At 56.7% G+C, this 57,671-nt stretch carries 52 protein-coding genes (1 of these 52 running past the window's edge); 21 read left to right on the plus strand and 31 right to left on the minus strand.

The annotated features are described in order from the left end of the window. Positions 1-584 precede the first annotated feature (584 nt). Positions 585-1,817 (plus strand): pyruvate kinase, encoded by a 1,233-nt coding sequence (locus tag ASB66_RS24035; protein ID WP_234614226.1) that lies wholly within the window; start codon positions 585-587, stop codon positions 1,815-1,817. Between the two features lie 107 nt (positions 1,818-1,924). Here ASB66_RS24035 and ASB66_RS24040 read toward each other — a convergent pair whose 3' ends face one another. The 8 genes from ASB66_RS24040 to ASB66_RS24080 all read right to left on the minus strand — a co-directional run bounded on the left by ASB66_RS24040 (position 1,925) and on the right by ASB66_RS24080 (position 13,117). Continuing rightward, positions 1,925-4,261 (minus strand): polysaccharide biosynthesis tyrosine autokinase, encoded by a 2,337-nt coding sequence (locus ASB66_RS24040; RefSeq protein ID WP_060716806.1) that lies wholly within the window; start codon positions 4,259-4,261, stop codon positions 1,925-1,927. A gap of 640 nt (positions 4,262-4,901) precedes the next feature. Next, positions 4,902-5,897, minus strand: a complete 996-nt coding sequence (locus ASB66_RS24050) for a glycosyltransferase family 2 protein (protein WP_060716808.1) — start codon at positions 5,895-5,897, stop codon at positions 4,902-4,904. Continuing rightward, positions 5,894-6,826, minus strand: coding sequence for a glycosyltransferase family 2 protein (locus ASB66_RS24055; RefSeq protein WP_060716809.1), 933 nt, complete (start codon positions 6,824-6,826; stop codon positions 5,894-5,896). Before ASB66_RS24055 ends, ASB66_RS24050 begins: the two co-directional genes overlap by 4 nt. Then, positions 6,823-7,848 carry a glycosyltransferase family 2 protein gene (locus ASB66_RS24060; RefSeq protein ID WP_060716810.1) on the minus strand — a complete coding sequence of 342 codons (1,026 nt, stop codon included), beginning with the start codon at positions 7,846-7,848 and terminating at the stop codon, positions 6,823-6,825. Before ASB66_RS24060 ends, ASB66_RS24055 begins: the two co-directional genes overlap by 4 nt. After that, positions 7,838-9,082, minus strand: a complete 1,245-nt coding sequence (locus ASB66_RS24065) for a glycosyltransferase family protein (RefSeq protein ID WP_060716811.1) — start codon at positions 9,080-9,082, stop codon at positions 7,838-7,840. Before ASB66_RS24065 ends, ASB66_RS24060 begins: the two co-directional genes overlap by 11 nt. A gap of 225 nt (positions 9,083-9,307) precedes the next feature. Then, the gene (exoK, locus tag ASB66_RS24070; RefSeq protein ID WP_060716812.1) at positions 9,308-10,114 is read right to left on the minus strand and encodes an endo-1,3-1,4-beta-glycanase ExoK; all 807 of its coding nucleotides are present in this window, start codon (positions 10,112-10,114) and stop codon (positions 9,308-9,310) included. 1 nt (position 10,115) lies between these two features. Continuing rightward, entirely contained in the window at positions 10,116-11,240 is a 1,125-nt protein-coding gene (locus ASB66_RS24075; RefSeq protein WP_234614221.1) for an acyltransferase family protein, read from the minus strand. Positions 11,241-11,638: 398 nt separating this feature from the next. Continuing rightward, on the minus strand, positions 11,639-13,117 hold the full coding sequence (locus ASB66_RS24080; protein WP_060716813.1) for a lipopolysaccharide biosynthesis protein: 1,479 nt from the start codon (positions 13,115-13,117) through the stop codon (positions 11,639-11,641). Positions 13,118-13,352: 235 nt separating this feature from the next. On the opposite strand from ASB66_RS24080, the gene ASB66_RS24085 reads away from it, so the two are divergent. Continuing rightward, positions 13,353-14,312: a glycosyltransferase family 2 protein gene (locus ASB66_RS24085; protein ID WP_060716814.1), complete on the plus strand. Its 960-nt coding sequence runs from the start codon at positions 13,353-13,355 to the stop codon at positions 14,310-14,312. Positions 14,313-14,385: 73 nt separating this feature from the next. After that, positions 14,386-15,351: a polysaccharide pyruvyl transferase family protein gene (locus ASB66_RS24090; RefSeq protein ID WP_060716815.1), complete on the plus strand. Its 966-nt coding sequence runs from the start codon at positions 14,386-14,388 to the stop codon at positions 15,349-15,351. Between the two features lie 117 nt (positions 15,352-15,468). Here ASB66_RS24090 and ASB66_RS24095 read toward each other — a convergent pair whose 3' ends face one another. Both ASB66_RS24095 and ASB66_RS24100 read right to left on the minus strand, forming a co-directional pair. Continuing rightward, positions 15,469-16,485 (minus strand): glycosyltransferase family 2 protein, encoded by a 1,017-nt coding sequence (locus ASB66_RS24095; RefSeq protein WP_060716816.1) that lies wholly within the window; start codon positions 16,483-16,485, stop codon positions 15,469-15,471. A gap of 272 nt (positions 16,486-16,757) precedes the next feature. Beyond that, the gene (locus ASB66_RS24100; RefSeq protein ID WP_233741811.1) at positions 16,758-17,006 is read right to left on the minus strand and encodes an exopolysaccharide production repressor protein; all 249 of its coding nucleotides are present in this window, start codon (positions 17,004-17,006) and stop codon (positions 16,758-16,760) included. 813 nt (positions 17,007-17,819) lie between these two features. Here ASB66_RS24100 and ASB66_RS24105 point away from each other — a divergent pair. The 6 genes from ASB66_RS24105 to ASB66_RS24125 all read left to right on the plus strand — a co-directional run bounded on the left by ASB66_RS24105 (position 17,820) and on the right by ASB66_RS24125 (position 22,318). After that, a complete protein-coding gene (locus ASB66_RS24105; protein WP_060716818.1) occupies positions 17,820-18,497 on the plus strand; it encodes a sugar transferase in 678 nt (225 codons plus the stop codon). A 94-nt stretch (positions 18,498-18,591) separates the two neighbouring features. After that, positions 18,592-19,875, plus strand: a complete 1,284-nt coding sequence (locus ASB66_RS24110) for a polysaccharide biosynthesis/export family protein (protein WP_060716819.1) — start codon at positions 18,592-18,594, stop codon at positions 19,873-19,875. A gap of 6 nt (positions 19,876-19,881) precedes the next feature. After that, positions 19,882-21,159 carry an O-antigen ligase family protein gene (locus tag ASB66_RS24115; RefSeq protein WP_060716820.1) on the plus strand — a complete coding sequence of 426 codons (1,278 nt, stop codon included), beginning with the start codon at positions 19,882-19,884 and terminating at the stop codon, positions 21,157-21,159. A 264-nt stretch (positions 21,160-21,423) separates the two neighbouring features. Next, positions 21,424-21,588 (plus strand): hypothetical protein, encoded by a 165-nt coding sequence (locus ASB66_RS26365; protein WP_156543407.1) that lies wholly within the window; start codon positions 21,424-21,426, stop codon positions 21,586-21,588. Positions 21,589-21,688: 100 nt separating this feature from the next. Continuing rightward, positions 21,689-21,958 (plus strand): DUF1488 family protein, encoded by a 270-nt coding sequence (locus ASB66_RS24120; RefSeq protein ID WP_060716885.1) that lies wholly within the window; start codon positions 21,689-21,691, stop codon positions 21,956-21,958. A 132-nt stretch (positions 21,959-22,090) separates the two neighbouring features. After that, positions 22,091-22,318 carry a hypothetical protein gene (locus ASB66_RS24125; protein WP_060716821.1) on the plus strand — a complete coding sequence of 76 codons (228 nt, stop codon included), beginning with the start codon at positions 22,091-22,093 and terminating at the stop codon, positions 22,316-22,318. Positions 22,319-22,385: 67 nt separating this feature from the next. Here ASB66_RS24125 and ASB66_RS24130 read toward each other — a convergent pair whose 3' ends face one another. Next, on the minus strand, positions 22,386-23,024 hold the full coding sequence (locus ASB66_RS24130) for an alpha/beta hydrolase (RefSeq protein ID WP_060716822.1): 639 nt from the start codon (positions 23,022-23,024) through the stop codon (positions 22,386-22,388). A 134-nt stretch (positions 23,025-23,158) separates the two neighbouring features. Continuing rightward, positions 23,159-24,112, minus strand: coding sequence for a ring-cleaving dioxygenase (locus ASB66_RS24135; protein ID WP_060716823.1), 954 nt, complete (start codon positions 24,110-24,112; stop codon positions 23,159-23,161). Positions 24,113-24,369: 257 nt separating this feature from the next. On the opposite strand from ASB66_RS24135, the gene ASB66_RS24140 reads away from it, so the two are divergent. Continuing rightward, entirely contained in the window at positions 24,370-25,308 is a 939-nt protein-coding gene (locus ASB66_RS24140; protein ID WP_114386975.1) for a LysR family transcriptional regulator, read from the plus strand. Between the two features lie 304 nt (positions 25,309-25,612). Then, entirely contained in the window at positions 25,613-26,779 is a 1,167-nt protein-coding gene (locus ASB66_RS24145; RefSeq protein WP_060716825.1) for a polysaccharide biosynthesis/export family protein, read from the plus strand. A 78-nt stretch (positions 26,780-26,857) separates the two neighbouring features. On the opposite strand, the gene ASB66_RS24150 is transcribed toward ASB66_RS24145, so the two are convergent. Beyond that, positions 26,858-27,610, minus strand: a complete 753-nt coding sequence (locus ASB66_RS24150; protein ID WP_060716826.1) for a TetR/AcrR family transcriptional regulator — start codon at positions 27,608-27,610, stop codon at positions 26,858-26,860. Between the two features lie 99 nt (positions 27,611-27,709). On the opposite strand from ASB66_RS24150, the gene ASB66_RS24155 reads away from it, so the two are divergent. The 3 genes from ASB66_RS24155 (at position 27,710) to ASB66_RS24165 (ending at position 32,889) form a co-directional block, all read left to right on the plus strand. After that, positions 27,710-29,176, plus strand: coding sequence for a carotenoid oxygenase family protein (locus tag ASB66_RS24155; RefSeq protein WP_060716827.1), 1,467 nt, complete (start codon positions 27,710-27,712; stop codon positions 29,174-29,176). Positions 29,177-29,501: 325 nt separating this feature from the next. Then, the gene (locus tag ASB66_RS24160) at positions 29,502-31,385 is read left to right on the plus strand and encodes an FUSC family protein (protein WP_060716828.1); all 1,884 of its coding nucleotides are present in this window, start codon (positions 29,502-29,504) and stop codon (positions 31,383-31,385) included. Positions 31,386-31,407: 22 nt separating this feature from the next. Next, positions 31,408-32,889, plus strand: a complete 1,482-nt coding sequence (locus ASB66_RS24165) for an aldehyde dehydrogenase family protein (protein ID WP_060716829.1) — start codon at positions 31,408-31,410, stop codon at positions 32,887-32,889. 193 nt (positions 32,890-33,082) lie between these two features. On the opposite strand, the gene ASB66_RS24170 is transcribed toward ASB66_RS24165, so the two are convergent. The 6 genes from ASB66_RS24170 to hutI form a co-directional block, all read right to left on the minus strand. After that, positions 33,083-33,685 carry a TetR/AcrR family transcriptional regulator gene (locus ASB66_RS24170; protein ID WP_060716830.1) on the minus strand — a complete coding sequence of 201 codons (603 nt, stop codon included), beginning with the start codon at positions 33,683-33,685 and terminating at the stop codon, positions 33,083-33,085. A gap of 161 nt (positions 33,686-33,846) precedes the next feature. Then, positions 33,847-34,425: a HutD/Ves family protein gene (locus tag ASB66_RS24175; protein WP_060716831.1), complete on the minus strand. Its 579-nt coding sequence runs from the start codon at positions 34,423-34,425 to the stop codon at positions 33,847-33,849. 1 nt (position 34,426) lies between these two features. Continuing rightward, positions 34,427-36,100 carry a urocanate hydratase gene (gene hutU, locus ASB66_RS24180; protein WP_060716886.1) on the minus strand — a complete coding sequence of 558 codons (1,674 nt, stop codon included), beginning with the start codon at positions 36,098-36,100 and terminating at the stop codon, positions 34,427-34,429. A 2-nt stretch (positions 36,101-36,102) separates the two neighbouring features. Then, entirely contained in the window at positions 36,103-36,909 is an 807-nt protein-coding gene (gene hutG / locus ASB66_RS24185) for an N-formylglutamate deformylase (protein ID WP_060716832.1), read from the minus strand. Positions 36,910-37,112: 203 nt separating this feature from the next. After that, positions 37,113-38,648, minus strand: a complete 1,536-nt coding sequence (gene hutH / locus ASB66_RS24195) for a histidine ammonia-lyase (RefSeq protein ID WP_060716833.1) — start codon at positions 38,646-38,648, stop codon at positions 37,113-37,115. A gap of 15 nt (positions 38,649-38,663) precedes the next feature. Beyond that, the gene (hutI, locus tag ASB66_RS24200) at positions 38,664-39,884 is read right to left on the minus strand and encodes an imidazolonepropionase (protein WP_060716834.1); all 1,221 of its coding nucleotides are present in this window, start codon (positions 39,882-39,884) and stop codon (positions 38,664-38,666) included. A 109-nt stretch (positions 39,885-39,993) separates the two neighbouring features. On the opposite strand from hutI, the gene ASB66_RS24205 reads away from it, so the two are divergent. Beyond that, the gene (locus tag ASB66_RS24205) at positions 39,994-41,343 is read left to right on the plus strand and encodes a formimidoylglutamate deiminase (RefSeq protein WP_060716835.1); all 1,350 of its coding nucleotides are present in this window, start codon (positions 39,994-39,996) and stop codon (positions 41,341-41,343) included. Positions 41,344-41,564: 221 nt separating this feature from the next. On the opposite strand, the gene ASB66_RS24215 is transcribed toward ASB66_RS24205, so the two are convergent. The 10 genes from ASB66_RS24215 to ASB66_RS24260 all read right to left on the minus strand — a co-directional run bounded on the left by ASB66_RS24215 (position 41,565) and on the right by ASB66_RS24260 (position 50,695). Beyond that, positions 41,565-42,926, minus strand: a complete 1,362-nt coding sequence (locus ASB66_RS24215) for an LLM class flavin-dependent oxidoreductase (protein WP_060716836.1) — start codon at positions 42,924-42,926, stop codon at positions 41,565-41,567. Positions 42,927-42,959: 33 nt separating this feature from the next. Further along, the gene (gene hutC / locus ASB66_RS24220; protein WP_060716837.1) at positions 42,960-43,709 is read right to left on the minus strand and encodes a histidine utilization repressor; all 750 of its coding nucleotides are present in this window, start codon (positions 43,707-43,709) and stop codon (positions 42,960-42,962) included. Then, complete coding sequence (locus ASB66_RS24225) at positions 43,706-44,497, minus strand: amino acid ABC transporter ATP-binding protein (RefSeq protein ID WP_060716838.1); 792 nt, start codon at positions 44,495-44,497, stop codon at positions 43,706-43,708. The genes hutC and ASB66_RS24225 overlap by 4 nt, the downstream gene beginning before the upstream one ends. After that, entirely contained in the window at positions 44,494-45,162 is a 669-nt protein-coding gene (locus ASB66_RS24230; RefSeq protein WP_060716839.1) for an amino acid ABC transporter permease, read from the minus strand. The genes ASB66_RS24225 and ASB66_RS24230 overlap by 4 nt, the downstream gene beginning before the upstream one ends. Then, complete coding sequence (locus ASB66_RS24235) at positions 45,159-45,800, minus strand: amino acid ABC transporter permease (RefSeq protein WP_060716840.1); 642 nt, start codon at positions 45,798-45,800, stop codon at positions 45,159-45,161. Before ASB66_RS24235 ends, ASB66_RS24230 begins: the two co-directional genes overlap by 4 nt. 141 nt (positions 45,801-45,941) lie before the next feature. Next, positions 45,942-46,769 carry a transporter substrate-binding domain-containing protein gene (locus ASB66_RS24240; RefSeq protein ID WP_114386977.1) on the minus strand — a complete coding sequence of 276 codons (828 nt, stop codon included), beginning with the start codon at positions 46,767-46,769 and terminating at the stop codon, positions 45,942-45,944. A 209-nt stretch (positions 46,770-46,978) separates the two neighbouring features. Then, positions 46,979-47,614: a nucleoside triphosphate hydrolase gene (locus ASB66_RS24245; RefSeq protein ID WP_060716842.1), complete on the minus strand. Its 636-nt coding sequence runs from the start codon at positions 47,612-47,614 to the stop codon at positions 46,979-46,981. Further along, positions 47,611-48,393 (minus strand): ATP-binding cassette domain-containing protein, encoded by a 783-nt coding sequence (locus tag ASB66_RS24250; protein ID WP_060716843.1) that lies wholly within the window; start codon positions 48,391-48,393, stop codon positions 47,611-47,613. The genes ASB66_RS24245 and ASB66_RS24250 overlap by 4 nt, the downstream gene beginning before the upstream one ends. Next, entirely contained in the window at positions 48,393-49,475 is a 1,083-nt protein-coding gene (locus ASB66_RS24255; protein WP_060716844.1) for an ABC transporter permease, read from the minus strand. Before ASB66_RS24255 ends, ASB66_RS24250 begins: the two co-directional genes overlap by 1 nt. A gap of 194 nt (positions 49,476-49,669) precedes the next feature. Then, complete coding sequence (locus tag ASB66_RS24260; RefSeq protein ID WP_060716845.1) at positions 49,670-50,695, minus strand: sugar ABC transporter substrate-binding protein; 1,026 nt, start codon at positions 50,693-50,695, stop codon at positions 49,670-49,672. Positions 50,696-51,047: 352 nt separating this feature from the next. Here ASB66_RS24260 and ASB66_RS24265 point away from each other — a divergent pair, with 352 nt between their 5' ends. Then, complete coding sequence (locus tag ASB66_RS24265; protein ID WP_060716846.1) at positions 51,048-52,277, plus strand: ROK family transcriptional regulator; 1,230 nt, start codon at positions 51,048-51,050, stop codon at positions 52,275-52,277. Next, entirely contained in the window at positions 52,278-52,709 is a 432-nt protein-coding gene (locus tag ASB66_RS24270) for an RbsD/FucU family protein (protein WP_060716847.1), read from the plus strand. Positions 52,710-52,825: 116 nt separating this feature from the next. Here the strand turns inward: ASB66_RS24270 and ASB66_RS24275 are convergent, their stop codons facing one another. Together ASB66_RS24275 and ASB66_RS24280 are read right to left on the minus strand one after the other, a co-directional pair. Then, positions 52,826-53,593, minus strand: a complete 768-nt coding sequence (locus ASB66_RS24275) for an SDR family NAD(P)-dependent oxidoreductase (protein ID WP_060716848.1) — start codon at positions 53,591-53,593, stop codon at positions 52,826-52,828. A 44-nt stretch (positions 53,594-53,637) separates the two neighbouring features. After that, a complete protein-coding gene (locus ASB66_RS24280) occupies positions 53,638-54,084 on the minus strand; it encodes an Lrp/AsnC family transcriptional regulator (RefSeq protein WP_060716887.1) in 447 nt (148 codons plus the stop codon). Between the two features lie 123 nt (positions 54,085-54,207). On the opposite strand from ASB66_RS24280, the gene rocF reads away from it, so the two are divergent. The 4 genes from rocF to ASB66_RS24300 all read left to right on the plus strand — a co-directional run. Then, on the plus strand, positions 54,208-55,140 hold the full coding sequence (gene rocF, locus ASB66_RS24285) for an arginase (RefSeq protein ID WP_060716849.1): 933 nt from the start codon (positions 54,208-54,210) through the stop codon (positions 55,138-55,140). Then, on the plus strand, positions 55,140-56,195 hold the full coding sequence (locus tag ASB66_RS24290) for an ornithine cyclodeaminase (protein WP_060716850.1): 1,056 nt from the start codon (positions 55,140-55,142) through the stop codon (positions 56,193-56,195). Before rocF ends, ASB66_RS24290 begins: the two co-directional genes overlap by 1 nt. An 86-nt stretch (positions 56,196-56,281) precedes the next feature. After that, the gene (locus tag ASB66_RS24295) at positions 56,282-56,440 is read left to right on the plus strand and encodes a YqaE/Pmp3 family membrane protein (protein ID WP_012654247.1); all 159 of its coding nucleotides are present in this window, start codon (positions 56,282-56,284) and stop codon (positions 56,438-56,440) included. A gap of 123 nt (positions 56,441-56,563) precedes the next feature. Further along, positions 56,564-57,671, plus strand: partial view of a glycoside hydrolase family 88/105 protein gene (locus ASB66_RS24300; RefSeq protein WP_114386979.1) — the 5' portion only. 8 nt of this gene lie beyond the right edge of the window; the window shows 1,108 of its 1,116 coding nt (coding positions 1-1,108); the start codon lies at positions 56,564-56,566; its stop codon lies beyond the right edge, outside the window.

Genomic DNA, 57,671 nt, shown 5'->3' on the forward strand with positions numbered 1-57,671 from the left:
CCATCCCTGCGATCTCAACAAAGCCCCTGCATCGCAGGGGCTTTTTGCGTTGGGAAGGCTGTCATCATTGTGGTGACCTTGCCTCGTTGAAATAATTCATTTTGAAGTAAACTCTGGGCCATGCCGCGTATGGTTTCGTCGGGAATCTAGCTCTCGGTTTAACCTCGTAAACACCCTCAATTTCGATGCTACTGCTTTTCGAAATTGCTTTTGTGTAACTTGCGAAGGTGTTGACGTAGCGCAAAGCGGTTTAAGCAGACATCAGTCATTTATGTCCGGAAGGCTTATGTCTTCTGGATAAATCAAGGATGGTGGCGATGGCACAGTTTAATTCTGCTTCGAACGAGAATTCAATCGCCCTAGAGGCATTGCATCGCGACGTTATTGAGCTTCGCGCTGACATTGCTGCTCATGCGCAAGATTTGTTGCAAGGTCTGTGCGGCTCGGCGGTGGTTCCCGCGCAACATAGGCCAGCGATTGAGAACCTTTGTCACTATCTTTCACTGCGCCACCGTGACCTTCGAGTTTTGCAGCGCGAGTTGATGTGGAGAGGGCTGTCGTCTTTGGGACGTCTGGAAAGTCGCGTGCTTCCAACCTTGGATGCCGTCTCCGCAGCGCTGTCGGGACTACAAGGTGTTGTATCGCATCTGGATGAACTGTCAGAGAGTAAATTCTTTGCCGGAGAGCGATCGTTGCGAGCCGCAATGGAGGAATTGTTTGGACCGGCCCGGTCGACGCGACGGGGGCGGATCATGGTGACCATGCCAAGCGAGGCGGTTGATCAGCCGGATTTTGTACTTGATCTCGCCAAACGCGGGATGGACATTGCCCGGATTAATTGTGCTCATGATGACGAGAAGGCATGGACAATGATCTCAGGCCACGTCCGTGCGGCGTCAGAGATCATTGGCCATAAACTGACCGTGTTGATGGATATCGCAGGACCAAAAATTCGTACGGAAGCCGTTGCTGGGGAAAAGCGCAAACTTCAGGTCGGGGACCACCTCAGATTGGTTGCGCAAGGAAAGCCGCGGCCAACGGAGGATGTCGAGTTTGCGGCGACCGTGTCGGTTCCCGAAATCGTCACCCGCGTCGCTGTGGGCCATCGGATTCGATATGATGACGGCAAGCTTGAAGGTGTCGTCGAAGAAACGGGTCCAAACGAAGCGGTCATTCGTGTAACCCATACCAAAACCGGTGGTGTCAAACTCAAGCCCGAAAAGGGTTTAAATCTGCCCGATACAGCGCTTGGTCTTTCGCCGCTGACGACGAAAGACTATTCCGATCTAGCGACCGTTATGGCCCACGCGGATATGCTGGGCTATTCCTTTGTCAGCCATGCCAATGACATCGATCTTTTGGAGGATGCTCTGGCAAAATTTCCGGCTCGTTTACAGCCGCTCGGCTTGATTGCCAAGATCGAGCAGCCGCAGGCTGTGACCAACCTTCCGGAATTGATCGTGCGAGCCCGATGCCGCAACCGCCCCTTTGGTGTGATGATCGCGCGGGGTGATCTTGCGGCTGAAATCGGCTTTGAGCGCGTAGCGGAAATGCAGGAGGAGTTGTTGTGGCTCTGCGAGGCAGCGGCTGTACCCACCATATGGGCAACCCAGGTTCTCGAGGATCTTGTCAAAACCGGTCTGCCGTCCCGGGGAGAGATGACCGATGCCGCCATGGCCGCCCGCGCCGAATGTGTAATGCTGAACAAGGGGCCTGCGGTGGGTGAGGCAGTGAGCCTTCTCGATAGCCTTCTTGCCCGTATGGACGGACATGTGTTCAAGAAGACCCCGACGCTTCGCGCTCTGAAATCATGGTAGCGGACGATTGCTCGTAGCCACCATTTTCTGGTACTTGCCCCTCTCTGTATCGGAAGAGAGGGGCAAGTATATTCCAATCGATGATGTGTGGGTCGCCGTTACCGTGACTATTCCACGTAGTATTTGTTGTATTGCTTACGAAATTTCTCCGAGCCGCCAAAGTCGCTATAGCGGGTCAAGGTCTGCATATCGGTCTTGTTCAAGAGAACGCCAAGGACCTTGTTGCTGATATGCGGTTCTGCTTCGAGTAGATCGGAGACCAGCTTCTTTGGTGTCTTGCCCCATTCGACAACGAAGACGAAACCATCGGCCAAGGGGGCGAAGGCCTTGGCATCGACGACTGGGCCAAGCGGTGCAAGGTCTACGATAATGTAATCGAACGATTGGCGCACATTTTCGAGCAAGGCATTCATGCCCGGCGATGCGATGAGCTCGTTGGTATGGGCCAGAGATCGGGCTGCCGCGCCGGGAACGATGGGTAGGACGGCGAGTTTCGTTTCTTGATCCACCTTGATGCAATCCTGCCAGGAGACTTCACCAAGCACGGCCTGCACGAGGCCGGTTTTCGGGGCGGGTTGCAGAAGCCGGCTGAGGCTCGGATTGCGCAAGTCGGCGTCGATCAGCAATGTCCGCTTGCCGCTGGAGGCAAGGAGAACGGCGAAATTTGCTGCAACCGTAGACTTACCCTCGCCAGGAAGCGCCGACAGGATACCGATCACGCGGCTTGTCTTACCCTGTAGGATAATATCTGTGGCCAGCTTGGTATTGCGCAGGGTTTCAGTGAAGGCCGACCGGGGCGCTTCGATTACGGTTCGCATCATTCTGTCAAGCGATACATTTTCCGCGCCAGGAACGACAGTCGCTCCCTTAGGCGCTTTCTGGCGCCAGCGGGCGAGTTTGGGGTTGATTGCCTTTTTCAACTTTGGACCGAGACGGGGCAGGTAACCCAGCGATTTTTGGCCAAGTGTGGTGCGCACATCGCTTTCCAGCCGGAAATACCGTTCCTGCATTTCCTGAAGAAAGGCCAACCCGGCACCGGCCATCAGGCCGAGAACCATGGAAAGGGCGATTACCATGGTCTTCTTCGGGCTTGATGGTGAGGCTGGTACACCAGCCTCCGAAATGACCCGCGCCTTGGCCGCAGGAAGGGACTGGCTTTGGCTTGCCACTTCGTAGCGACTTAGGAAAGCTTCATAGAGAGTTTTGAGGGCTGATGATTTCTGCTCAAGTTCTCTCAGATGCACAAGCGATCTATTGGCGTCGGAATTGGTGCCGGTCAACTTCTCCAGGCTCCCGCGCAGCGATTGCTCACGCGATCTGGCAACGTCGAATTCATTGCCATAGCTTGACGTCAGTTGTTGCAGTTCCTGGAAAATCTGGCCGCCGACATTGTCTTTTTCAGCCTTTAGCGCTTTGGCCTGGGGATGGGTCGGGCCAAAATTGGCGACGATATCCTGTTCGCGCTTTTCGATCGACAAATACCGGCTTCGCAGATCCTGGAGCACCTGATTGGCGCCAGCCTGTCCGGAAACGATGGCATTCTTGACCGCATTTTGCGGGCCTTGCGTGACGATGCTTTTATATTGCTCGTAGCGGGCCTGAGCGCTTGCCGCATCTGCCTGGGCAACGATCAGCTGTTTGTTGAGGTCGGTCAACTGCTGTTCCGACATCAGTTCACCGCCCGTTTGGGTCAGGCCGTTTTCTGCCTTGTATTTTTCAACGTCCAACGAGGCCAGTTGGGCACGCTTTGCCAGATCGTCCAAGCGACCTTGCAGCCACAGTGTCGCCCGCTCACTGGCGTCGAAATTGGCATTCAACTGATCGGTGAGGAAGGCATCTGCGTAGGCTTTGGTGACTTTCGCCGACAGAAGAGGGTCGGGAGAGCGATAGGATACGGCGATGACAGCACTGCGCATCACCCTCTCGACAGTAATGTTCTGCTGTAGCATGGCAGCGGCCTTGCCGCGCCGACCGGCTGCAATTTCCGCATCGGTCAATTTTGGTCCGGCGCTGACCAGCCTCTTTACGGATCGCAACATGTCCTTGACGAAGGATACCGGCGAGGCGGGAGGATTGGTGACCAGCTCGTTATCGCTGAGCTTGGCCTCGTCGACGACCCGCAGGGCCATACTGTTGGATTTGAGGATTTCCACAGCGCTGGCCAGCTCGGTATCGGCCTGGGAACGGTCACCGGGCGCTGCCTTGTCGTCTTGCGTGTAGCGCGACAGGCTGTCATCCAGCAGGATCTGCGTCATCGACGTATAATAGGGTGTCGTGAAGAGGAGATAGGTGACGCCGAGCATCACGAAGAGGGCGATCGACAGCCCAACGATCCTGGCCCTGCGCACGGCAATGGTCAGCAGTCTATCAAGATCGATAAAGGAATCGGCTTCAGGCTGCTCCCGTTGCAGAACGGCTTTATAGGGATAACTTCTCTCGTTCATGGGGCGGCTCTTCATAATTCGTTGCGGAACATAGTTTGGTCCAAGGATGTCTCGGCTGCACCAGGCATAAGCCGGAAGCCGGCTTCAAACGTGGTTGAGGCATGGATGGCTGTCAGGAAAAGACCTCCGCTGATCTGCCAGGATCGATTTAGGGTTCGTCTCCCGTCAATGCCGTCTGGGCGGGAGCTTTTCGTCAGGGCATGGTCTGTCAACGGACAACTGGACCGCCGCGACTGCTCATGCGCATTGGAAAAACTCACACTCATACAGCACTCCAAACCCTTGATCTCGACAGATGCCCGTTTCGCAGCTTCGTTAGGATCGGAATGATCCGACCCGGACGAAGCAAATTGTAGAACAATGTTGATATTCCGGTGCCTGATGTCATTCATGACGAACAAACCAGGCCCAGGCACTTTATATTCCAGCATTGCTTTAGCCTTAAATCGATTTCGGACTTAAGGACTTTGCACTATAGGACGTCTTGGTCCGCCTGAATACGGCATTCATGCGACGGAACCGATTCCTTTAAAAAAGAGTAAACAGCGCAGGTCAAGATCGCGCCGGGTTGGGACAGGGGCATCGTTAATTTTGGTCTTGGCGTGCAAAGATCCATGTCACTTCTCTTTAAAGTAGCGGGTTAGCCCTTGATGGGCGGTTCGGCAGAAGAGGTAGCGGCTTTTGATATCCGGCCTTTCTGCAGGCTCTTTATCAGTCGCTGAAGACGAACGGAGATTGGCATTTTCAGATGGCGCAGCGCCAAGGGATTGGCAAGGGCGGTTTTGATAACACCGGACAGCGATCGTGCCTTGAGACTATCGATCAGATTGATGAAAGCGCGTGCTTCCTTGAGGCTGCGGGTTCGGGCCGTCTGGGCCGCAAGGGCTGCCCCTTTCAGCGGATAGCGGGCGATGAAACCGGCATCGGCGGCCATCATTGCATCGACATGATGGAGGCGAAGCACCCGCGAGATCGAACCCTCCCTGATATAATAGAGATAACCCGCAGTCGGCTCTATCGTGCAGAGGGCATTCTCGGCCAAGGCCGAAGCCAGCAGCAGATAATCCTCGCCGATTCTCAGGCTCTCATCGAACCGCAGGCCTTTGTCATTCAGGAAACTGCGCAGGAAGACAGGCTTCATATAGCCGAAATTATGTTCGGATCGAAACAGGATGTTGGAGCCGATAAACCGCGCCAGGTCGATTTGGCCGATATGCGCCAGCGCGTCTTCCAGAAACATCGTCCGGCAGCTGCCATTCATGTCGATCACGTCGAGATTATCGACAACGACCTGGGCCTTTTCGTCCTCGGCGCGCTCGATCATTCGAAACAGGCGCATCGGTTTGAACGTATCGTCTGAATCCAGTACGGCGATCCAGCGGCCACGGGCTGCATCTATTGCCGCATTTCTGGCACCACCCGGCCCTTTGTTGCGCTCCAGGGCGATCAAACGTATGCGGGGGTCGGTGAGGGCAGCGACCCGTTCGAGCGTATCGTCGGATGAGCAATCGTCGACAACAACAACTTCGACTGTGACATTGACCTGTGACAGGGCGCTTTCAATGGCGCGCTCGATGGTTTCACCGGTATTATAGGCGGCAATCACCACTGTGACGTCAGGGGTCCAGGCGATCATGGCTTGGCAGTCTCCAGTGATCCGTATTGGTGGATTTCACGAAAGCCGAGAATGCCGGAGATCGCACCGAGATGCAGGATGCCGCGCAGGATATAGCGATGGCGATGGATCGGCATGAAGGCGAAAACCAGTGCGGCCAGAAAGCAGAAAACGGCCTTTGCCCCGGCCATCAGGATTGCCTTGAGTTTCGTCAACGGTCCCTGGCCTTCAGCCACCAGCCGGCCATGGGTCTGGCCCATGCGGTAGCGGCGCTTGGCCAACCAGTCGAACCGGCTGCGCGATGGAGTTACGGGCTCATGGAGGAGGGCGTTCTCAGCATATGCGATCTTGCCGCCATTTCGATATATGTACGTGAAATACTCGGTATCCTCTCCGCCAGTCTTGCCCAGCGCCAGATTGAAGCGGCGTTCCGCAAGGCGTGGTGAGCGCAGATCGAGAAGCACGTTGCAGGTATAGCCGGTGCGGATCTCACCGCCGACGAACACCGGGAATGTCGAGTGAAAGTCACCTTTGCGCATCCATTCCGGCGCGTTGTCACTATAGCTTGCCCTGACGGGACCAAGCACGGCATCGGCGCCTGTTTGGCGGGCGACCGCCAGCAGTTCGTTTAGCCAGCTTTCCGTTGCGGTCTCGTCATCGTCGATAAAGGCGAGGTAATCGGCATCGCTGGCATCCAGGCAGGCATTGCGGGCGATGGATATATTGCCAGCCGGGCAATGGACGTAAATCAGCCCGCAGGGAAGACGCGGGCGCAGGCTATCGACCAAGGATGCGGCGCTGGGCGTCTGGTCATTGTCGGCAACGATGATGCGCAATGACACACCGGTGGGAACGTCGATCATGGCGAGTGATAAGAGAGCCGTCTCAAGCTCTGGCCGCCGGAAGGTGCAGATGCCGATATCGATGCGGATGGGATGGGCGGCATTCATGACGCAACCTCTTGACTGGGCGGCAGCGGATAGGTTTTGCGGTTGCGAAAATCCAACATTTCCCGCCAGAAACCGGCTGACCAGGCGAAATGCATGATCATTGCCGAGAGGGCGGCCAGCGGTCCGAGCGGTTGGCGCTCGCCGATGGCGAGCCAGACGCCGTAGCCAACGCAGGCCAGCGCCCAGACGATAAGCGGGATGAGTGCGAGCCAGCTGAACACACACAGCAATGCGAAAACGGCAACCGGAGCCACAGCCAGCGGAATGAGCTGACGCAGGCTTGGACGGGAGCGATGTTTTAGGAAATTCTGGGCGCGGCCGCGGCCATAGCCGAAATATTGCCGGTAGAGCGGCAGGGGGCTGGAGCGTGGATAATAGACCATGCTGGTATTGGCGGTCATCCAGACACGAAAGCCGGATTTATTCAGTCGGTAGTCGAATTCCGCATCTTCGTTATGGCGGAACGATTCATCATAGCCGCCAATCGCCTTATAGGCGGCAATGCGGATCAGGGCGTGATGGCCATGATCCGTCCAGTGACTTTGAGCGCCAGTGCGATGCTTGGAGCCACCGTTGCCGAGTTTGGAATTCTGGGCCAGCGCCGTTGCCTTCTGGAACGTTCCAAAACCAACCGTCAACATGCCGACAACGACGGAATCAGCCCCGGTTTCCAGCGCCTCTGTCACCAGGGTCTGGCAATAGTCTTCAGGATAGGTGCCATGGGCATCGATGCGAATGATATAGTCATAATCATTGCCGAATTGCGCAACGGCCAGGTTGACTGCGGCGCTCTGGATCTTCTTCGGATTGTCGATCAACCGGACCTTTGAATTCACAGCGGAAATGCGCGAGACGATCGCCTGGGTCTGATCGCGGCTGCCGCCATCGGCCACGACGATTTCAGCATTCAGATCGTCAAGCGCCTTGGACAGATTGGCGATCACGCCCGCGATATGTTTTTCTTCGTTGAGGCAGGGGATGACGATCAGGCATCTTACGGATTTCAGCTTGTCAGCCGTCATGAGCGTCTACCTTGTTCGTAAGGGTTGGCTTGGTTGAGAGGAGCGGCGCCTTCAGGGCGTTTGAATTGAGCGAGCGGGAGGCCATGGGATCTGCGGGAAGCGCTGCAAGTCGGCGCACCAATGTCTCGCAATCGGCTCTGGTGAGCGTGAAGCTGTGTGGGTCTTGTGCGGCAACCGCATCGAAGGCGGACTGATAGCGCTCGGCAGTCATGGTTTCAAACAGCGAAACGAGGGACGAGACGCTTGCATCCGGCAATTCAAAGCCGATGCCCTTACGGTCCAGGTATCGTGCCGTCTCCGTCCCCTTCAACGCAATGGGAACGGTGCCATAGCGGCATCCTTCATAGAGTCGGTTCGGCAAAAGCCAGCTTGAATTCTGGCCCTCCTCGTAGAAATCGATGGCCCAGACAAATTGAACCTGCTGGTAAATGCCAGCCAGGTCCTCGGGATTTTTGTAGGGTCCATGAAAATTGACATACGGTTCGCGTGCGACCTGAGCGTCGAAATTCTCAAACTCGATATGGGCTGGCCGTCCACGCATCTCAACAATTGCTGAACCCTGCATCGACCGGGTGAATTCACCGAGCAGTTTCAGGGATTTCGAACAGCGCAGCGCGCCGAACCAACCAATGCGCCAAGGCTGGCCGGGAGCCGGAACCCGCGGTGTCAGCGCCAGCGGTGCGTCTTGCCCGGACAAGTCGAGCACTTGGTTTTCAAGCAACATGGTCGGCAGATCCAGACCTGAAAGCGGCTGGAAATACTGTTCGACAAAAGCCGGAGAGCTGGTGATCAACAGGCTTGCCTGACGACCGAGCCGCGCTTCCAGACCGCGCAGCGATTTGCCGAGCGGATCATTGCGCAGCATCAACCGATGAATGTCGAGACATTCATAGACCATCGGCACGGCTGCACCGAAAATATGGCGAGCGCGACGGCCTATGGCCAGCATTTCGAGATTGCGGGCAATGATCACGTCCGGGCGCGGCAGATGGCCAAGTTTGGCCGCAGCTGACAAGCTGGCTTTTAACACCGTTGCGGCGCGGTGAGCAAAGCGGCCATCGGCGGTTATTCCAAGCTCAATTGGCTGAACACCTTCCACCGCGGCCAATTTGTTTTCATCGCGGCGAAAGCCAGCCAGCATCACGTCCGCGCCACCGGCACGCAACATCATCACCCTGCGGCGAATGGCAGGATCAGCAAGGTCATGCGCAAGGTATAGCACACGTATGGTCATTGGCCCCCTTTGTGCAATCGCGGGGAAACCCTCGCCAGAGAGGATCCGGTTTCCCGCGCTAAATTGCGTCTTCATGGAAAGGTAAGCCACCCATGGCTTACCTCGCCCCCTGTCATAATGATGCGGCATGTTTTTTCTTGAACCTTACCCGGATCAAGCCATGATGCAGCAGTCTGGCAATGTGGCGTCCCTATCAACGTAAGGCCGCTTTTACATTGTTTGGTCTTAATTCAGCGTACAGGCTACCGATTCCGGGAACTGGCACTTGTCGCCCAGCGCCGTGAATGCCAGTCGCTCTACGGTCATAGTCTGCGGTCCGGAATAGGAAAACGACCCCATCCAATCCTTCAACGTGTCCGTACCCCAAAGGCTGAAGAAGATCTTTTGAGTGTGGCTCGGCAGTTTGGCCTGATCGTTCACGTCCTGAACCAGCTTGCCGTTGACATAATAGCGCAGCCTGTCCTTTTCCCAGACAAAGGCATAGTCGTTGAAGCCCTTGTTGGCGCCGTTATCGACGGCAGCCATTTTTTCATTGCCACCCTTGGCCGAGATATACTGGTTGACCTGAACTTCGTTCAGGTTCTTGCCGAGGATCTCGAAGTCGATCTCATCATGGGGAGATTTGTCGCGCGGGCCGATAAAGGTGAAAAAGGCCGAGTTCAGACCCGACGCGTCGGCGGTCTTCAGGCGCGCCTCATAGGTGCCATAGCTGAAGCGCTGCTTGGTCTGAATTTCGGCGCAGGAATACTGACGCTCGCCCAAGGGCTTGTCGTCAAATGTCAATTCCAGATGACCATCCTTGATTTTCACGTTCTTTTTGGTCCACGTGCAGTTTTGATGCGGTCCGTTATTCCAGCCGTCGGAAATATACCAGCGTTTTAAATCCAGTTTGTCAAATGTATCGACAAAGGACTGGCCTTCGGCGGGCTGCTGGGCATGCGCCGTAGACAGTGTTATCAAAACGGTCGCGCCAAAAGCAGAGGCGCTTAGTAGCCGAGAAAACAGACCTCGGAAAAGCGAGGGATGGTTCATGTCAGTCTCCTTTGCTGAAGGCAAGCGCCCGCCCGGCTGCCACGTTCTTGTTCTTGTCTCTGCCGCTTGCATTGCGCTGGCCGGTCATGACCCCGTACAATCCGGGTGTGAGCCGGATCGCCAGGAAATGGGAGGCAAGCAGCAGGCAGAAGGTGGCGGGTAGCGCAAGGACGTAAAAGAGGGGGTACGGCCCTATATCGAATTTTTGCCAGACCATCCATGCGGTCATCAAGATGGGATAATGCGCACAGAAGATCCAGAAACTAAGTCCGCCAGGGGCGGCGACCAGTGCTTTGCCAAGGCGCGTATTCTTGAGCAGCCGGGTCATTTCCCAGGCTCCCAGACCACCAATCACCGTGATCAGACCATATATCACATCAAGCCAGAGTGGGTGCTCGTTAAAGCCGGTTTGAAACATGCAGACAAAGACCGCCATGGCCGAGACCAGCACGGCTGCCACAATCGGCAAGGCATAACGGTCGAGCTTGCGGATATCGACATTGTGTATCGCAATCGCCGCGCCGGCCGAAAACCCGAGAATGATCGACTTTTTCAGAAAGATCATATTGGGTACCGGCAGGACGACATAAAGCAGCAGAACGCCCAGCGTCAGTGCGGGTTGGCGTTTCACCAGGAAGCCAATCAGCGGCGATAAGAGGAAGCAGAGCAGCAGGTCGCGCAGGAAATAGAGCGGCAGATTGATAGGCCAGTCTTCTGTCGCCAGCGCGAGCGTAACGAGTTCCCGGTAAGATGCGGTGAGAACGCTTGGGAAATATCCTTCGCCATAGCCCAGAGATTGCGTGGTCAGCACATACAGGAAAACGATGCTGTTCCAGAGCAGGAAAGGCAGCAAAACGCTCGAACTTTTCGAGCGGAGCACCTTCTTGTAATTGAAACCGTCAAGGCCTCGGCGAAACATCAGCAGGCCGGAAATCGCACTCAGGCAGGGAACGCCAATGCGAAACAGCATGTCGCCGAGAAATGCGCGCAGCCAATCAAAGGCACCGTATTGGCCAAGATAGGCGTTCGACTGCGGATCGAAGGGGACATGTACGAAGACAATGCCGACGATCAGCATCAACCGCGCCATATGGATGCGCGCGGACAGTTCCTGGTCGATCTTCACGATATTCGGTACTCCTGTCTTCAATATCCTCTATCGTCCCCATCATCCCGGGCCCTTCACAGTATGGGCCATCACCTTCACATTATGGGAATGTGCCTGTAAAAATGTGGCAGTGCAGCAAAAAATTTACGCCTTGATCTTCAATTTTTTGCAGTTTGCCCAGTGAGCTTAGGTGGGGGTAGTGGTGCAATAGCTGGATTTTTTTGTTAAAATCATGTAAATTCAGTGGTTTAAATGTATGCACGTAGAGCTATATGTCTATTCGCGTATGCGAATATTTTTTTGTCCATAGCTCGAAAAAAGCTAAGGAATAGCACCGCCTCCACCATCGGTTTTCCCGGATGAGGGCAGAATGGCTCGATAATGAGGCGGCGCAGAGCAGTTTGCAGCGGTTGTCGTCATTCTGCGGGGGCAGGAGCCACGGCTCTGCGATTGCGCACCATGGTTTTCAGTTTTCTCAACAATTCGGCCTCCGTCAGAACAACGAATACACCGTAGATTGTGCCGCCGATCAGCCCACCAATCAACACCTGCAGTACAGGATTGGGGACGAGATACCCATAAAAATGCAGAAGGGCGCGGACCATGCCGGCCATGATCAGGGCGGTGACCATCGGCCGAGTGGAAATAAACATGCCCTTGAGGAAGGGCATCTGGTCAGCACGAAACACCACCCAGGAATATCCGAAGAGCACGACGACGTTGACGACGCACAGCGCCACCATGGCATCGACCAGGTTTCCGAAAGCTGCGGCAACGGCGACGGCGACGGTGGTGACGATTGCCCGGATGACGGCCCACCAGAAGAGCGTACCGCCGTGCCCGACGCCTTTCAGATAGGGAATAAACGTACTGCAGGGTGTGAGGATGCCCTTGGACAAGGCGAGCAGACCGAGAACCGGCCAGGCCCAGGCCCATTGTGGTCCAAACAGCACCAGCATGGCCGGTTCGGCCAATGCCCACATGCCGAACATCATCGGCGCCAGCAGTACGGTCGTTACCTGCGTGCTCAACATCAACGCCTGAGAGCGGCGATCCCGGTCATGCATCATGGTGCTGAAGGCGGGAAACAGCACGCCCATGACAGCGGACAGGACGACCTGGTTGGGAATACTGGAAAACCGGTTGGCAGCGGAATAAGCGCCGGCATCCGACAGGCCGAGATAACGGGAAATCACCACCATGGGAGATTGGAAGGTGATGAAATTGGCGATTTCCGAGCCCATCATCCCGAGGCTGAAACGGCCGAGCGCCAGGATGCGGCGCGGCTTGAAGGCAAAGCCCGGGACATAGCCCGATACATAAAACAGCCCGCAAAGCCGGATGATGGAGGAGGAAAACAATTGCGCCACCAGCGCCATCACCCCGTAGCCCATCAACGCCATGCCGACCGCAATCAGTGCGCCGGCCGATTCGGAAATCATGCTCCACAACGCGTCCTGGCTGAACTGCATCCGCCGGGCCAGGAGGGCATAGGCAACGTCTCCGGTGAGTTGCAGCGGAATGAGCACCGCCATGATGCGCACCAGCGGCGCGGCCTCGACCGCCCCCAGCATGGCCGAAATCGGTTTGGCAAACACGTAAAGGAGGGTTGCCATCAGGCAGGAAATGATCAAATTCGCCCAGAAAACCGAATGGATTGTTTCCGGCTCTTCCTTTTCCTGGATGACCAGAGCTGCACCGAAACCCGCACCGCCGATCATCGCCAGAAATTGCACCACAGTTAACGCAACGGCGACCGCACCGAATTGATCGGGGGTGAGAATGCGCGCCAGGATCGGGACCGTGACAAATTTAAGCCCGAAAGTGCCTGTTTTGGATAGGACGCTCCAGCCGACATTCCGGGTTACGGATTTCGCATTGACGGTTGGCGGCATGGGTAAACATCCTTGGGTCTGGAAGCGAAAGAGCGAATTACAGCTCTTAAGGGTTGTGGGAAAGCGCCAAAATTGTATGATTCATGGAGAAGTTTTGCTTTCAGGGTGGCAAACACAAGCGCTATGGCGAACCTGATTGCATCGTGGAATATGGTGCAGAGCACCATAGTTTGATAGCGCAAGGGTACAGAACAGGCAACTGAACCTCTTTGTTGAGAAACGACAGGGCAAAAAGATGGCGAAGCTGACAGTGATTATTCCCTTCTATCAGAAGGAAGCTGGAATTTTAAGACGGGCGCTGGGCTCAGTTTTTTCCCAGACGTTTCAGGATTTCGATATTGTCGTGGTCGATGACCAGTCGCCTTATTCCATCGATCTGGAATTGCAACCGCTGGAGCCGCAACACCGAGCCCGTATTCGGGTGATCAAGCAGGAAAACGGTGGCCCCGGCGGTGCTCGCAATACCGGTCTGGACGCAATTTCCGCCGATTGTGACTTCGCTGCCTTCCTGGATTCCGACGATGAATGGGTGCCGGACCACCTGAAAAATGCCTATGAGGCCATGACCCGCTTCAATGCGGATTGCTATTGGGCATCGATCCACGGCGGAGATGATTTCTACTATCATTTCAGCGTTGCCGAGCTGAAAAAGACCGAGAAAACCGTGCAGCTTCAGGAGGTGCCACTGGTACTCGAACTGCCGGAAATGCCAGTGGTGATGCTGAAAAACTGGAGCTTTCTGCATCTGTCCTGCATGGTGATCGGTCGCCCGCTGTTTGAGAAAATCCGTTTTGAAGCCGAACTTCGGCTGGCAGCGGAAGATGTGCTGTTCTTCTGCGATTGCGTGCTGGCGGCCCAACGCGTCATTTTGTGCGATGCCGCCGGAGCCGAGCGGGGCGAGGGGATCAATATTTTCCACAGTATTGATTCGAGTTCTCCTGCCTTTCTTCAACAGCAGCTGAATACCTGGGTGGCGCTCGATACGCTTGAGCGGCGATTCGTCAACAAACCCGAGGCTTTAAGCTTTATCCAGCACTATAAGCAGACGGCACGTAAAAATGCTCTCTGGGGGCAGATGGGCATGGTGAAACGCCGCAAGGTACCGCAGTTCGGTGTGCTATTGAGGTGGATGAGACGAGATCCTGCCATCGTGCAAAGTGCTTTGGCCCTTGCAGTTGGCAAATTTTCCCGTTGATATAAAAGGATATTGCAATGCAGCGATCATGCATTGTCATCGGGCGTCTGCCTCGCCCCGTAAAGGAACACTCATGCAACCTTACTATTGGGAATCTGCCCATGGAAATTTTGGTGACGACCTAAACCTCTGGCTATGGGACTTTCTCCTGCCAGGTTTTCGCGAAGTGCATCCGCAAACTTTGCTTGTTGGGGTCGGAACTGTTCTCAATCGCGCTCTTTTGCCGGAAGGCCAGCATAAACTGGTGATCGGCAGCGGATTTGGCTATGGAAGCCTGCCGGATATGAGCCGACCGGAAGAATGGGATATTAGGTCCGTGCGTGGTCCTTTGACAGCCAAGGCGCTTGGCCTGCCGCCGGAAAAAGGTGTGATCGATCCTGCGGTTATGCTGGCCGACATGCCTGAATTCCAGAAGCTGCCGAAACTCTATAAAAAGAGTTTCGTTCCCCATTGGGAATCAGCAGTTGCGGGCGTCTGGGCATCAGTCGTGCCCAAGCTTGGTCTAAACTATATCGATCCCTGCGGTGAGGCAAAGGCAGTTATCCGCCAGATCCTGCAATCCGAGGTTATTATTGCCGAATCGATGCATGGCGCCATCATTGCCGATGCGCTCCGCGTTCCCTGGGTTGCGGTCAGTACGTCGGTGGCTATCAATAACTTCAAGTGGAACGATTGGGCCTCCACCCTTGGTGTCACTTATAAACCTTTGCGTGTGCCTTTGTCTAGCCGGGCAGAAGCGAAAATGAAGGGTGACAGCTTCTGGGGCATGAACTTTGAAAACGCCAATCCGCCACCGGAAAATCCAAATGACCGGCCCATAGACGAAGCCGTGGTGGTTGAAGCGCGGGGTCCAAGGCAGACCGGATTACGCACCGTTGTCAAGCAAGTCCTGGCGGGTCCAGCCATGCTTGGTCTATGGAAGGCAAGTCGGGCAGAACCGCAACTGAGCCGAGATTCAGTTTTGGAAGAGCGTAAAGCACGGTTCTTGGAGGTCATTGACGGCGTCCGTCGCGATTACGGCATCGGTGCTGCCCCCTGATCATGCAAGTCTGCCCGGTTTATTCTGAGCCGGGCAGGTTTCTCACTTATGACGTGCCGTCATACTTCGTCGATGACTTGTCACAGCGCTGTAGGTGCAGGTTTTTCCTGGAAAATTTTATCTTTGATCGGCATCTGCGATGACAGGCAGGAGATAGCGCAGAGACCCCGAGGATTGGGCAGATTGAGGGCGTGGCCCACTGCCCATCAGCATGTCCTTCTTATCGGCCGCAATCCCGCCGATGATGGCCGGTATAGCCGTAGGATGGGTCGCCGCATATGTTATGGCTGAAAATGCACCCTGATTATTCTTTAAATCGAGGAAATGGCGCAACTCATAGCGGTCGCGGATGTGCTTTTCATGCTGGGTCAAAAGTGACCTCTGTTCCTGCGTTAGGTCTGGATTGGCAAGAATAGAGCGGTCGGCTTCGTAAAGCCGTTTGAGATCTTCGGTGCGATGTTTGCCGCTGAGCGAATCATGACGAACAACGGCGCCATAGCCGCAGCTATGAATAATTTTGTAGCGTGCGCCAGCGACAAGTGCGCGCGCGTAAAGATCATAATCTTCACCGAGGCGGAGCTTTTCATTATACCGCAGGCTATGGCGATCCAGAAAATCGCGGCGCATCACCGGCTTGAGGAAGCCGATTTCCCCGCGTTGCGCGCCTCTTTGGGAAATATTTCCGGCAATGAAATCCTCAAGCACCAGAAGGCGGGCCTGACGCCGGAAACGTTTGACGTCGGTACTGACCTGGGAAACGCATTCCTCTTTTACAAAAACGATATTGTCGGCGATGAAATCCCAATGGTCTTCAGCCATCATCTGAGTGAAGCGTCCTGGCAGGAAAAAATCATCTGCATCGAGAATAGCCAGCAAAGGTGCCGTCGATGCTTCAATGGCGCAGTTACGCGCAGCGGCTGGGCCGCGATTATGGTCAAAACGGATAATTCTCAAGCGCCCGCTGTTGTCATCGGCGGATAGCGCTTCTGCGCCAGTGCCATCCATCGATCCATCATCGACAACGATCACTTCATGCGTTTCGGCTTCCGCCAAGGCAGAACGTACCGCCCGTGCGACGGTGGCGCCAGCGTTTTTAGCGGCAATGATAACGCATACGGTGGAATTCATCGTCATTACGGTCCCCCGTACTCTAATCTGAAGCGCAGGTAGCGCGTTTCTGATAAGAACAGATGACGAAGCAAAATTTCCCCTACATTACGGCAGGAACCGGAAAGGCAGTGGATGTCTCCCGGAGTTCTAATCGCCTTGCTCCAAATCAACCGTTTTCCAAGCCAAACGCGGCTTTCAAACACAAATGCTTGGCGAAGTGAGCCGTGTCAACGGCTTTCGCGCAATCTTTGCCATTTGATTTTGGCTGAAACACGGCCAGGCGAAAACAAGGCCGGTTAGTTGTTGCGCAATGCGGTCTGACCCGTCTTGCCAAGTGCGCGGATCGCGCCATTGCTGGCTGTCGCATCGCTGGTGCCGGTCGCCTGTGTGCGGCGCTTTGTTTCCTGGAAAACAAGATAAGCCACAGCGCAGAAGTAACCGACCTGCAAAACAATGGCGGCCAAAACTGTTTTAATGAGCGTGCCAGCAAGCGAGCCAGACAGGAAATAAGTCGCAACTGCAAACACCAGCAGTGCACCAATCATGCTAAAGAAGACCTTAGGCGCATGCATAATTTAGAGCCTCCCCCCGGTAGATTGATCTTGAGATCGTAACCACTGCCTTCTCCTCAGAGGCATAATGAATATAGGCACCTTGCCTCATTCTTTCAATCTTCATGTTTTTACGGCCCTTTGGCTGCAATCTTGATACGACAATAGAGCAAATGGCTTGCAGGACCGTTACAAAAATCAGTCAATTTTTCTCGCCGCTTTAGGGAATTACTAACTATTTCCTTAGCTTGCGACAGCGCGTCGAGGAAGGTCATTGCGTCTTTGAATAGGGACGGCCTTGTCGTAGAGGCGGCGGCGACCGGGCCGAAAACCTATATTTCGCCTTTCTGAATTCATTAAATCTTTACCTAATTCAATCACGAATTGTTACAATATTAGGATATCGTTTTAAACCTATATGCGTCGCACCATAATGATGCAATGCAATATCCATGTCGGTGGACATCAACCTGAGCCGCTTTCCTCTATTTCACATGACGAATTTATGAAATTTCATTGAGTTCCCATTTATATTAAAAGTAATAAACATTCCATTTGCGGGAAGGTTAAAGGATTTTCATTGCGAAATATCCAAAACCGGAAACCTAAGTGTCACAATGGGACGTTAAATACTTAAATTGTATTATGAGAAAGATACATATTTTAATCGCTATCATTCCATCCTCTGGAAGGTTTTCTGCAAAGGCTATTGCGAAGGACAAATTATCACCACACACTAGGGATCAATGACCACGGACGCGTCCCGCCGGGACCCGACCAATCGCCCACGTAAATGGAGTTACCTCTATGAAGTCCGCGACAAGATCGGCCAGTTCGCCGTTTTTTACGACAGCCGCACCCGGTACCCAACCGGTTGGTGGTGTCGCCAAGAGAGGGTTTGATATTTTCATCGCCACTATGGCGCTGATTATGTTCAGCCCAATGTTCTTGATGATTGCAGCCATGGTGAAATTTACCGATGGTGGTAGCGTGTTTTACGGCCATCGCCGTATCGGACATAACGGCCAGCAATTTCATTGCATGAAGTTTCGCACCATGGTGCAGAATGGCGACAAGGTTTTACAGGATTACCTGCGGGCCAATCCGGAAGCCTATGAAGAATGGCGTGCTACCCGTAAGCTGCAAAACGATCCCCGTGTGACGGCGATCGGTTCCGTGCTGCGTAAGCTCAGCCTGGACGAGTTGCCGCAGCTGTTCAATATCATCAAGGGTGAGATGAGCATTGTCGGACCTCGGCCAGTCGTTGAAGACGAGCTGGAAATGTACGATAGTGCCGCTGCTTTTTATCTGCAAACCCGCCCCGGCCTGACCGGTCTCTGGCAGGTGAGTGGCCGTAACGACGTTTCCTACGAAACGCGGGTGGCTATGGATACGCAATATGTTAAGACATGGTCGCTGGCCAGGGATGTCCTCATCATGGTCCGCACGGTTCCGGCGGTGTGCCTGTCTCGCGGCAGCTACTAAAAAAAGCATGTCATAAGGGCGGAGCCAATCGGGCTGCTGCCCGAAATGACGTTTAGACCTGCCGCATTTTTATTGAATACGCATAGGATCTGCCATGAAGGCTTACGGATTTGCTGGAGGATTTCGGTCATCCACGCGCAGCATTACGACCTTGAACGTTGCAGCGCTCGCGCTTTGCCTGTCTTTGGCTGCGCCGGGATTGGCATTGGCAGATGACTATCGTTTGGGCGTAATGGACAAGATCCGCGTGCGGGTGGCGGAATGGCAGACGGCCGAGGGCGCCGTACGGGACTGGGCCGCCGTCAGTGGCGACTATTCCGTCGGTGCTGCGGGTCAGGTGTCTCTGCCGTTCATTGGCGAGTTGCCGGCCTCCGGTAAGACCACAGCCGAGGTTGCCGACGAGATCGGCAAGAAGATGCAACAATTGTTCGGTCTTAGTGATCGGCCTTCCGCATCGGTTGAAATTTCTGAGTATCGCCCCGTCTACATGGCTGGCGCGGTTCAGTCGCCGGGTGAATATCCCTATGCGCCAGGTATGACTGTGTTGAAGGCGCTCAGTGTCGCAGGCGGCTTGAAGCGCGCCGATGCCGGCCAGCGTTTTGCACGTGATTTCCTTCAGGCACAGGGCGATGGCGCGGTTTTGGTCTCCCAACGCAACCGATTGCTGGTCCGTCGTGTGCGCGTTCTTGCGGAAATGAATGAAAAAGAGACGATCGAAATTCCTGAGGAATTGAAGTCCATTCCCGACATCAACCAGTTGGTTGAGTCGGAAGCGGCCTTGATGAATTCCCAAACCGCCAAGCTCAAGGTTCAATTGTCGTCGCTCGCCGACCTCAAGACCTTGCTTGCGGCTGAAATCGAGGCTCTCGGCAAGAAATCCGAGACCCAGACTCGCCAGTTGACGATGGTTCAGGAAGACCGCGACAAGGTCAATAGCTTGAGCGAGCAGGGCCTAGCGCTGAGTTCGCGTCGTTTGGCGGTCGAGCAGCAGGTGTCGGATTTGCAGTCGGCACTTCTGGATATCGATACCAACACGCTGAAGGCCAAGCAGGATCTGAATAAGGCCCAGCAGGACGAAACCACGACGCGCAACGATTGGGATGCGCAGCTTGCCCAGGAATTGCAGGATACCGAAGCGGAACTGGACCAGATTGCGTTGAAGCTTTCCACCAGTCGTGGCCTCATGGCCGAATCTCTGCTGCAATCGTCGGAAAGCGCCAGCGCTAAGAATGCCGATGGTGAAGCCAATGTCACTTATTCCATCGTCCGCGAAAAGGATGGGAAGCCCACCGAAATCGCTGTGGACGAGAATACCTCGGTGACGCCCGGCGATGTGATCAAGGTTACGGTAAAGCTGTCTCAGCCAGCCATGCGGTAACGGTCGATGCGGATCGCCAAGTCGCATTTGATCGACCCGGAACGCAATGGTCTCTATGCCGTTACGGCGATTGCGCTTTCCTACTTCGTTTTTGCCTATTCTGCCCGTTTCGGGCAGATTTCCATTCTGGCCTATTACGGGGTCTGGCTGCCGCTGATCGCTGTGAATTATCGGCGCGTGCTCGGTAACTACGGCCTTTATCTTCCGATTTTTGCCTTCAGCATTCTGACCATCCTATCGATTTTCTGGTCGGCGGCACCACCGGTGACGGTCAGGGCCTCGTTACAATATTTCTCGCATATCGTCTGTGCGTTGATTGCCATGCGTGTGGTGGGCATAAGGTCTTTTCTGAGGGGGTCAATGATCGGCACTGGAATCGTGCTGGTCTATTCGCTGCTGTTCGGCTCCTATTTCCTTGATCCTCTGGATGGATCCTTCAGCTTTGTGGGCGCCTTCTCGTCAAAGAACCAGCTGGGTTTTTATGCCTCGCTCGGCGTGTATTTTTCGTTCGCTGCGATCATTATTCTGAAAGAACGCAGCATATGGATTCTGCCGCCCGCTGGTCTGGCTTTGCTCTCGGCCTACTGTCTGTTTGCATCCGAATCGGCCACATCGGTCATTACCGTCATGGCGGTGGTCGGTGCGTCCCTGGTCTTGAGAGCGGTTATTCTCCTGTCGCCGCGCCATCGTATTGTGCTGGTTGTGGCTGGCGTCGTGCTTGGCGGGCTCGGGGCTGCGGCGTTTGTTTATGCTGGTGGCGTCGATTTGATCCTGGGAGCGTTCGGAAAGGATTCGACCCTGACCGGGCGAACCTATCTTTGGCAGCAGGGCATAGCGGCAGCCCTGGCCAATCCGATTTTTGGCGTCGGTTACCAGGCCTATTGGGTCCAGGGTTTTTCCGAGGCGGAACGGCTATGGGATGAGTTTTATATTCCGACCCGAGCCGGGTTTCATTTCCACAATACCTTCATCGAAACCGCAGTTGAGACGGGGATTATCGGCCTTGTTCTGCTGGTTGCCATGTTGGTCGTCGCATTGATCGGCAATCTCAAACGTCTGCTCGTCAATGCCCGAGATCCAGAGGCCGGTGTGCTGTTCGGCCTCGCCATGCTGCTGGTCGAGCGTGCTTTCGTGGAAATCGATATTATCTTCGCTTATCAGATCGGCTCATTCCTGCTTTATTTCATGCTGGGCAAGCTTGCTCAGCGTCGCGCCCTGCCGGCGACGCGCTCAAGTGTCGTGCGTTATTATGGCGATGGGGCATCGAGCGCCCGCAACCTCTGAAAACAACAGCGCTGTAGCCGTTGTAAAACAAGCGCTCCTGCATCATATATGTGTGAGAGAAGTCCTTGCTTGCAGGGCGACTGTATTGGTGCCTTGGGCTTTGCCAAGGCACAAAAGACGCCATAGCACTTTCAAGACATCGTATAATTTCCCTCAATCAGGTGAGATTTGAGGATTTATGCAGTCACAGTCACAGTCATAATCGACAGTCGATTTCCTGACCGTATCCCTTTGCTCCAGACCGTTCATCCGAAGGACTAAGCCATGATTCGCTTCACCACCATTACCGACGATGCCGCACCGGCAAAAACGCCAGCCGTAAAGGCAGTTTCAAATGAGACCGTGCCTGAGCAGCAACCTGAGCCGGCAAAAACCGAAAAGCGCCAGAAGCGTAGCAAGCCGGCCGATGGCGGTGAAAGACTGCTGTGATGATTGGATGGGTCTACTGAAAGACGATTGCGACGGTTTGTCCATTCGGGAAACCGGTGATCCCTTCTTTTCTCTGAAACATGCGAGCGAGAATAATGCGATGGCTTTAACCTTCCCCAATAGTAGCCGTAGTTTCGATGAGAAGGGACACCGCATCCGGTTTCTTGGTTACGACGGCATGTTTGAAATCCGGTTTTTCGTGGAACTCGATGCCATATCCAAGGCGATGGCCAAGGTCATTGTCGGAGAGCACGACTTTCTTGCCGCATTCGACAATCTGCGCGGGTCTATTCTGGATGTTGCGAGAAAAGCCTATGGAAAAAAAGGCGGTAACACCATGTATCTTTTGACCGCGGCGGATTTCCGTTGACCGTAGAACATCAGGATTTGACACGTTCCCACTGAACGTGACGGATACTCGTTCTATGTATTGTCGCTTGTCTTCTTGGGGAATTGAGGTTCACTTGTTCCCCGAGCAACCTCTAAGCAAAGGGATTTTACATTGACTGATCAAGATGAGGATCTGGTTGAGCGCCGCGCTGTTCGTGCCCAGGAAAAACTGGTGAAGCAGCAGGAGGGGCAGCAGGCGATGGATGAACATCTCGCTGCCCTCGAGCGGCAGAAGGAAAAGACTTTGCGGCTGCGTGAAATGAGGCATGCCTTGGAGGAAGAAAAAATCCGCTCTGCCACCAAGACAAAGCCAGCAACCAAACGCGCTGGTCAGGTGTAAACGGCTTTGGACGGAGAGGCCGCATTGCGATTTCATCCTCAGCCCAAAAGACCTGTCATATCAGGTCTCAGCCAGGGGCGAAATTTGCGTCCAGGAATTGCTTGCTGATCGATAGATCGAGTTGGGTGAGATTATGCCCCGACGGTAGGATTTCGTGGCTGACCGTATGGCCCACAGCTTGAAGCGAGCCGACCAATCGTTCCGCATTGTCTGTCGGAACGATTGGATCCATCGCTCCAGAGAGGACGAGTACTGGTACGCCAGCGCTGCTGTCATGCACTAACGGCGGCGATTGAAGCGGGGCCATGGCCCGCAACAGAACGGCACCGGCCAAGGTCTGGTGATGTAGCAGCAGGAGAGCGGCGGCAATATTGGCTCCATTGGAGAAGCCGACGGCGACCGGGGCTGCCAGGTTATGAGCCGCACGGGCCTCCTTTATGAAGCCGGCCAGATCCGCTGCCCGCGCCCGCAGGTCATCTTCATCGAACACACCTTCTGCCAACCGTCTGAAGAAGCGTGGCATGCCGTGTTCCAGGACTTGCCCACGGGGTGATAGCAGGGCTGCACCCGGTGAAAGGGCAGCGCCAAGCGATAAGAGATCATCTTCGTTGCCGCCTGTTCCATGCAGCAAAAGCAAGGGCGCAAGGTTCGGCACCGTCGCCGGAACGAACTGATGGATGAATGACGAGATGGGGGAATGGGTCATGTCGGATCTCTCCTATGCTGCCTACTGCAAAATAAGGAACTTGGCCTCGACGAAATTATGCAGCAAAGCCAGCGCGTTGCGACATTGTTTTGGCGGCGCGTTTCGCAAGCGCGCCGCATTTTGTAGCATTCTGCCTAAGCCTGCTTGGTCTCGCCAAGGGGGCTGATATCCGGCAGCATGCCCTCAATCCGGCCCCGGAAGCCTTCAAGGCCCTTCGGCAGCTTCAATGCCTGCCCCAGGCTTTCTGCGGGTTCATCGACGGCAAAGCCGGGGTCGAGCGTGGCAATTTCGAACAATACGCCACCTGGAGAACGGAAATAGATCGAGCGGAAATAATCCCGGTCTTTCTGTTCTGTTGTCTGCAAGCCGTGATTCTTGCGCAGTTTTTCAGCCATTTCAGCCTGTTCGGCATCGTCTTTTGCTCTGAAGGCAACGTGATGGACCGAGCCGGCACCTGGCCGGGCGGGCAGAAATTCACCGGCTGCGCGCAGGTCTACAACGCCACCGATATCGGTGCCAGGCACATGATATCGGGTGACATAGCCTTCCTTGGCCTGCTGCTCAAAGCCGAACACATCGGTCAGGACAGCAGCTGTCGCGTCGATTTTGTCCAGCAGCAGCGTCACACCGTGAAAGCCCCGCAGCGCGTGCTCCGCGGGAATGCCCGGTGCAGCCCAGGCGGCTTCGTGTTCGATGTCTTCAACGCCGACCAGCGCAAGTCGCATCCCATCGGGGTCCTTGAAGGGCAGAACTGTCTGGCCAAAGCGCTGTTCGAGCTTTTCATGTACGACGCCCTGTTCGATGAACCGATGCGTCCAGAAGCCCAGGGATGCTTTGGGAACTCGGTAACCTGTTTCCTGGGTTTCACCGATGCCGAGGCGGCCCGGTGCGGCATGTTCCCAAGGGAAGAAGGTCATGATCGTGCCCGGATTGCCGGCCTCATCGCCGAAATAGAAGTGATAGGTGCCGGGATCGTCGAAATTCACAGTCTTCTTGACGAAGCGCTGGCCGAGAACTCGGGTGTAGAAATCGAGATTGCGGCGGGCGGGGCCAGCAATTGCAGTGACGTGATGAATGCCATGTGCCATGTGAACTCTCCTTTGCTTGGTCAGCATTGAGGACGCCGTGCGGTTTCAACGGCCGCGTTTCGGGTTCTCTGGGCCGTGAAAGCAGGTGCAGGATTGGACTTCGGTTCCCGATGTCGGCAATGATGCGGCGCTTTCGATAACCAACAGATAGGCGCTTGCCGTTCGGATTGCAGCTGGTTTTGCTTGCATTCATGCAAACTTGACTTTGTGCTGTAAGAAACCAGAATGCATTCTGGAAATAAACGCGGAGGCTTATCATGCGGGCAGCAAAATCCTTGGCCTGGGACGATCTGCGGCTCGTCAAGGCTATCGCGCAGGCCCAGGGCATGACTGGAGCCGCAGCGGCACTGGGGATTGATCATTCCACGGTTTTCCGCAGGCTGGGCGCCCTGGAAGAGGCGCTGGGTGTGCCGCTGTTTGAGCGCAGGCGCTCCGGCTATGCGCTGACGCCGACCGGGGAAGAAGCGGTGCGCACTGCAGAGCGGATCGAGGCGGAGGTCGCGCAGCTGGAACGTCGCCTGCAAGGCCGGGTGATTGCACCGGCCGGTGAAATCCGGGTGACGACGGCCGACAGTCTGCTGGTCTATTTGCTGACGCCCTTGTTTGCTCGGTTCCAGCAGGCCTATCCTGATATTCAGCTGGATGTGGTGATCGGCAATAATGCTTTGAACCTTTCGCGGCGGGATGCGGATATTGCCATTCGTGCCACGGACAATCCGCCAGACATGCTGGTCGGACGCCGCATCGGCCTGATCGCCTGGGCGCTTTATGGTCGCGGCCAGGATTTTGCCGCCGCATCCGACCCGTCGCCGGAAGAACTCGATGTCGGCAATTGGGTTTGTCTGGGCGAAGACATGGCGGGGTTGAAAGTGGTCAAGGCGGCCAAGCAACAGCTGGCGCCAAAACAGCTGCGCTACCGCGCCAATTCTGTGCTCGCATTGGCTGATGCGGTGGAGGCGGGTATCGGCATCGGCCATATCCCCTGTTTCATCGGTGACGTGCGTCCCGCCCTGGTTCGGCTTTCGCCGACCATTCCCGATTATTCCGCCAGCCTTTGGCTGCTGACCCATCAGGACCTGCGGCATTCGCCTCGTATTCGCGTGTTCATGGATTTCATTGCCGCTCAGTTGATCCCGCTGCGACCGCTGATCGAAGGGGTGTCGCCTGGCCGTTCAGACGCCCTCCAGCAGCTTTGATCTCGCCGGGGTCGTATTCCGGGCATAGGAGTTACTCCGTCGGAGCCAGGAGCGAGATCAGGATCAGGTCGGGGAAAGTTTACCTTGCTATGCCGTCTGCGTCTTTATGGAACAATCTTTGCCACGCTTTTCCTGTTGAAAGTCGATGGGTGAGAATTCGTTAAGATTGTTTGAATAGTGTCGGCGTAGAGAGGGTATCTTGAAACGGCCGTAGAAGGTCGCTAGTAGTTTGTTGCGCCCACCGTCTGCGATGGCAGTCGCACCGTGAAAGCGCCAAGGAGTTGTGCGAGTGGAGAGTTACCCGTTGAAAAAGGTTGTCGCAGTTTTTGTTACTGCGGGTCTTGCTGCATGCGATACTCTACCGGCGTCAGGGCCGCTTTCCTCGCAAATCGAGGACCAGGCAGGTAAGTCAAGGCAGGAGCTGAACAGGCCCAATGCATCGGTTTTCGATGTTGTGGATGTCGATCAGCGGACTGCCCGGACGGTTTCCGGTTTTTCCAATTCGATGTTCAGCCGCCGTTTCGGCATTGGCGGCCGGGCTGGCCGGGTGGTGATCGGGATTGGCGATCAGTTGAAGATCAGCATTTTCGAAGCGGGATCGGACGGGCTGTTTTCAACCAGCCAGTCCAAGCAGACAACCATCGATGTGGTGATCCAGCCAGACGGAACCGGTACCATTCCCTATGTCGGACAAATCGTCCTGGCTGGCAAGACTCAGGAAGAGGCGCGTAAGGCCATTCTGGCGAAGCTGGTCAACAAGGCAGTGGAGCCTGATGTTCTTGTCACGGCGGCAGGCACCGCTTCGCGTTCCGTCACGGTTTCCGGCTCCGTCGGCAAGCCTTCGAATGTGGAACTGACCCTGGCCGGAGACAAGCTTACCGAGGTGATCGCACGGGCTGGCGGGGCTTCCAGCGAACCCTACGAATCCTATGTAACCCTGGTGCGCGGCACCAAGTCCGCCAGCGTGCTTTTGAAGTCGCTGATCGAAAATCCGCGTGAAAACATTTATGTCGAGCCGCGCGACCAGATCTATGTCACCCACGATCCGCGCACCTTCACCATTCTGGGTGAAGTGCAGAAGAATGGTCGCGTACCCTTCGGTGCCAATGACCTGAATCTCCTGGAAGCGATTGCGCTTGGCGGCGGCGGGTCCGATACCCAGGTGGACTCGGAAGGCTATTTCGTGTTTCGCTATGAGGAGCCGGAAATCGTCATGGATATTCTGGGTGCCAAGCGGTTCCACGAATTGCAGTCCAAGGGCATGGTTGCAAATAAGGATGGCCGCTACCCGATCGTCTACCGGTTCAACATGCGTTCACCGGATAGCCTGATTGTCGGCCAGAGTTTCCCGATCAAGAGCCGCGATGTTATCTACGCCTCGCGTCATCCGACGGTCGATTTCATGAAGTTCATGCAATTGATCGCAACCCCTGTTGGTACGGCCTCCGGCGTTCGCACTTTGACGGATTGAGTTTGAGGGATCTAGACCAGGCGTCATTGAGAATGACGTCTGGTATTTCCCAAAAAAATACGTCAAGTGCTTGATATTTCATATTCTATAAGACGCTACGCGGTGAGCTTTCTCGGGTACCAGATCATTCTGCCGGTCCAATGGCTCATCTTCCTGCGGCAGTTTCCTGCGTGTGGCATGGGTGGCCGATGGCTGCTTTATCGCAGTTTTCGGTTGGCGCCGCGATCTTGTCGGTCCATACCTCGAGCAAATAATATCGACCGTGGCAGCGACATTGGCCTCCATGTCGCTTTCGCTCGGAATTCCGGCGATACCAAGCAGCACGGGTTCATAAAGACCGGCCTCGCACAGCGCCTTGAATTCCCGTGCCGCCTTCGCGCTATCGGGTGGGACAAGTTTACCTGATATCTTCATCGCCTCGAAAACCTGTATAAAGCGGTCCAGAACCCGGCGTGGACCGATGTCGAAATAAATCGCGCTGAGATCGGTGGCTCTGCCTGCTTCCGACACCACCAGACGGGTGATTGCGATGATCTTGGGGCGCAGCAGCAGCCTCAGATAGTTCATTCCGAGCGCTTTCAGCGTGTTTGCCGCGTCCTGCTCCTTGTCGATGACCTCCATCAAAGGTGTAAAGGCATCTTCACCTGCCTGGACGACAAACGCGGCAAAGAGATCCGCCTTGCTGGGGAAATAGCCATAGAGCGTTCCTTTCGATCCGCCGACTTCTGCCGCGACCGCCGCCATCGACACCTGGGCATAGCCATGGCGAAGGAACATCGACCCGGCAATGTCGACAATGGCCTGGCGCTTTGCCTGGGTTCTGACACGCATGGCGCCTCCTGAAATCGTACGGGGATGTACGTTTATAACTTGACGTCTGTCACATGGCTGTATATGTACAATATCGTACGGTTATGAAAGGTCAATCCGATGACAGTCCCATTTCCAAATAAGCCTGAATTTACTGGATCGCTCTACAAGCCGGCCCGTTTTGAAGGCCAGGTTTATGATCTCGAAGTGGAGGGCAAAGTGCCCGAGGAGATCGACGGCACGTTCTTTCAGGTTGCTCCCGATCCGCAATATCCCCCCATGCTCGGAGAGGACATTTTCTTCAATGGCGATGGCGCTGTCAGCGCCTTCCGGTTCAAGAACGGCCATGTGGATTTTCAGCGTCGTTACGTGATGACCGAGCGATTGAAGGCTCAGCGTGACGCTCGCGCCTCCCTGCACGGGATCTATCGTAATCCCTTTACCAACGATCCGAGCGTCAAGGATATTTCTAACTCCACCGCCAATACCAATGTGGTTGTTCACAATGGCAAGCTTCTGGCGCTGAAGGAGGATAGCCCACCTTATGCCCTCGACCCGGTCACGCTTGAAACCATCGGTCTTTATGATTTCGATGGCCAGTTGACCAGCGCGACTTTCACGGCCCATCCGAAATTCGACCCCGAAACCGGCGATCTACTGTGTTTCGGCTACGAGGCCAAAGGCGAGGCTACCCCTGACATCGTCTATTACGAGATCGACAAGCACGGCCGGATGAAGCGTGAAGTGTGGATCACCGCACCTTATGCCGCAATGATCCATGACTTTGCGGTGACGGAGCATTTCGTGATTTTCCCGCTGATGCCGTTGACGGCGGATCTGGAGCGGATGAAGCAGGGCGGCAAGCACTTTCAGTGGCAGCCGGGTCTCGACCAGCTGTTCGGCATTCTGCGCCGGGATGGCGACGGACGCGATGTGCGCTGGTTCAAGGCGCCCAACGGCTTCCAGGGCCACACGCTGAACGCCTTTGATGACGGAGGCAGGATCTTTGTCGATATGCCCGTTACATCAGGCAATATCTTCTATTTCTTCCCGCAATCGGATGGCACTGTGCCGCCGCCGGAAACCCTGTCGTCGCAGATGATGCGCTGGACTTTCGACATGCGGTCGAGCGGCAACAATATCGAAGTCAAGCCACTCACCAGTTTCGCTTGCGAATTTCCCCGCAGCGACGACCGCTATTGCGGCCGGCAATATCGCCATGGCTTTGTGATCGCCATGGACCCGACCAAGCCCTTTGACGAAGCCCGGATCGGTCCGCGTCCGTTTCAGTTCTTCAATCAACTGGCGCATCTGGATATCGCAACCGGAAAGACCCAGCTCTGGTTCGCCGATGACCAATCCTGTTTCCAGGAGCCGATCTTCGTGCCGCGCCGGCCGGACGCGCCTGAAGGCGATGGCTATGTGATCGGTCTGGTTAATCGGTTGGCGGAGCGCGCCACGGATCTCCTCGTGCTGGATGCGCAACATCTGTCAGACGGTCCGATTGCGACCATCAAGCTGCCGATGCGTCTACGCATGTCACTGCACGGCAATTGGGTGCCGGGCGATCAGCTGAAGGCGGTTTGACATAGCCTGAAGGAAGGCATTGGGCTGAAAGCCGGGAACGATTTTCAGCCCAATGCGATAATGCCAAGACTTAAAGCATCGTGCCGATTCCGATTTTCTGCACCATTTTTTACAGCGGCGCGCGTTTTATTGTGCGCATGTAAGTTGCTGTAATAATTCAAATTTTCGACATAATTTCGCATTGGATCGAGTTCAATTTAAGGGATTGTGCGGTAAGGCTTGGGATATTCGAAACAGTATACGAAGTGTCATGTTTCATGACTTTTCTTACCAAACATCAATCCGATACCGGACCCCGTTGCCGCCTTTGAAGAGAACCGACCGCATGTCCTCAGCGACGAAACAGACAATCAGTGGCGATGTAAACCGGCGGCGGTGGCGATTTGTTTTCTTAAAAGGCCCCAGCGTCAGCTTTGCCTTGCGCACCACCATTGCCGCTATTCTTGCCTTGGCACTGGCCACCGTGCTGCAAATTCACCATCCTTACTGGGCGGCGATGACGGTGTGGCTGGTTGCCCAGCCCACCCGTGGCCTGGTGGTCGAGCGGGGATTGGCGCGGCTGGTCGGAACCATCGTTGGAGCGCTCGTCGGTTTTCTCGTGCTCTGGCAATTGAGCGCGGCGCCCGGTCTGTTGCTCTTGGTGCTGATTTGCTGGGTTGCGCTGTGCGCGGCGGCTGGATCGTTCTTTCGCCATTTCCGCTCCTATGGGCTTTTGCTGGCTGGCTATACCGCAGCCGTCGTCACCATGTCGGGTCTGATCGAGCCCCAGCTTGGCCATGAACTTGCCTGGTCGCGGATTGCCTGCACCCTGATCGGCGTGGTGGCTTCGCTTGTCGCCACGGTGCTTTTCGCGCCGGGGGCGGCCAAGGACATGGTTCATACCCGCTCGCTCGCGCTCTTGCGTCAGGCTCTGTCGCTTTCGTCGGTCTTGCTGAAAACCCGTGGGGAGGCCAAGGGGGAGACCATGGGTGAACCCATGCAACAGTTCTTCTCGGCGGTCGTCCAGATGGATACCGATCTCGATACATTGGCCGCGGGCTCGCTCACAGGGCATCAGCGCGCCCGGTTCGCCCGTCACATTGCCGCCGCCTCGACCATTATGGTCACCGAAGCGATGACCGCCTGCCAGCTCGAGGAGCCACGGGTGAGGGCGGAAAAGACTGCTGAAGCGTTGGCCTCAGTCGATCTGGCGCTGGGACGTGGCGATATCGAGGCGGCCCATACCGCTGTCGCGGCAATCGACGAGCATGCGCCGCAATTGTCTGCCGCCGTGACAGCCGCCATCGGTTATCTGGGTGAGCTTTCCGCTGTCCAGCCTGTCAAACGTCTCCTCGCTCTCAATGCTCTGCGCATATCGGACACCAGGGGGGCCGTGATTGCCTTTTGCAGGACGTTTCTTGCGCTAAGCGCGGTGGCCCTGGTCTGGAAGCTGACCGGCTGGTCTCTGGGTCCGGTCATGCTCATGACGGCTGCCGTATTCGTAACGTTGTTTTCAAGCCATGAAGCCCCTCAGCTCGCGGTTGGTGAGGCATTGAAGGGGACGCTGTGCGGCGCAACGCTTGGCTTGCTTTCGCGGATTTTTCTGCTGCCACATGCGGAAAATTCGCTGGACATACTGTTGATGGTGGCGCCCTTCCTGGCAGTGGGCGCCTATGCCATGTCGCGTCCGAAAACCGCTAAAGCGGCCATCGATGGCAATATGTCATTCCTACTCGCTGCCCAGCCGGTTTTTCCGATGGTGGTATCGCCCTGGCTTTCGGTGGAACAGACCTTGGCGATGGTGGCGGGCGTGGCTGCTGCGGCGCTCGCCTTTCGTTTTGTTTTTCCAGTCAACCATCGCCTGGTGCTGACAGTGCTGCGCAACCGTTTGACGGAGGATCTTGAGGTGACGGCCCGGCTTGCAAGCCATGAACAGGTGCTGCAACGCCGCTACAGAATGATCCAGCGCATCCTGCGCATGGGCAGTTTGCGGCTCGTCAAGCCTTCGGAAACCAGCAGGGACGTGTTTCTGCTTCTCTGCCTTGTGACCATGCTGGGCCGTCTTTTGGAACGGCGTGGGCGCGATGACATCGCCCCGCTCGACAGGCGCTATGTCGATTTTGCTCTCGAGGCACTGAAGGCGGCTCCTGAAAACTGGGAGCACCACCATTCGGTCTTCTCGACCCTCCTGAAACGGGATCCAATCCTGGTTCCCCACGCATCCCTTTGAATTCCAATTGTGGAGAAAAGCAATGAACGCGATCAACCGGTCGGGACCCTATGGCGCTTACAGCGGCCAGTATATTGGCGGCACCTGGCGTCCTGGCGCCGCAGGGGATGTCCTTAATGTCAACAATCCCTATTCCGGTGAGAGAATTGCCGAAATCGCCCTGGCCTCGGTGGAGGATCTCGATGCGGCCTATCTGGCCGCCGAGGCGGCGCAGCGTGATTGGGCAGATAGGCCCGCAAGCGTAAAGCGTGATGTCTTTCTGCGCGCCGCGCAAATCGTTGAACAACGGCATGCTGAAATCGTCGATATGATCATCGCCGAATCCGGCAGCACGCGCATCAAGGCCGAGATTGAATGGGCTTCGGTGCGGGATATGATGCTGGAGGTGTCCGGCATGCCGTCGCGCGTCCAGGGCCGGATTATCCCCAGCGAAGTGCCGGGCAAGGACGTGCGGGTGCATCGCGCTCCTCTTGGGGTCATCGGGGTTATCAGCCCGTGGAACATGCCAATGCATCTGTCGCATCGTTCGATTGCGCCGGCGCTGGCGCTCGGCAATGCGGTGGTTGTCAAGCCAGCGGAAGAGACCCCGATCAGCGGCGGGTTGATGATTGCCAAGATTTACGAAGAGGCAGGCCTGCCGGGTGGCCTTCTGAATGTGGTGGTCGGCCTTGCCGGGGTGATCGGCGACATGTTCACGCTGCATCCCGTGCCGAAATTCATTTCCTTCACCGGATCGGCGCGCGTCGGTCGTCATATCGGGCAGCTTGCCATGCAGGGCTCAACCTTGAAACGGGTGGGCCTTGAACTGGGCGGTAATGCGCCTTGCGTCGTGCTTGATGATGCGGATCTCGATCTGGCCGTTCGCGGCGCGCTTTTTGGCCGATTCCTGCATCAGGGCCAGATTTGCATGAGCACCAACCGGATCATCGTTGATGCTTCGATCTATGACGAGTTTGTCACTCGCTTCATTGAGCGTGCCTCCAAGCTTACCTATGGCGATCCCAGTCTCATCGGCACCAATATCGGTCCGATCATCAGCAAGCGCCAGCTTGATGGTATCCTGGCAAAAATCGAAGAAGCCAAGGCCTCCGGCCTTCATCTGGCGCTGGGTGGCGAACCGCAAGGCCAGGTCCTGCCGCCGCATGTGTTTATTGATGTCGATAACAATTCGGCGCTGGCCCAGACTGAACTGTTTGGCCCCGTCGTTCCGATCATCAAGGCTCATGGTGAGGAAGATGCTCTGAAACTCGCTAACCAGACCGAATTCGGGCTTTCCAGCGCCGTTTTCACACGGGATGAAGGGCGTGGCCTACGGTTTGCCAAGCGTATCCATGCCGGCATGACCCATATCAACGATATTTCCGTTGCCGATAGCCCCAATGCCATGTTCGGTGGTGAAAAGAATAGCGGTATCGGGCGGTTCAACAGCGATTGGGTCGTCGCGGAATTCACCTGCGATCACCTGATCACCACCCAAAGCATTCCCCTGCAATACCCCTTCTGACCGAGGGCGTTTCGTTTGTCGCACTGACACGACAGCATCATGCGTTTCATAAAACGCATGATGCTGTCGTTAAGCGCTTTGGATCGATACTTTAGAGCATCGGACCGAAAAGTGGGAACCGGTTTTCGGAAAAATCTGATGCTAAAACAAAATTCTAGAGCATCGTGCCGATTCCGATTTCCGGCACGATGCTCTAGCGGCTATAGAGCGTCATGATGGTGGTGGACGCATTTTTCGCTGCGGTCTCGATCTGCGCGTCATTCGGACGATCAATCAGGCCCCAGAGGCAGTGTTCATAAATACCCGCTTCGGCTACTGCCTTGAACTGTAAGGCAGCCATTGCGATATCCGGGATAGAAAGCGCCTGGCGGTCGACCAGATGTTCCAGCTTTTTTTCGATCTGGTCCAGCGTGGCTCGCGGTCCATTCTGATAGAAGATCCTGCCAAGTTCCTGAAAACGTGGCGCTTCGGCAATCACCAGCCGGTTGATAGCCAGAACCTCTGGCGAAAGCAGCAGCCGCAGGTAGGCGCGCGCATAGGCCGTCAGCGATTTCTCCACATTGTCGCTAGCCTGATCGCTATCGGCCAAAGCTGCAAAGCGTTCGCGCCCCGCTTCAATCATATAGGCTTCGAACAAGGCCTCCTTGGTGGGGAAATGATTGTAAAGGGTCGATTTCGATCCGCCGACCGAGGCCGCGATCTGCGCCATATTGACGGCTCCAAATCCGTGTTCCCGGAACAGATCTCCGGCAATCGTCAGGATCTGGCGTCGTTTCGTCTCGCTTTTTGTCCGCATTGGTTCTCTGGTCGGAATACATCGAAGATGCTGATGCATCCACGCACTGAGGATCATCGTTATCCCTGATGCCTCAAGGCTTCAAGTTTTCGTTTTCCAGCAGAACTATCCTAAAATTCCAGTCAGGTTAAGGTTCTATGTCGCAAAAGGAACCATCTTCTTCAGGTTTGATGTTCTGCATCCAGCGTCACGGTAAGGAGATCGCACTGCACCGTGATTGTCAGGTCCCGAGGAACTCCTGACGAAAAGACCAGGGTATCGAAACGGCGTAGGGAAATTGTTTGTCCATTGGCAATGACAGTGGCATCACCGTTGAAAATGGCCAATGTTGTTGTCGTAGGCACCTGGCGGTGCGGGACTTCCAGATTTCCCCTTTGCATGGTGTGGCGAAAGCGTCCGCGCCGGGTCATGATATTGAGATCCACGGTTTCGTCGCCAAGATTGTGGCTGGAAATGGCCCAGTCGCCAGAAAAGGCAAGGGGGTGACCGTCCTGTTTGAGTGTCACGCTTTGGCCGTCCGGTAGTGACAGAACCATGCCGTCACCTTCCAACAATGCAATGCTGCGATCCACACCGGGAAAGGTCGAAAAAGGGCCGTCCGCGCCGACATGGGCGATGGACAGCCGGTAATCGAAATCCCCAAGGCCGCTGCCAGGCGGGAAAATCAGGATTTCCTCTGTCATGCCCTGGCCATTCTTCCAGGGCATGCGGCGATAATCTTCCCGGCGCAGGATCTGCATATCAATTGCCCAGAATGCCGGGCAGGCGCAGGCCTTTTTCCTTGGCGCAATCCAGTGCAATGTCATAGCCCGCATCGGCGTGGCGCATGACGCCGGTGGCCGGGTCGTTCCACAACACCCGCTCCAAGCGCCGTGCTGCATCATCGGTGCCATCGGCGCAGATCACCATGCCCGAGTGCTGGCTAAAGCCCATGCCAACCCCGCCGCCATGGTGCAGCGACACCCATGTGGCACCGGAGGCGCAATTGAGCAGCGCGTTCAGGAGCGGCCAGTCGGAGACCGCATCCGAGCCATCTTTCATCGCTTCGGTTTCGCGGTTGGGCGAGGCAACAGAGCCGGAATCGAGATGGTCACGGCCAATCACCACCGGGGCTTTCAGCTCGCCACTGCGGACCATTTCGTTGAAGGCCAGACCGAGTTTATGGCGATCGCCCAGACCGACCCAGCAGATGCGGGCAGGCAGGCCCTGAAAGGCAATGCGCTCGCGGGCCATATCCAGCCAATTGTGCAGGTGCTTGTTGTCGGGCAACAATTCTTTCACCTTGGCATCGGTCTTGTAAATATCCTCTGGATCACCCGACAGGGCTGCCCAGCGGAACGGACCAATGCCCCGGCAAAACAGCGGGCGGATATAGGCAGGCACAAAACCGGGGAAGGCAAAGGCATTTTCCAGCCCTTCTTCCTTGGCGACTTGGCGGATATTGTTGCCATAATCCAGCGTGGGCACGCCCATGTTCCAGAAATCCACCATGGCGGCGACATGCACTTTCATAGATGCACGAGCGGCACGCTCCACCGCCTTCGGATCGCTCTCCTGCTTGGCGCGCCACTCGGCAACGGTCCAGCCAGACGGCAGATAGCCATTGATCGGGTCATGGGCAGAGGTCTGGTCGGTGACAATATCGGGGCGGATACCGCGCTTGACCAGTTCCGGGAAGATGTCGGCGGCATTGCCGATCAGGCCCACGGATTTGGCTTCTCCAGCCTTGGTCCATTGGTCAATCAGCGCTAAGGCCTCATCCAGCGTGTGGGCCTTGGCATCGACATAACGGGTGCGAAGACGAAAATCGACACGGGTTTCATCGCATTCCACCGCAAGGCAGCAAGCGCCAGCCATAACGGCTGCTAGCGGCTGTGCGCCACCCATGCCGCCGAGTCCACCCGTTAGTATCCACTTACCTTTGAGGTTGCCGTCATAGTGCTGACGACCAGCTTCCACAAAGGTTTCATAGGTGCCTTGCACAATGCCTTGGGTGCCAATGTAGATCCACGAGCCTGCGGTCATCTGGCCATACATGGCCAGTCCCTTCTTATCCAGCTCGTTGAAATGATCCCATGTGGCCCAATGGGGCACGAGGTTGGAATTGGCAATCAGCACCCGTGGGGCATCCTTGTGGGTGCGGAACACACCGACAGGCTTGCCCGATTGTACAATAAGGGTCTCTTCTTCGGTGAGGGTTTTCAGCGTGGCAACAATGCGGTCAAAATCCTCCCAGGTGCGGGCGGCGCGGCCAATGCCGCCATAAACCACCAGCTCATGCGGACGCTCGGCCACGTCGGGGTCGAGATTGTTCATCAACATGCGCAAGGGAGCTTCGGTCATCCAGCTCTTGGCAGTCAACTCGGTTCCGGTTGCGGCCCGCACATCGCGGATATTGTGGCGTGGATTGGTCATGATCATTCCCCCTTTTGTTTCAGTTGAAACGCAATCTGTTCGATCCGCTCCAGAATGGCTTTGAGATGTATGCGCAAACGACCTGCCTTGTGTTCATCATAGGCAAAGGGAGGTGCTTCGCTGGCAAGGTGTGAGGCTTGCGCCAGCTCCATCTGAATGGCGTGGACGCCCGTGTCAGGCTTACCATAATGGCGCGTGGTCCAGCCGCCTTTGAAGCGGCCGTTGAGGATGGAGGTGTAACCGTCCGCTGACGCTGCAATTTCAACGGTTGCCGCTTCAATGGCGGCATCGCAGGTCCGGCCCATATCGGTGCCGATGTTGAAATCCGGCAAGCGGCCTTCAAACAAAAAGGGGATGTTGGCGCGGATGGAGTGGCAATCATACAGCACGGCCACGCCATGGATGGCTTTTACCCGCTCGAGCTCAGCCAAAAGGGCTGCGTGATAGGGCGCGTGAAAGGCGCTCAGGCGTTCAGCAATATCCGCCTCAGTGGAGCCTTCGGTCCAGATTGGCTTTCCGTCGAAATCCGTATCCGGGATCAACCCCGTGGTGTTTTGCCCCGGATAGAGGCTCACCCCCGCAGGATCACGATTGGCATCAATCACATAGCGATGGAACGTGGCGCGCACCGTGGTGACGTTTGGCAGCAAGTCTTTGTACAGATTGTGGATATGCCAATCGGTGTCAGCCAGCAATTTGCCGTTGTCGTTGAGGCGGTCCCATATGGCGGATGGCACATCCGTTCCCGTGTGCGGGAAGGCGAGGATGACCGGGGAGGTGCCTTGGGTGATTTCGAAAATGTTGGACATTTAAAATGATCTCCCTTGGCGGCTGGAGTTACCCCCCTCTGTCCTGCCGGACATCTCCCCCTCAAGGGGGGAGATCAGCAAGACGCGATGCCGAGTTCCATTATTTGGCCCCGCACGTTTCAACGAGTCGATCTCCCCCCTTGAGGGGGAGATGGTCGGCAGACCAGAGGGGGGTAGGCCCCAGATAAAAACGCCCATTGCTCTCACCCCTCCAACCCCGGCAAAATCCCGGCCGATACACTGCCCACCAAAGCCCCATCGGCCACCAGTGCGCTGGCCGCCGCCAAATCCGGTGCCATAAACCGATCTTCCTCCAGCGTTGGCACAACGGCACGCAGGGTCTCAATGGCCTTTTGCAGCTCTGGGCTGGTGGTCAGGGGGCTACGAAACTCCACGCCTTGGGCTGCGGTCAAAGCCTCAATGCCAATGATGGCAAACAGATTTTCGGTCATTTGCAACAGGCGGCGTGCGCCATGGCAGGCCATGGAGACATGGTCTTCCTGATTGGCCGAAGTTGGTGTGCTATCCACCGAAGCCGGATGGGCCATCTGCTTGTTTTCGCTCATCAGCGCGGCAGAGGTGACTTCGGCAATCATAAGACCGGAATTCAGGCCCGGCTTTTTCGCCAAAAACGCAGGCAAACCATAGGACAGGGTCGGGTCCACCAACAGCGCGATGCGTCTTTGTGAAATCGCCCCAATTTCACACACGGCAATGGCAATCTGGTCGGCTGCAAAAGCCACTGGCTCGGCGTGGAAATTGCCGCCAGACACCACAGTATCATCTGAGAGCACCAGCGGATTATCCGTCACCGCATTGGCCTCGATTTCCAGGGTCCGCGCCGTCATCCGCAGCAGATCAAGGCAGGCACCATCCACCTGCGGCTGGCAGCGGATGCAATAGGGGTCTTGGACGCGCTCATCGCCATCCAGATGGCTCTGGCGGATAACCGAGCCTTCCAGCAAGGCCCGCAAGCTTGCGGCGGTATCAATCTGGCCCTTGTGGCCGCGCAGCGTGTGAATATGGGCTGTAAACGGTGCCGACGACCCCATGGCCGCGTCCGTGGACATCGCCCCGGTAATCAGCGCTGCTTGCGCGGCGCGATGGGCGCGGAAAAGGCCAGCCAAGGCCAAGGCGGTGGAGGCCTGCGTGCCATTGATCAGCGCCAGTCCTTCCTTGGCGGCAAGCGTCACGGGCGTTAGGCCCGCCCGTTCCAGCGCAATCTTGCCCGGCAGTTTCTCGCCCTGATAGAAGGCTTCTGCCTCACCCATCATCACTGCGGCCATATGGGCCAGCGGGGCGAGATCGCCAGAAGCACCCACGGAACCCTTTTCCGGGATCAGCGGAATGACGCCCTTTTCCAGCATGGCTTCAATCAACCGCACCAGCTCCAGCCGCACGCCAGAAGCGCCACGGCCCAGCGAAATCAGCTTCAACGACAAGATCAGCCGCACAATATTCTCTGCCAGCGGCGCACCGACGCCGCAGCAATGGGAGAGAATGAGATTGCGCTGAAGCGTGGCGGTATCGGCGGCATCGATCTTGATGGAAGCCAGTTTGCCAAAGCCGGTGTTGACGCCGTACACCGGCTCATTGCCCGCAGCAATGGCGGCAATGCGGGCGGCTGCCCGCTCAATGCCCGCATCAAAGCTGCGATCCAGCACAGCAGGCTCACCATGCCAGTAGATTTTCGCCAGATCGGCCAGCGGCACAGAGCCGGGGTAAAGGGTAATGGTCATAATGGCCCCTTGTTGTTAGGTGTCTTGGCCGCGCCACACCCGCGCATAAAGCGGGTTGAAGCCCATGCGGTAGACAAGCTCAGACAGTTCAGAAATATCCCAGATGGCAAGATCAGCCGATTTTCCGGCTTCCAGCGTGCCAATCTCATCCAGCCGACCCAGTGCACGGGCGGCCTCGCGGGTCACGCCCGCTACGCACTCTTCCACCGTCATGCCAAACAGGGTGGCCCCCATGTTCATGGTCAGCAGTAGCGAGGTGAGCGGCGAGGTGCCGGGGTTGTTGTCGGTCGCCAGTGCCATTTTGGTGCCGTGTTGGCGGAAGAGATCAATCGGCGGCTTTTTTGTCTCGCGGATAAAGTAGAAGGCACCCGGCAGCAGCACCGCCACGGTGCCAGCCTTGGCCATGGCGTCAGCGCCTGCCGCATCTGTATATTCCAAATGATCAGCCGAAAGTGCGCCATAGTCTGCGGCAAGGGCGGCACCAGAGAGATTGGACAGCTGATCGGCATGCAGTTTTACCGGCAGGCCCAAAGCCTGTGCCGCATCAAACACCACGCGCATCTCATCGGGTAAAAAGGCAATGCCCTCGCAAAAGCCATCCACGGCATCAACAAGCTGTTCCGCATGGGCAGCTTTCAGCCCGGGAAGCACCACCTCGCGGATAAAATCACCATTGCGGCCCTTATAGTCTGCGGGCGTGGCATGGGCACCGAGATAGGTGGTGGTGACGGAAACAGGGCGGGCATCACCGAGTTTTTTTGCTGCCCGCAGCATTTTCAGCTCATCTTCCACCGTCAATCCATAACCGGATTTGACCTCAATGGTGGTGACGCCTTCCGCGATCAGGGCATCCAGTCGCGGAAGAGTCTCACGCAGCAAATCCGCTTCACTGGCTGCTCGTACCTTGGATACGGATGAGACAATGCCACCACCCGCCCGGGCAATCTCTTCGTAGCTTGCCCCTGCCAGCCGCATTTCAAATTCATGGGCGCGGTTGCCTGCATGCACCAGATGGGTGTGGCAATCCACCAGACCGGGGGTAATCCAGCGCCCCTCGCAATCGGTGACCTCGGCAGCATTCAGCAGGCTGATCGGTAGTTCCGCCATTGGCCCAGCGTAGACGATCTGCCCCCCACGCACCATCAGCGCGGCATCTTCAATAATGCCGAGGCCTGAAAGTTGCGGATTGAGCGTTGCCAACCGCGCATTGGTGAAGATGCGATCCCGATGTGTCATGCTGATCCCTTGTTATTGCCGTTCAGGCTGCATTGCGCCCAATCGATTTTCCTATTATGTATATACTTAATGGGCCAAGGCGCAAGTCCGAAAATGAGAGGGGAAAGCCATGACGACACTCCATGCAAAACAGGCGCTGCTGCCGGATGGTTGGGCCAAGGATGTGCGGCTGACGCTGAAAGGCCGCTCCATTTCAGCCATTGAGCAGGGTGTTGAGGCGCAAGCGGGCGATGAACGGCATGCGACTGTGCTGCCCACCATGGCCAATCTGCACAGCCACGCCTTTCAGCGTGGCATGGCGGGCTTGGCGGAGCTGCGCGGGCCGGACAATGACAGCTTCTGGAGCTGGCGCACGGTGATGTATCGCTTTGCGCTCACCATGAATCCGGAACAGATGCAGGCCATTGCCGCCCAACTGTATGTGGAAATGCTGGAGGCCGGATTTGGCCGGGTGGGCGAGTTTCACTATCTCCACCACGACCGCGATGGCAGCCCGTACAATAACCGCGCCGAGATGGCGGAGCGGATTGTGGGAGCAGTGGAAGAAACTGGCATTGGCCTTACACTCCTGCCTGTGTTTTATGCTCATTCCGGCTTTGGTGGACTGGCTCCCAATGAGGGCCAGCGGCGGTTTATCAATGATGTCGATGGTTTTGCAGAACTGTTGGAGGGGGCGAAAAAAGCCGCCTCAAATCTACCCGGTAGCATCACGGGCATTGCCCCCCACAGCCTGCGGGCCGTGACGCCGGAAGAATTATCAGCCCTGCAACAGCTCTCATTCGATGGGCCAATCCATATTCATGTGGCCGAGCAGGTGAAGGAAGTGGAAGATTGCGTGGCGTGGTCTGGAAAGCGCCCGGTGCAATGGCTGCTGGACAATGCTGACCTTTCAAATCGCTGGTGCCTGATTCATGCCACCCATATGACGGAGGATGAAACCGTGCGGATGGCAAAAAGCGGAGCCATTGCCGGTCTTTGCCCGATCACCGAGGCCAATCTGGGTGATGGCACATTCAACGCCTCTGTGTTTTTGGAGCAGGGCGGGCGTCTTGGTATCGGCTCTGATTCCAACATCCTGATTGGTCTTGCCGACGAGCTGTGCCAGCTGGAATATTCGCAACGTCTGGCCCACCGCGCCCGCAATGTCATGGCTTTGCCGGGTGGATCGACAGGTCGGTATCTGTTTGATGGTGCCGTGGCAGGTGGCGCTGCGGCGTTGATGGCAGAGAGTGGGCTGGCGCTCGGCAAGCCTGCCGATCTTGTCAGCCTCAAGTCGCGCCATGATCTTGGTTTGAGTGGTGATCAGATTTTGGATAGTTTTCTCTTTGCCAATGGCGCAGCAGTCGATTGCGTTTGGGTCGGTGGCATCAAGCAGGTGGAAGCCGGGCGGCATGTTGCACGGGAGCGAATTGCGGCACGGTTTGCTGGCGTGATGCGGGATTTGATGGCAGCGTTTTGAGGGGTGGAGTGGTTGGCGTTGGCGCAAGGCCCCCTCTGGCTTGCCAGCCATCTCCCCCTCAAGGGGGGAGATCGACTCCTTGCATATCTTCCGGTCCTCTTCAATGTGAGAGATATCGGTACGCAGCATCATGTCGTGGGAATGGACGTTTGCGCCTATCTGATCTCCCCCCTTGAGGGGGAGATGGTCGGCAGACCAGAGGGGGGTAAGCTTGCTCAGGTTTATTTGGCAATCCCACCATCCCGCGCCGCCACATAGCGATTGACCGGCATCGACAAGCCCAAATTTTCCCGCAGCGTCTTGCCCTCATACTCCTCCCGGAACAATCCGCGCCTGCGCAATTCCGGCAGCACCAGCCGCACAAAATCATTCAAGCTGGCAGGCAGGGTGGGCAGCATCAGAATAAAGCCATCGGCGGCCCCGGCCTGGAACCATTCTTCCATAAAATCGGCAATTTCGGTGGGGGTGCCGGTAATGCCGTTGCCGGTGCTTTTCTCGGCGTAAAAGCGGATCAACTCGCCAACGGTGTGGCCTTCCATGATGAAATCGCGCAGCCACTCAAACATGGCTTTCGAGCCTTTTGGCTCTGCGGGCAGGCGATCCAGCGGGAAAGGCTGATCAAGCGCCACGCCAGAAAGATCGGCTTCCAGAAATTCGCCCAGCATCCAGCGGCCGACGTCGGGGTGCAGGTTATCGATCAGGAAATCGACCTTGGCTTGGGCTTCCGCTTTGGTTTCTCCGACATTGACCACCAAGCCGGGCATCAGCTTGAGGTCGTTGGTGGAACGGCCATATTTGGCCATGCGGCCTTTGATATTATCGGCAAAAGCCTTGTTGCGCTCCAGATTGGAGGCAAGGCTGAAGACGATTTCGGCGGTGCGGGCTGCCAGTTCCATACCGGCTTCCGAGCCGCCAGCCTGTGCAATCACCGGGCGGCCTTGCGGTGATGCGGCAATGTTGAGCGGGCCGCGCACCTGAAAATGCTTGCCCTTGTGGTTCAGCGTGTGCAGCTTGTTTTTATCGTGGTAAAGCCCGTTTGCCTTGTCCAGAACCAGAGCATCTTGCTCAAAACTGTCCCACAGGCCAAACACCACATCGACAAATTCCGAACCGCGCTCATAGCGCTCCGCATGCGGCGGCAGGCCCTCAAAGCCGTAGTTATAGCCCGTTTCATCGTGGTCGGAGGTCACCACATTCCAACAGGCCCGACCACCGCTCAAATGATCGATGGAGGCGAAAATGCGGGCAATATTGTACGGCTCATAATAGCTGGTGGAGGCGGTGGCGACAAAGCCGAGCTTTTCCGTGAGCACGGACAGCGCCGAAATCAGCGATAGCGGCTCAAACCGGTTCATCTTGGTGGGCGAGCGGGCCAGTGCGTCTGCATCGCCGATGGCGGCGGCCGGGGAATCGGCCAGGAACATGAAGTCGAATTTCGCCGCTTCCGAGATTTTCGCCACGTTGAGCAGGTGATCAATCTTGTTGGCCCCATTCACATCGGCATCTGGGTGCCTCCACGCTGCCGGGTTGAAACCGAAAGTGTAGACGAAGGTTCCAAGTTTCAATGTGTCGGTGCGGGCCATGGCGATGTCTTCTCTTTGATCAGGCAGTGGGGATCAGGCAGGAGTGGAAAGGCGTTGTGAAGGGGTGAAGCGGGCGGTGACGGCATGGCTGGCACCGGGATAGGTCAGGCGCACTTGGGTGACTGTTTCATCCAGCCGCCATGTCTGGCGCTCCACCACCAGAACCGGGGTATTTGGTGCAATGGTCAAGATTTCTGCCGCCGTCTCATTGGCCGCTTCGGCGGCAATGCGATGTTCGGCGGCATTCCAGGGAATATGGTCCAGCAGCCACGGGCCAGGGGCAAGATCGGTAAAATCGGCGTCTGCCGCTTGTGGCACCACGCCGAGATTAATGATGCGCTCTTCCAGGCAAAAGGGTTGATTATTGGCATAATGCAGGCAGGTGAGGGCCAGCAGCTTGCGGCGCGGTGCAAGAGACAGGTTTTCGCACTCTGTCTTGGTCGGAGGACGGATCGTTCGCGACAGAATGCGATGATGGTAGGTCTTCTCTAACGAAATGACTTCATCGCGGATGTCGTAAATTTCCAGAATGGCGCTTTGTGAGTTCTGCGGCATGACGATGCTGCCGGTCTTGCGCTTGCGCAGCACAAGGCCTGCGCGGGCAAGCTGGGTCAGCACCTTGTTGACGGTCATGCGTGAGCAGGCATATGTCTCGGCCAGCACCTGTTCGGACGGAATTTTATAGCCCGGCGGCCATCGGCTTGAGAGAATATTGCTCTCAATGTCATCCAGAATACGCTGGTGCAGCGATTTGCTGCGAGTGTCGTTGTCGTCAGTCATCATGCCAACATCGATGCGCCGCGATCCAGATAGGTATCAAGGAATTGTTCCAATCGGGGATGGCGTGGCTTGGCAAAAACATCCGATGGCGCGCCGGTAAACAGCAATTTTCCCTGATCTAGAAAGCTGATCTGCTGGCCAACCGTGGCGGCAAAGCCGATTTCATGGGATACCACCACCATGGTCATGCCCTCGGCCGCCAGATCGCGCATGACGTTGAGCACTTCGCCGGTTAATTCCGGGTCGAGCGCCGAGGTTGGCTCATCAAACAGCATGATTTTCGGCTGCAAGGCCAGGGCACGGGCAATGGCGACACGCTGTTGCTGGCCGCCGGACAGCTGCGACGGATAGTGGCCCGCCCGATTTTCCAGCCCCACTTTTTGCAGCTGGGCCATGGCACGGTCTTCTGCTTCGCGTTTTGGCACTTTATGCACAGTCTTCAAGGCTTCGGAGACATTACCAAGCGCGGTCATATGCGGCCAGAGATTGAATTGCTGAAACACCATGCCGATTTTGGAGCGCACGGCGCGGATCTGGGCGGCAGGCAAGCGTTCGCGCTGACCATCTGTTTTTTCGAAATAGCCAAGTGCTTCACCGCTGACAGTGATCATCCCTTCGCTGGCCTCTTCCAGAAAGGCCATGCAGCGCAATAGCGTGCTCTTGCCAGAGCCGGAAGGGCCAATCAGGCAGGAGACCTTGCCTTCCGGGATCTCCAGATCAATGTCATTCAACACGGTGTTGGTGCCAAAGCGCTTGACGAGTTTGGAAACGGAAATAGCGGGAAGCGTCATGGCGCGGAAAACCTCAATCTGCTCAAACGGGCTTCAGCCTTGCGGGCCGCCCAGGCGGTGGCCTCGACAATGACCCAGTAAATAACGGCCAGCACGAAAATTGCCTCCAGAAAGGCATATTGGGCCGAGCCAATGGCGCTGACGGTGGCGGTGAGTTCGGGAACGGTGATGATCGACAAAACCGCAGATTCCTTCAGAAGAATGATGGCGAGATTGACGCAGGGCGGCAGCACAATCAGCGCCATTTCCGGCAAGAGAATGCGGCGGATAATTTGGAGCCTGCTCAACCCCAGGCATTCGGCGGCTTCCACATGGCCATGCGGAACAGAACCATAGCCCGCCCGGAAAATCTCCGAGTAATAGGCGGCGGAGTAGACGGTGAGGCCAATCAACCCGCAAGGGATGGGGTCCAGCGACAGGCCAACATAGGGTCCGCCGTAATAGACGAGGAAAATCTGGATCAGAAACGGTGTGCCGCGCAGCACTTCCACCATCAATCCCAGCGGAATATCCAGAAACCTGCCGCCGTAGCGACGTCCTGTCGCCACGAAAAAGCCGACGAGAATGCCCAGCGCCATGCCAACCACCCAGATCCACAGGGTTGTGAGGGCGCCACTGGCAATCTCCGGCAGGTGATCGAGAATGACTTTGGGGTCGAAGATCATTTGACCGCTCCCGGCAGGCTACGCTCGGTGATACGGGCGATCATCGCCACGCTCCAGCAGATGAGCAGATAAATCAGCGCCGCCGATGAAAACAATTCGATGGGCAGATAGGTGGAGGCAGCCAGATCCTGCGCCATGCGGGTCAGTTCGACAATGCCGACGACCGAGACCAGCGAGGAGGATTTGAGGATCATGATCGCTTCATTGACCAAAGCCGGAAAAGTGAGCCGCAACGCAATGGGCAGTTTGATGCGTAAAAACGTCTGGCGGCCTGAAAAGCCTGCCATATCGGCAGCTTCCACCAAACCTTTGGGGACACTTTCAAAGCCGCCACGCAGGTTTTCGGCCTGATAGGCAGCGGTGCAGAGCGACAGGCCAATGATGGCGGCCACCACGCTTGGCACATTGATGCCGATAAAAGGCAAGAGATTGTAAATCAGCAGCAATTGCACCAGCAGCGGCACGCCGCGAAAGAAGCTGATGAACAGCTTGGTTGGCATTGTATAGAGCCGTTTGCCGGAGAGCATGGCGCCAGACAGGGCAATGGCAATCAAAAAGCCGATGGCAATCGAAATCACGCTGATGCCCAGCGTCCATCCGGCGGCCTTAACCAGCAGGAAGAAGAGTTTGAATGACATGGCACCCCAGTCTCCGCTATTGCGGATCACAGTAAATGACAGCGTGTGGGATACCCCCTCTGCCTGGCAAGGCAGAGGGGACAGACGGCATATCAAGAGATTATATGCTTTTCCAGAGGCAGAGCCTTAGGGTTCGTCACCTCAAAACGCTGGGTCTTTCACGCTATCAGGCGTATCGAACTTGGTGCCAAACCACTTTTCCTGCAATTTTGCCATGCGGCCATCGCTCTTCATCTTGATGAGTGCGGCATCGACGGCGTCTATCAGGCTGGCATGGTCTGCATCTTTGGTGCCGATAAAGCCGAAATAGCTCTTCTTGCCAAAGGGCGGCAGCACGACTTCGAAAGCGCCGTTACGCTGCTTGGCGACGAAGGCGATATTGGGGAGCGAATTGGCAACGGCCACGACGCGGCCTGCCGCCATGTCGGCATAGGCATCGTTGAAGGAGACATATTCACGCACCGCGATCTTTTTCGGCAAGGTGGCCGAAAACTCCTGGAGCTGGGCAAGCTGCGCAGTCGCCTTGCCAACGCCGACAGCCTTGCCCGCCAGATCTTCAGGTTTGGTGATCGTCTTGTCGCCGGCCTTTTTCAGAATGGCGACCGTGGCTTCGGCAATCGGGGCGGTGAAGCGATAGCGCTCCATGCGGGCCTTGGTGATGGTGGCGGGGCCAGCGACAATATCGAACTTGCCAGCTTCAAGGCCCGGCAGAACACCATCCCAAGGCAGGGCGATCCACTCGATCTTCACGCCCAATTCCTTGCCGATTTCTGCAAACATATCGACATTGAGGCCGACATGATCGCCAGCATCGATGAAGTCGAAGGGCGCAAAGGCGGTTTCCGTTCCGACCTTCAAGGTGCCTGCGGCCTTGATTTTCGTCAGCGCATCCTCGGCATGGGCCGAAAGGCTCGCGCCAAACAACAGGGCAGCTCCAAGCGCCGCCTTCAGCAACAGTCTTTTCTGCATCACGATTTCTCCAGTTGCCCGCAACCCGGCGATCTCTCGTACCGGTGCAATTCCCCTCAGCCGTTTCTCGGCCATTTGACTATACAAATAGAGCGGGGAAGGGGGCTGCTGTCAATGATATTGTGCGGAAAATGAGCGTGCTTATTTTCTAAGCAGATCTTTGGCTGGAGTCGAGGCGAATCCGCCCCTTTTTCCAGGAAATTGCTAGTTTACGGGATGGCGACGATATCAACACTGATATCAGCGGGCCGGGATGCTTCGATCACCAATCTGCCATTCGGCAGGTCGTTGCCATTCAATTTCCAGGCGATTGCGGCCTCGTCCAGTCCGTAATGAACCCAACGGTCACGTAGGCGCTGTTCCAGCACCTCCAGCGGTGGGCCGACGAAGACCGTCAGGTCGAAGCAGCTTTGCAGGCGGGTCCAGGGCGCGCGATCCAGAAGCAGGTAATTGCCCTCGACCAGAATGAAGCGGGTTTCCGGCGCAATTGGCCGGGCCGAGGCAATCGCCAGTTCGCGGTCGCGGTCAAAGACCGGTACGAGAACCTCCTCGTCGCCAGCCTTTACCGCCGTGACGATGTCGAGAAAACCACGCACGTCAAAGGTTTCCGGTGCGCCTTTGCGCTTCAGCAGGCCGCGCTGTTCGAGAATGCCATTGTCCATGTGAAATCCGTCCATCGGCAGGATTTCCGCAGTTTCGCCATGCGCAATCAGCGCCTCGCGCAAGGCGTCCGAAAGGGTTGACTTGCCCGCGCCTGGCGGTCCGGCAATGGCGATCATGAAACGGCTGGCCTCTTGGGCCAGCCGGAAGATCTCGTCTGTCAGCGAGGAGACGGAAACCGTCATGCGGCAATCGCTTCCGCTGGGGCTTCCTTCGCGCCCGTCATGAAGGCAACGGCATCCGACATGGTGTAATCCTTCGGATTGATCACGCAAAGACGCTTGCCAAGCCGGTGGATATGGATTCGGTCAGCCACTTCGAACACATGTGGCATATTGTGCGAGATCAAAACGATCGGCATGCCACGCGAACGCACGTCCTGGATCAACTCTAGCACACGGCGGCTTTCCTTGACGCCGAGCGCCGCCGTCGGTTCGTCGAGGATAACCACCTTGGAACCAAAGGCTGCGGCACGGGCCACGGCCACACCCTGCCGCTGACCACCCGAGAGGGTTTCCACCGCCTGATTGATGTTCTGGATGGTCATCAGGCCCAGCTCGGACAGCTTGTCGCGGGCGAATTTTTCCATCGCTGGTTTGTCGAGGGCGCGGAAGACCTTGCCCATGATGCCCGGCTTGCGCATTTCGCGGCCGAGGAACATGTTGTCGGCAATCGACAGAGCCGGCGACAGGGCCAAATTCTGATAGACGGTTTCAATCCCCGCCTTGCGGGCATCAATCGGTGAACGGAAATTGATGGTCTTGCCTTCCAGCTTGATCTCGCCTTCGTCCGGTGTCACGGCACCGGAAATAGCCTTGATCAACGAGGATTTGCCAGCGCCGTTGTCACCGATGACTGCGAGGATTTCGCCCGGATAGAGATCAAAATCGGCGTTGTCGAGGGCGGTCACCCGGCCATAGCGCTTGACGAGGCCACGGGCGGTGAGAATGGGTTCTTGTGCCATTAGCCAGCTACCTTTCTGATCCATTGGTCAATTGCGACGGCGGCAATGATCAGCACGCCAATCAGCATATAGGTCCATTGCGGGTCGGTGCCGGCCATGCGCAGGCCAAGCTGGAATACGCCGACGATCAACGCTCCAAACAGCATGCCCATGATGGAACCACGGCCACCAAACAGCGACATGCCGCCAATGACCACTGCGGTGATGGATTCGATATTGGCAAACTGGCCAGCTGTTGGCGAAACCGAGCCGATACGGCCAATCATCGCCCAGCCACCCAGCGCACAGATCAGGCCGGCAAGCGTGTAGACGGAAATCAGCATGCGCTTGACATTGACGCCAGACAATTCCGCTGCATCCGGATCATCGCCGACTGCATAGAGATGACGGCCCCAGGCGGTGTTGTTCAAGACATACCAGAGAACGGCGACCAGAAGGGCGAGCGCGATCACACCATAAGTCAGGACGGCGCCGCCCAGCTTAAAGCTTTGACCAAAATATTGCAGGATGGGCGCATTGGTGCCCAGATCTTGCGAGCGGATTGTCTCGTTGCCGGAATATAGGAAGTTGGCTGCCAGCACGATTTGCCACATGCCGAGCGTGACAATGAAGGGTGGCAGCTTGACGCGGGCCACCAGCACGCCGTTGATGAAACCGCAAATGCCACCGACGGCAAAGCCGCACAGCACGGCAAGTGGGCCAGGCACGCCATAGTGAACGGCAAATTGCCCCATGACAACAGACGACAACACCATGATGGCGCCCACCGACAGGTCGATACCAGCGGTCAGGATGATCAGGGTCTGGGCTGCACCGATAATGCCGGTAATGGCAACCTGCTGCAAAATCAGCGTCAGGGCAAAGGGCGAAAAGAACTTGCCGCCCAGAATGGCACCGAAAGCGATCAGCGACAGGATGAGTACGATCAACGGCACGGCAGCCGGGCTGGAATGCAGGAAATGCTGAAACTTCTGCAATGGCGTCTTGTCGTTAGTATCGAACTGCGCGACCGCAGTAGCACTGCCCGACAGCACATTCTCGTATTCAAGATGAGGTTTGGTGGCGGCTTTTGGCTCGCTCATCGGCTTTCCTCCCGTGGACCTCTTCTGAGGCTTGAGGGCCGGGCTGGACCGTGGCACCAATTGCCGACGGCCGCCTGCGGCATTGTAGAATTTGTGCATTCAACCTAAGGATTTATATTTTGCCTTGGTTGCAGAACGCGCTTACCAGAAGGGCGGCCTGAGCCGCCCTTCCGATGCAATATTTCAAGAGCCAATCAACCCCAGCACTTCTTCAGGCCTTCAGCCACGTCGATCGAAGGCACGCCCTTGGCAGCTTTGTCGGTGACGAGCGAAACGCCTGTGTCAAAGAAGTCCTTGCCAGCGGTTGGCTTTGGCTTTTCGCCAGAGTCAGCAAACTTCTTGATGGCTTCGATGCCGAGAGCCGCCATCATCAGCGGATACTGCTGCGAGGTCGCGCCGATGACGCCTTCCTTGACGTTCTTCACGCCCGGGCAGCCGCCGTCAACCGACACGATCAGCACGTCCTTCTGCTTGCCAACAGCCTTGAGGGCTTCATAGGCACCGGCAGCGGCTGGCTCGTTGATGGTGTGAACGACGTTGATGTTCGGGTTTTTCTGAAGAAGATTTTCCATGGCCGTACGGCCACCTTCTTCGTTGCCGTTGGTGATGTCATGGCCAACGATGCGTGGATCGGTTTCATCACCAATCTTGGTCGGGTCCTTCGGATCGATGCCGAAGCCGATCATGAAGCCTTGGTCACGCATAACGTCAACTGATGGCTGGGCAGGGGTGAGGTCGAGGAAAGCAACCTTTGCATCCTTGGCCTTATCGCCCAAAGTTGCAGCAGCCCACTGACCAATCAGCTTGCCAGCCAGCAGGTTGTCGGTTGCGAACGTTGCGTCAGCAGCATTGACCGGATCAAGCGGGGTGTCGAGCGCGATGACCAGAAGGCCAGCATCGCGGGCTTCCTTGACGGCAGGCACAATGCCCTTGGTGTCGGAGGCGGTGATCAGGATACCCTTGGCACCATCGGCAATGCAGGTCTCAATCGCTGCAACCTGGCTTTCGCTGTCGCCGTCGATCTTGCCGGCATAGGACTTCAGCGTAACGCCCAGTTCCTTGGCCTTGGCGGATGCGCCTTCCTTCATCTTGACGAAGAATGGATTGGTATCGGTTTTGGTGATCAGGCAGGCTGACACGTCAGCGGCCTGTGCACCTGTCGAAAAGACAACGCCAAGAGCCAGGGCGCCAAGCGTGGCGCCAATCAAATTGGTCTTCATATGAATCCTCCCAAGGACAAAGATAAACGCACCCTCTCAAGGGGCCGTCCGGTTCGCATGGTCCATCACCTCTCCCGTGTTGGCCCCCCATGCTTCCTGCCTCAAGAAAACACTATTCCAAATGCCTGTCAATAAATAAATCGAGTTGAATTATTAATCCACTGTGGCATGCTTGGCGCGGCCCTGGACTTGTCGGGAGGAGCCTGGATCAGGCGGATACAGGTCAGGACACAGCAGCAGAATGGTTGCCGGATCAGGATCGTAACGATTGGTCTGTCCGGTCGAAAGTGAAGGAATTCCTGTTCAGTCGACGCTGGATGCAGTCGGGCGGGGCAGGATGGGAGGATAATGGATGACAGAGGGACTGAATGCGGGCCTGATAGCGCCGCCCGCGGCCCTCGAGACAAGCGGCGGGGCCAATCAGATTGGCGTGCGCGCTTATAACGAGCGGCTGGTCATGTCGCTGGTGCGCCGGCACGGCAGCCTGTCGAAGGCGGAAATTGCCCGGCGTAGCGGTCTCTCGGCCCAGACGGTCACGGTGATCATGCGCGTGCTGGAGCGTGAAAAGCTGCTGGTGCGCGGTGAGCCGGTGCGCGGACGCGTCGGCCAGCCGTCGGTGCCGATGCGGCTCAATCCGGATGCGGTCTATTCGTTCGGGGTCAAGATCGGAAGACGCAGTGCCAACCTGGTGCTGATGGATTTCGTCGGCACGATTCGCCATGAGGTGCGGCGCACCTATCCCTATCCGATGCCGGGCCTGCTTTTGGATTTCATCGTCGGCGGCATTTCCGATATTGAGGGCAGGCTTTCCGTCGCTGAGCGGGCGCGAATTGCCGGTGTGGGCATCGCAGCCCCGTTCGAACTGTGGAGCTGGGCGGAAGAGACCGGCGCGCCATCAGAGGAAATGGATGTCTGGCGCGATACCGATCTGAAAGCCGATGTCGCAGCCCGGATTGGTTATCCGGTCTTCATCCAGAACGATGCGACCAGCGCCTGTGCTGCCGAACTGGTGTTCGGGGTCGGGCCGCACTATCCGGATTTCGTCTATTTCTTCCTCGGCTCCTTTGTTGGCGGCGGCATTGTGCTGAATTCCTCGCTGTTTTCCGGGCGCACCGGCACAGCTGGCGCGGTTGGGCCGCTGCCGGTGCAAAGGCGCGATGGCAAAACCGTCCAGCTTTTGAAAATTGCGTCGATTTTCGTCTTGGAAAACCTGCTGCGCGACTATGGACAGGACAGCCAGTCCCTGTGGTATTCGCCGAGCGACTGGGTGGACTATGGCGAGCCGCTGGAGATCTGGATCCGCGATACCGCCGCGGCGCTCGCCCAAGCGATTGTGGCGGCGGCATCGATCATCGACTTTTCCGCCGCCGTCATCGATGGCGGTTTTCCGCAATGGGTGCGCCAGCGTCTGGTCGTCGCCATACAGGAAGCGGCGCGTGATCTCGACCTCCAGGGCGTATTGATGCCCGAGATCGTCGAAGGCGCCGTGGGTCATCAGGCGCGGTCGGTTGGCGGTGCCAGCCTGCCGCTGTTTTCCCGTTATCTTTTGGATCAGAATGTGTTGTTCAAGGAGTTACTGTAAATGCTGAAGGGTCTTAACCCCATTCTCAATCCCGAATTGCTGGCCACCCTGCGGGCCATGGGGCATGGCGATGAAATCGCCATTGTCGATGGCAATTACCCCGGTCTTGAACATGCAAAGCGGCTGGTACGGCTGGATGGGCTCGGCCTTATTCCGGTGCTGGATGCCATTCTCTCGGTTCTGCCAATCGACGATTTCGTGCCGGAAGCGATTTTCCGCTCCACCGTCGGCAAGGATCGCGATGCGCTAGACCCGGTTCATGCGGAAATCATCGCCTGCTGCGCCGCCCATGAGCCAAAACAGCCGGTCGTCCCGCTGCTGGGGCCGGATTTTTATCCCCGCGTCAAAGCGGCCCATACAGTTGTGCAAACTGGCGAACCCCGCCTTTATGCCAATGTCATTCTTAAGAAAGGCGTGATATATCCGCAATAACCTCTGATTGTGGCAGTCGCACTGGCGGACCTGCGGCTGCAAAGGGCGAAAGGCTCTGGATGAGGTTTTGAGGTAGATGAGGCCGTGCGGGGCTTCCTGCACGGCCTTTTCCGCGCTCAAATCGCCGTAAAGCCGTTATCCACGAACAGATGGGCGCCATTGACGAAACGGGATTCGTCGCTGGCGAGATAAAGGGCGGCGCGGGCCACGTCTTCCGGTTCGCCGATGCGGCCCTGCTGGGCGATGATGGCGGCATCCGAGACATCGACGCCCAGCGCTTGCAAGTCGGTCAATTCCCGCAATCCATGTGGCGTGCGGATAAAGCCGGGGCAGACTGCGTTGCAGCGAATGTTCCGGTCGCGGAATTCCACGCCGATGGCGCGAGCGAACATATGGACCGCGCCCTTGGTGGTGTCATAGAGCACTTCCATCGGCGTCGCGGCTACGGCTGATATCGAGGAGGTGCAGACGATGGAGCCGCCGCCTGCGGCAATCATTCCGGGCAAAACGGCTCTGGTCATCAGGAACATCGAGCGGACATTGACCGCATGTAGCCAGTCCCATTCCTTCAGCGTGGTTTCCAGGAACGGCTTGATGACGATGGTGCCGGCGTGATTGAACAATACGGTAACGGCACCGAACCGGTCCTCGACGCCCTTGACGGCTGCCTGAACGGCATCTTCCTCCGAGACATCGGCCACCCAGAAATCGGCCGTGCCGCCAGAATCACGAATATCCTTGACCGTCCGTTCGGCCTCCGCGCCATTGCGGTCGATGATGGCGACGGTAGCGCCTTCCGATGCAAACAGCCGTGAGGCCGCTCCGCCCATGCCGGTTGCGCCCCCGGAAATGATGGCGATTTTTCCCTTCAGTCTGTCTGTCATTGGTTCCCGTCCTTGTTGCTCTGCGGATGATGTTGTCGTGCTCATCACGGCTTCGACAGCCTTGCCCGGGTTGAGCGCGGCGTCGAAAGAATGAGGCTGGTTTCGCTATTGGTGATACCGGGAACCAGCCGCACACGGCGCAAGACACTGTCGAAATCCGTCAGGGTTGCCGCGCCCAACTCAACGATCAGGTCCCAGCGGCCATTGGTGGAGTGGACGGCGGAAATCTCGGGAAAACCGCTCAGCGCCCGGATCACCTTGTCAGTGACATGGCCCTGGATTTCGATCATCATGATGCCGCGCACACCGAGATCGACCGTATCGGCCCGTAGGATCACGGTATAGCCAAGAATGGTGCCATCACGCTCCAGCCGTTCCAGCCGCGCCCGCACTGTCGCACGCGACGCGCCGGTTTCCAGCGCCAGATCGGAAATGCTGCGCCGGCCGTTATGGCGCAGAAGCGTGACCAGCTTTTCATCGAGATCGTCCACGGTCTTCTCACTTTGAGCAATAAAACTGCCATAACGATAAGCCATATGGACATTATTGCCAATCTACATCATTCAAATCGCCAGTTTCAAATGGTTGAATATTGACAACAACAGGAGATATCCATGGAGTGCAGATTGATCGGAGTTCCCTTGCAGATCGGGGCGGGCCGTCTGGGCTGTGAAATGGGACCGAGTGCGCTGCGCATTGCCGGGTTGGGACCGATGCTGGAAGAGCTTGGCCATCGCGTGACCGATCTCGGCAATGTCGCGCCTGCCGCCTTCAAGACCCTCAATCATCCCAATCCGGCTGTGCATCACCTGCCGGAAACTGTCGCCTGGATCGAGACCCTGTCGGAGGTCGCCTACCGCGAAAGTGCGGATGCCATGCCGATTTTTCTGGGTGGTGACCACGCGCTTTCGGCTGGCACGGTGCCGGGGCTGGCGCGCCGGGCGGCGGAACAAGGCCGACCGCTTTTTGTGCTCTGGCTGGATGCCCATACCGATTTCCATACGCTGGAAACCACGGAAAGCGGCAATCTGCATGGTACGCCGGTCGCGTATTTCACCGGTCAACCGGGGTTTACCGGCTATTTTCCGGGTCTGGTGGAAGCGGTTGATCCGGCTCATGTGGCAATGATCGGCATTCGCAGCGTCGATCCAGCCGAACGGGCGGCTTTGCGCCGGACCGGCATCACCGTGCATGACATGCGGATGATTGATGAGCATGGCGTTGCCGTGCTGCTGCGGGCTTTTCTGGACAAGGTTCGGGCCGCGAATGGCTTGCTGCATGTCAGTTTCGATGTGGATTTTCTCGATCCGATGATTGCGCCCGCCGTCGGCACCACGGTGCCGGGTGGTGCCACCTTCCGCGAGGCGCATCTGGTGATGGAAATGCTGCATGACAGCGGCCTGGTCTCCAGCCTCGATCTGGTCGAACTCAACCCTTTCCTGGATGAGCGGGGCCGAACCGCCATTCTGATGGCCGATCTGACCGCCAGCCTGATGGGACGGCAGGTCATGGACCGCCCCACACGCGATTATGCCGGGAGCGTTTGATGAGTGCTATTGCCAATCTGAATATCGTCCCCTTCGTCAGCGTCGATCATATGATGAAGCTGGTGCTGCGGATCGGGGTCGAGACCTTCCTGACCGAACTTGCCGAAGTGATCGAGGAGGATTTCCGTCGCTGGGAGGTGTTTGACAAGACGCCGCGTATCGCCTCCCACTCCAGCGATGGGGTGATCGAGTTGATGCCGACCAGCGACGGTACGCTCTATGGCTTCAAATATGTCAACGGCCATCCGAAGAACATGCGGCAAGGCCGCCAGACGGTGACGGCTTTCGGCGTGTTGTCGGATGTCGGCAATGGCTATCCGATGCTGCTTTCGGAAATGACCATTCTCACGGCCTTGCGCACGGCGGCGACCTCGGCTGTCGCGGCCAAATACCTTGCTCGGTCCGATGCCCGCTGCATAGCGGTGATCGGCAATGGCGCGCAAGCCGAGTTTCAGGCGCTGGCCTTCAAGGCGATCTGCGGCATCACGCATCTTCGGCTCTATGATATCGATCGCAGCGCCAGCGACAAATGCCTGCGCAATCTTCAGGGAAGCGGATTGGCGATAACGCTGTGCCATTCCTCGCAGGAGGCGGTCGAGGGCGCGGATATCATCACCACGGTCACCGCCGACAAGCAATGCGCCACTATTTTGACCGACAACATGGTCGGCCCCGGTGTTCATATCAACGCGGTGGGCGGCGATTGCCCGGGCAAGACCGAATTGCACCGCGATATCCTCGCCCGTGCCGATATTTTCGTTGAATATCCACCCCAGACCCGGATCGAGGGGGAAATCCAGCAAATGCCGTCCGATCACCCTGTCACTGAATTGTGGCAGGTAATGACCGGCGCGGCCAAGGGACGCAGCGATTCGCGCCAGATCACCCTGTTCGATTCGGTCGGCTTTGCCATCGAGGATTTTTCGGCACTGCGCTATGTGCGCAGCAAGCTGGCCGAGACGGGGCTTTTCACCGAACTGGACTTGCTGGCCGACCCCGATGAGCCCCGCGATCTCTATGGCATGGTGTTGCGTAGCAAGGTTTCCGCCGGATGATGACTAAAATTTCATGATCGTCGCTATGGATCCTTTTGCTTCGATCCCCATTTCTGCATGGAGTAAGGTTTTACAAAGGATCTATCATGGACGTTGTGCGCATTCTGTTTGCCATTCTTCTGCCCCCGGTTGGCGTTTTTCTTCAGGTCGGTATCGGTCTGCAATTCTGGCTGAATATTCTTCTGACATTGTGCGGTTATATACCCGGCATCATCCATGCGATCTGGGTCATCTTGCGCCGATAACCTCCTGAATTGACAGTTACCGTCTGGCGACATGCGATTGACAATGGCAGCAAGCCAGACGACTTTGCCACTTGTGGCAACGGTTGGAGGACTCGCGCCCGTGTCGCTTGGGAGGCCTGCTGTATGACTGTTGATCTGGTCGATTATTTCGACGCCTATGCTCGTGATTATCAGCCCTATAAGGGCGGCAGTTGGTGCTATGAGGACGGTTGTCTCTATGCCGGGCTGATCGCACTTCACGAGGCGACCGGTGATACCAGATGGCCGGCGCATCTGAAGCGGCTGGTCGATGACCAGCTGGATGATCAGGGCCAGATGCGTGATTACGTGCTGACCGACTATAATATCGACAATATCCTGCCGGGTCGGGCGCTGATTTTCCTGCTGAAAACGACTGATGACAATCGTTACCGGATTGCAGCGGACCGGCTTGCCCGGCAATTACAAAGCCATCCGCGCCTGGGTGCCGGTCCCTATTGGCACAAGCTGCGCTATCCCCATCAAGTCTGGCTGGATGGACTTTATATGGGCCTCGCCTTCAAGGCCGAATACGGAAAGCTGGCTGGCCAGGAGACCATGGTCCACGATGCGCTCGAAGAATTATTGGTCACGCTCGAGTTGACCTCGGATGGTGTGAGCGGGCTTTATCGTCACGGCTATGATGAGGAACGGCTGCAAGCCTGGGCCGATCCGCAAACCGGCCTGTCGCCCGCCCATTGGGCACGAGCGATCGGGTGGCTGGCGATGGCGATGGTCGATCTCTACGGCCTGGTGCCAGAGGGAGCGGATAAGTCGATGCTGGCTGAAAAGCTTGGCTGTCTTCTCACCCGGCTTTCACACTTGCGCACCCGGGATGGCCGCTGGTTGCAAGTCATCGATCAGCCCGATTTGACCGGCAATTATCCTGAAAGCTCCGCCACCGCGATGTTCGCCTACGCTTATATGAAGGCAGCCCGGCTCGGAATTGCGGGGGCAAAGGCGGAGATTGGGGCGGAGGCATTGGAAAGCCTTCACCGTCATGCGCTCGGTCCCAACGTCTCTGGCCGGATCGTGATGAAGCAGATTTGCTGTGTGGCCGGACTGGGCGGGTTTGGCGGCGTCTACCGGGATGGAACGCCCGCCTATTACCTGTCCGAAGCGTTGAACGACGACGATATCAAGGGTGTTGGTCCATTGATGATGGCTGAGGCGGAGCGTCTGCGTTGCGCGACACACTCCGCATCTCCCGTGC

Origin of the sequence: Gillisella vitis (genome assembly GCF_001541345.2) — a bacterium.
In the GTDB taxonomy this organism is placed as follows: Bacteria; Pseudomonadota; Alphaproteobacteria; order Rhizobiales; family Rhizobiaceae; genus Allorhizobium; species Allorhizobium vitis.

What these genes read in the sequence shown, in the direction of transcription:
- ASB66_RS24040 (WP_060716806.1), bottom strand. Translation starts at nt 4,261, where the DNA reads ATGAACGAGAGAAGTTATCCCTATAAAGCCGTTCTGCAACGGGAGCAG.
- ASB66_RS24050 (WP_060716808.1), bottom strand. Translation starts at nt 5,897, where the DNA reads ATGATCGCCTGGACCCCTGACGTCACAGTGGTGATTGCCGCCTATAAT.
- ASB66_RS24055 (WP_060716809.1), bottom strand. Translation starts at nt 6,826, where the DNA reads ATGAATGCCGCCCATCCCATCCGCATCGATATCGGCATCTGCACCTTC.
- ASB66_RS24060 (WP_060716810.1), bottom strand. Translation starts at nt 7,848, where the DNA reads ATGACGGCTGACAAGCTGAAATCCGTAAGATGCCTGATCGTCATCCCC.
- ASB66_RS24065 (WP_060716811.1), bottom strand. Translation starts at nt 9,082, where the DNA reads ATGACCATACGTGTGCTATACCTTGCGCATGACCTTGCTGATCCTGCC.
- exoK (WP_060716812.1), bottom strand. Translation starts at nt 10,114, where the DNA reads ATGAACCATCCCTCGCTTTTCCGAGGTCTGTTTTCTCGGCTACTAAGC.
- ASB66_RS24080 (WP_060716813.1), bottom strand. Translation starts at nt 13,117, where the DNA reads ATGCCGCCAACCGTCAATGCGAAATCCGTAACCCGGAATGTCGGCTGG.
- ASB66_RS24085 (WP_060716814.1), top strand. Translation starts at nt 13,353, where the DNA reads ATGGCGAAGCTGACAGTGATTATTCCCTTCTATCAGAAGGAAGCTGGA.
- ASB66_RS24090 (WP_060716815.1), top strand. Translation starts at nt 14,386, where the DNA reads ATGCAACCTTACTATTGGGAATCTGCCCATGGAAATTTTGGTGACGAC.
- ASB66_RS24095 (WP_060716816.1), bottom strand. Translation starts at nt 16,485, where the DNA reads ATGACGATGAATTCCACCGTATGCGTTATCATTGCCGCTAAAAACGCT.
- ASB66_RS24100 (WP_233741811.1), bottom strand. Translation starts at nt 17,006, where the DNA reads ATGATTGGTGCACTGCTGGTGTTTGCAGTTGCGACTTATTTCCTGTCT.
- ASB66_RS24105 (WP_060716818.1), top strand. Translation starts at nt 17,820, where the DNA reads ATGAAGTCCGCGACAAGATCGGCCAGTTCGCCGTTTTTTACGACAGCC.
- ASB66_RS24110 (WP_060716819.1), top strand. Translation starts at nt 18,592, where the DNA reads ATGAAGGCTTACGGATTTGCTGGAGGATTTCGGTCATCCACGCGCAGC.
- ASB66_RS24115 (WP_060716820.1), top strand. Translation starts at nt 19,882, where the DNA reads ATGCGGATCGCCAAGTCGCATTTGATCGACCCGGAACGCAATGGTCTC.
- ASB66_RS26365 (WP_156543407.1), top strand. Translation starts at nt 21,424, where the DNA reads ATGATTCGCTTCACCACCATTACCGACGATGCCGCACCGGCAAAAACG.
- ASB66_RS24120 (WP_060716885.1), top strand. Translation starts at nt 21,689, where the DNA reads ATGGCTTTAACCTTCCCCAATAGTAGCCGTAGTTTCGATGAGAAGGGA.
- ASB66_RS24130 (WP_060716822.1), bottom strand. Translation starts at nt 23,024, where the DNA reads ATGACCCATTCCCCCATCTCGTCATTCATCCATCAGTTCGTTCCGGCG.
- ASB66_RS24135 (WP_060716823.1), bottom strand. Translation starts at nt 24,112, where the DNA reads ATGGCACATGGCATTCATCACGTCACTGCAATTGCTGGCCCCGCCCGC.
- ASB66_RS24140 (WP_114386975.1), top strand. Translation starts at nt 24,370, where the DNA reads ATGCGGGCAGCAAAATCCTTGGCCTGGGACGATCTGCGGCTCGTCAAG.
- ASB66_RS24150 (WP_060716826.1), bottom strand. Translation starts at nt 27,610, where the DNA reads ATGCGTGTCAGAACCCAGGCAAAGCGCCAGGCCATTGTCGACATTGCC.
- ASB66_RS24155 (WP_060716827.1), top strand. Translation starts at nt 27,710, where the DNA reads ATGACAGTCCCATTTCCAAATAAGCCTGAATTTACTGGATCGCTCTAC.
- ASB66_RS24160 (WP_060716828.1), top strand. Translation starts at nt 29,502, where the DNA reads ATGTCCTCAGCGACGAAACAGACAATCAGTGGCGATGTAAACCGGCGG.
- ASB66_RS24165 (WP_060716829.1), top strand. Translation starts at nt 31,408, where the DNA reads ATGAACGCGATCAACCGGTCGGGACCCTATGGCGCTTACAGCGGCCAG.
- ASB66_RS24170 (WP_060716830.1), bottom strand. Translation starts at nt 33,685, where the DNA reads ATGCGGACAAAAAGCGAGACGAAACGACGCCAGATCCTGACGATTGCC.
- ASB66_RS24175 (WP_060716831.1), bottom strand. Translation starts at nt 34,425, where the DNA reads ATGCAGATCCTGCGCCGGGAAGATTATCGCCGCATGCCCTGGAAGAAT.
- hutU (WP_060716886.1), bottom strand. Translation starts at nt 36,100, where the DNA reads ATGACCAATCCACGCCACAATATCCGCGATGTGCGGGCCGCAACCGGA.
- hutG (WP_060716832.1), bottom strand. Translation starts at nt 36,909, where the DNA reads ATGTCCAACATTTTCGAAATCACCCAAGGCACCTCCCCGGTCATCCTC.
- hutH (WP_060716833.1), bottom strand. Translation starts at nt 38,648, where the DNA reads ATGACCATTACCCTTTACCCCGGCTCTGTGCCGCTGGCCGATCTGGCG.
- hutI (WP_060716834.1), bottom strand. Translation starts at nt 39,884, where the DNA reads ATGACACATCGGGATCGCATCTTCACCAATGCGCGGTTGGCAACGCTC.
- ASB66_RS24205 (WP_060716835.1), top strand. Translation starts at nt 39,994, where the DNA reads ATGACGACACTCCATGCAAAACAGGCGCTGCTGCCGGATGGTTGGGCC.
- ASB66_RS24215 (WP_060716836.1), bottom strand. Translation starts at nt 42,926, where the DNA reads ATGGCCCGCACCGACACATTGAAACTTGGAACCTTCGTCTACACTTTC.
- hutC (WP_060716837.1), bottom strand. Translation starts at nt 43,709, where the DNA reads ATGATGACTGACGACAACGACACTCGCAGCAAATCGCTGCACCAGCGT.
- ASB66_RS24225 (WP_060716838.1), bottom strand. Translation starts at nt 44,497, where the DNA reads ATGACGCTTCCCGCTATTTCCGTTTCCAAACTCGTCAAGCGCTTTGGC.
- ASB66_RS24230 (WP_060716839.1), bottom strand. Translation starts at nt 45,162, where the DNA reads ATGATCTTCGACCCCAAAGTCATTCTCGATCACCTGCCGGAGATTGCC.
- ASB66_RS24235 (WP_060716840.1), bottom strand. Translation starts at nt 45,800, where the DNA reads ATGTCATTCAAACTCTTCTTCCTGCTGGTTAAGGCCGCCGGATGGACG.
- ASB66_RS24240 (WP_114386977.1), bottom strand. Translation starts at nt 46,769, where the DNA reads ATGCAGAAAAGACTGTTGCTGAAGGCGGCGCTTGGAGCTGCCCTGTTG.
- ASB66_RS24245 (WP_060716842.1), bottom strand. Translation starts at nt 47,614, where the DNA reads ATGACGGTTTCCGTCTCCTCGCTGACAGACGAGATCTTCCGGCTGGCC.
- ASB66_RS24250 (WP_060716843.1), bottom strand. Translation starts at nt 48,393, where the DNA reads ATGGCACAAGAACCCATTCTCACCGCCCGTGGCCTCGTCAAGCGCTAT.
- ASB66_RS24255 (WP_060716844.1), bottom strand. Translation starts at nt 49,475, where the DNA reads ATGAGCGAGCCAAAAGCCGCCACCAAACCTCATCTTGAATACGAGAAT.
- ASB66_RS24260 (WP_060716845.1), bottom strand. Translation starts at nt 50,695, where the DNA reads ATGAAGACCAATTTGATTGGCGCCACGCTTGGCGCCCTGGCTCTTGGC.
- ASB66_RS24265 (WP_060716846.1), top strand. Translation starts at nt 51,048, where the DNA reads ATGACAGAGGGACTGAATGCGGGCCTGATAGCGCCGCCCGCGGCCCTC.
- ASB66_RS24270 (WP_060716847.1), top strand. Translation starts at nt 52,278, where the DNA reads ATGCTGAAGGGTCTTAACCCCATTCTCAATCCCGAATTGCTGGCCACC.
- ASB66_RS24275 (WP_060716848.1), bottom strand. Translation starts at nt 53,593, where the DNA reads ATGACAGACAGACTGAAGGGAAAAATCGCCATCATTTCCGGGGGCGCA.
- rocF (WP_060716849.1), top strand. Translation starts at nt 54,208, where the DNA reads ATGGAGTGCAGATTGATCGGAGTTCCCTTGCAGATCGGGGCGGGCCGT.
- ASB66_RS24290 (WP_060716850.1), top strand. Translation starts at nt 55,140, where the DNA reads ATGAGTGCTATTGCCAATCTGAATATCGTCCCCTTCGTCAGCGTCGAT.
- ASB66_RS24295 (WP_012654247.1), top strand. Translation starts at nt 56,282, where the DNA reads ATGGACGTTGTGCGCATTCTGTTTGCCATTCTTCTGCCCCCGGTTGGC.